The organism is Pseudomonas sp. AP19 (assembly GCF_001728855.1).
Taxonomy (GTDB): domain Bacteria; phylum Pseudomonadota; class Gammaproteobacteria; order Pseudomonadales; family Pseudomonadaceae; genus Aquipseudomonas; species Aquipseudomonas fluorescens.
In genome coordinates this window covers 113431-169197 of record NZ_LXJP01000002.1, presented here as the reverse complement: position 1 = coordinate 169197, position 55767 = coordinate 113431, and the positions used below count along the sequence as shown (strand labels likewise).

Here is a 55767-nt window from a genome sequence, read left to right as displayed (position 1 = left end):
AACTGGGGGGTATCTGCGCCATGCTCAATACCGCGCAAACCCAGGCGGCGCTGGTGCACAGCCTCAACCTGGTGACCCCGGTGGCAATTGTCGTGGGGGCGGAGTTGGTGCCCGCCTTTACTGCGGTGCGCGATCAAGTCGCGATCAAGGCCGAGCGCACCTGGTTTGTCGCCGATCAACCATCCGCTGCTGTGCCTGATGGCTACATCGACCTGATGGTGGCCAGCGCCGGCTGCGCGATGAGCAACCCCGCCAGCACCGAGCAGGTCTTTTTCAATGACCCGTGTTTCTATATCTACACCTCCGGCACCACGGGCTTGCCCAAGGCCGGGATCATGAAACACGGCCGCTGGACCAAAACCGCTGTGAGCTTTGGCAGTATCGCCCTGGACATGGGGCCGCAGGATGTCCTGTATTGCACGTTGCCGCTGTACCACGCCACCGGGCTGTGTGTGTGCTGGGGCTCGGCGATTGTCGGCGCGTCGGGGTTTGCCATCCGGCGTAAATTCAGTGCCAGTCAGTTTTGGGATGATGCGCGCAAGTTCAACGCGACGACCCTGGGTTATGTCGGCGAGTTGTGCCGCTACCTGCTCGATCAGCCGCCCAGCGCGCAGGACGGTGATAACCGTGTGACCAAGATGGTCGGCAATGGCTTGCGCCCCGGCGTCTGGGCACAGTTCAAGCAGCGCTATGGCGTTGAGCATATCTGCGAGCTGTACGCTGCCAGCGACGGCAATATCGGCTTCACCAATGTGTTGAATTTCGATAACACCATCGGCTTTTGCCTGCAGCACTGGGCACTGGTGGCGTATGCCCCCGACACGGGTGAACCGATTCGTGGCAGTGATGGTTTGATGCGCAAGGTGCAAACGGGCGGGCAGGGGCTGCTGCTGGCCAGGATTGATGAAAAGTCACCCTTCGACGGGTACACCGACCCGGAAAAGAACCGCAAGGTGGTGCTCACGGATGTGTTCGAGAAGGGCGACCGCTACTTCAATACCGGCGACTTGTTGCGCAGTATCGGCTTCGGCCATGCTCAGTTCGTCGACCGCCTGGGGGATACGTATCGCTGGAAGGGTGAGAACGTTTCGACCACCGAAGTGGAAAACGTCCTGCTGCAACATCCGCAGATCGCCGAAGTGGTGGCGTACGGCGTCGAGATCGAAAACACCAACGGCCGGGCGGGGATGGTCGCCATCACCCCGAGCGAATCCCTGGCGTCCCTGGACATGCGTGAATTGCTCCAGTTCGCCCACGGCCAGTTGCCGCACTATGCGGTGCCGTTATTTCTGCGCATTAAAGTCAAGATGGAAACCACCGGCACCTTCAAATACCAGAAAGTGAAGCTCAAGGAGGAAGCGTTTGACCCGGATAAAGCCGGTAATGACCCGGTCTACGCCTGGCTTCCAGGCTCGGACAGCTATGTGCCGGTCACCGGGCAGCTGTTGGCGCAGATCCAGGGCGGGCAGTTTCGTTATTGATTCTGGCTATGGCCGCTTTTGGCAAAAAAGGCATGACAGTGGGGAACTCCGTCGCGACACTGGGCGCCTATAAAGCACACCAGACAAGGAGCCCCCACATGTCAGACCAGCCCAAACAAATGACCGAAGACGAAGCTGCCGAATTTGCCGAACAGGTCTTTGACGTGGCGCGCCGAGGCGACGCCGCCATGCTCGCTGCGCTGCTGGCCAAAGGCTTGCCGCCGAACCTGCGCAACCATAATGGCGATACCTTGCTTATGCTTGCGGCCTATCACGGCCACGCCGATGCGGTCAAAGTGCTGCTGGAGTTCAAGGCCGACCCGCAGATCGCCAATGACAAAAACCAGCTGCCGATCGCCGGTGCTGCATTCAAGGGCAACCTGCCCGTGGTCACCGCACTGATCGAAGGGGGTGCGCCGGTTGATGCATCATCCGCGGATGGGCGCACCGCGCTGATGATGGCCGCGATGTTCAACCGCGTGGAAATGGTCGACTACCTGCTTGGCAAAGGCGCCAACCCCAAGGCCACTGACGCCCAGGGCGCGACTGCGTTGGCGGCGGCGCAAACCATGGGGGCGGCGGATACGGCGGCGCAGTTGCAAAAACTGGTGTAGGCTACGCGCCCTTAAAAACCCGCCCGCCACAGGACCTTCCCATGCAAACCGCCCTCGTCGAACTCATCAGCAAAATCAGCGCCGGCGTCATGGGGGAGGACGAAGTGGCACGCATCGCCGAAGAAGCGGCCCAGGCCTACGCGGACCCTGCGGCCTTTCTGGCGGCCAATCCGGATATCAACTACGACGACTCGTTCCCTATCCCATTGGGTGAGTGGGTGGTGGTGGGCAGCCTGCCGGACACCGTCTTGTTCCAGGCCGACACCTATGGCGATCTGTTTGCGCAGATCGTCGCGTCCTTCGGCCCGGGCGTGGCGTTCAATCTCAAGCCCAAGCAGTTGGCCAAGACCGAAGACCTTACCGCACTCAATCGTATCCAGATCCAGATGAGCGCCCTGAGCCCGGAAGATGGCGGCTATGTGCTGCTCAACTTCAGCCAATTGCTCGATGACGAGATTCAGGCCGTATTGGTGTATGGCAACGACCTGCCGCGCGTGTTGCAACTGTGCGCCGAAGTAGGGATCAAGGCCGAGCCGTCGCTGGAAGCCCTGAAAGTCGCCGTTCATGTCTGAAATAAAACGGAACCCCTGCCAGGGCTGACTATCCTACAAGTGCATGCCCTCACTTAGGAGCGACACCATGGGTTCCACTTTCAACGGTCTTATCGGCCTGATCATTCTGGCGCTGGATATCTGGGCGATCATCAACGTGTTCAAAAGTGGCGCCAGCACTGGCGCCAAAGTGCTGTGGATCCTGCTGATCCTGTTGCTGCCGGTATTGGGCCTGATCATCTGGGCGATTGCCGGGCCGCGCGGTAACGTGCGGATCTGATCGATCACTTGATTTGAAGTGAGCACAATCCCTGTGGGAGCGGGCTTGCCCGCGATTGCGATGTATCAGTATCAGAAGTTTTGACTGACACACTGCAATCGCGGGCAAGCCCGCTCCCACATTGGTTTCCAGCCTGTTCAGGATTTTGTGTGTCGAAACTATTCGCTGCACGAAATTTTCACACCTCGTCCAAGACAATCCGCCGGTTTTAGGCGCTGCCAAGGCTCTATATCCAGTGCCGTTAACCGCACGGCCGTGGCATATGTTCAGTAATTAATGGCGTTGCTGCCGTTGATCGGGCACCATTTGCGCCACCGCGCTAACCGCCTACCCCAGCCAGCCTGGGCGAGGGACGGGCGCCACTGCATGACTTCTAAACTTAAACTTCCAATGGGTCCTGAAACGACATGGCTAACCCGGACGCCCTGAGTCAGCAGCGAGCTTCTAATCGCTTGCTGCAACCGACCGTCAAATCCCATCTGGCATACACGCTGCTTTGCGCGCTGGTCATGATGGTGATGTTTTCCCTGCTGCGCCTGGCGCTGCTGGTCTACAACCGCGAGATGATCCTCGACACGCCGGCCTCGACCTTCCTCGAAGCGTTCGTCAACGGCACGCGCTTCGACATACGCTTTGTGATGTATGCGCTGGTTCCGATGCTGCTGGCGTTGTTCAGCGTTCGGGCCATGGCGGCGCGCGGTTTTTTCCGTTTGTGGCTGACGGTCGCGTCGAGCATTGCGCTGTTCCTGGGCTTGATGGAGATGGACTTCTACCGCGAATTCCACCAGCGCCTTAACGGTCTGGTCTTTCAGTATGTAAAGGAAGACCCGAAAACCGTGATGAGCATGCTCTGGTACGGTTTCCCGGTGGTGCGTTACCTGCTGTCCTGGGCCGTGGGCACGCTGATCCTGAGCATGGCTTTTAAAGGCGCCGACCGTGCGACGCGCCCACGTGGCCCGTTCAGCGGCGGCACCATCGGCACACGCCAGGTGGCACCGTGGTACACGCGCATCGCCGTATTCGTGGTCTGCCTGCTGATCGCCGTGGTCGCCATCCGTGGCACCCTGCGCCAGGGCCCACCGCTGCGTTGGGGTGATGTCTACACCACCGATTCGAACTTCGCCAACCAGTTGGGCTTGAACGGCACTCTGTCGCTGATCGCCGCCGCCAAGGCGCGCTTCTCCGAAGAGCGTTCGAATATCTGGAAAGCCACCCTGGACCAGCCGCTGGCGACCCAGACCGTGCGTGACATGCTGGTGCTGCCACAAGAGAAACTGGTGGATACGGCGTCGGCTGCCGTGCGCCGTGACTACACGCCACCGGCGGAAAAAAACCTGCCGATCAAGAACGTCGTCGTGATCCTGATGGAAAGCTTCGCCGGTCACTCGGTCGGTGCACTGGGCCGCCCGGGCAACATCACGCCGTACTTCGACAAGTTGTCCAAGGAAGGCCTGCTGTTCGACCGTTTCTTCTCCAACGGCACTCACACCCACCAGGGCATGTTCGCGACCATGGCGTGCTTCCCGAACCTGCCGGGCTTCGAATACCTGATGCAGACCCCGGAAGGCAGCCACAAGCTGTCGGGCCTGCCGCAGTTGCTCAGTGCGCGCAAGTTTGACGACGTGTATGTCTACAACGGCGATTTCGCCTGGGACAACCAGTCGGGGTTCTTCAGCAACCAGGGCATGACCAACTTCATCGGGCGTAACGACTTCGTCAACCCGGTGTTTTCCGACCCGACGTGGGGCGTGTCCGACCAGGACATGTTCAACCGTGGCCTGGAAGAGCTGAAAGCCCGCGAAGGCGGCAAGCCGTTCTACGCACTGCTGCAAACCCTGTCCAACCACACGCCGTACGCCTTGCCGACGCCATTGCCAGTCGAGAAAGTCACCGACCGTGGCAGCCTTAACGAGCATTTGACGGCCATGCGCTACTCCGACTGGGCGTTGGGCCAGTTCTTTGAAAAGGCCCGTAAAGAGCCTTACTTCAAGGAAACCCTGTTTGTGATCGTGGGTGACCACGGCTTCGGCAACGAACAGCAAATCACTGAAATGGACCTGGGCCGCTTCAACGTGCCGATGCTGATGATTGCACCGGGCATGCAGGAGAAGTTCGGCGAGCGTGACCACACTGTGGGTACCCAGATCGACATCGTGCCGACCATCATGGGCCGCTTGGGTGGCGATACCCTGCACCAGTGCTGGGGCCGTGACCTGCTGAACCTGCCGGAAGGCGACAAGGGCTTTGGCGTGATCAAGCCGTCGGGCAGCGATCAGACCGTGGCACTGGTCACCGCAGACCGCATTCTGGTACTGCCCAAGGAAATGCCACCGAAGCTGTGGGAATACCAATTGGGCGCTGAGCCAACGGGTAAAGTGATCGCCGAGTCACCGGACGAAGCGGCCCTGAAACAGAAGCTTGAGTCGTTCCTGCAAACAGCGACCAAGAGCCTGTTGGATAACACCGCGGGTGTTATCGACGGCAAGCCGGACTAATAATCCGGCGATAAAAAAAGAGGCCTCAATGAGGCCTCTTTTTTTGTCCGGAGTTTATATCCGGCCGAGCAACAGCAGCACCAGCAATACCACCAGCACCACACCCAGGATGCCCGACGGGCCGTAGCCCCAGTTACGCGAGTGCGGGAATACCGGAAGGCCGCCAACCAACAGCAGGATCAGGATAATGATCAGAATGAGGCTCATGGTTTTTTTCCTTATAGGCCTTCTGAAAAGACCGGTGATTAAACAATAGGCCTGTCAGTTTAAGGACAGACGCCTTATAAACTCCGACTGTGCCGTTGGGTAAAAGATTCCGTGTTTTTTTAAAGCATTTTGCAAACTCGCTTATTTCTTTTAATGCGCTCACTTCTGCAGCGTATTAGTTAAAAAAGATTGAACTTACGCGCTAGGCCGCTCTGTGACCCGGCCTCAAGTTTGCCCGAGGCATTCATCAATTGGATGGTGCGTGGGTCGCGCAAAAACCTTCGCTACACTGCCGATCACTTCTTCCGTGAACCACAAGGCAGCTTTCCTATGCAAAATCGCATGATGATCACCGGCGCCGGGTCCGGCCTGGGTCGCGAAATCGCTCTGCGCTGGGCCCGCGAGGGTTGGCAATTGGCCTTGTCGGATGTCAGCGAGCCGGGCTTGCTTGAAACCCTCAAGCAGGTGCGCGAGGCGGGTGGCGATGGGTTTGTCCAACGCTGCGACGTGCGCGACTACAGCCAGCTCACCGCCTTCGCCCAGGCCTGTGAGGTGAAGCTGGGTGGCATTGATGTGATCGTCAACAATGCCGGCGTCGCCTCGGGCGGCTTCTTTGCTGAGTTGTCCCTGGAAGACTGGGACTGGCAGATCGCGATCAACCTGATGGGCGTGGTCAAGGGCTGCAAAGCGTTTCTGCCACTGCTGGAAAAAAGCAAAGGGCGGATCATCAATATTGCCTCGATGGCCGCATTGATGCAGGGGCCGGCGATGAGCAACTACAACGTGGCCAAGGCCGGTGTCGTGGCGTTGTCGGAGAGCTTGCTGGTGGAGCTCAAGCAGCAGGAAGTGGGCGTGCATGTGGTGTGCCCGTCGTTTTTCCAGACCAACCTGTTGGATTCGTTTCGCGGGCCTACCCCGGCGATGAAGGCGCAGGTGGGCAAGTTGCTGGAAAGCTCGCCGATTTCGGCGGCGGATATCGCCGATTACATCTACCAGCGCGTGGCGCACGGCGAGTTCATGATCTTGCCCCATGAGCAGGGACGTATGGCCTGGGCGTTGAAGCAGAAGAACCCGCAGTTGCTGTATGACGAGATGACCCTGATGGCCGACAAGATGCGAGCCAAGGCGCAGGCGGTCAAGGGCTGACGCCGGTACCAAGGTAAGAGGCGGATTGCGCCCGCTGGCGCCGTGATCGTCAACCTGTCAAGGGTTGACCCACCGCTGGCGGCAGCCAGCCCCTCCGACCTGTTTAAGCGTATTTGGCTTGGGATTTTTATGTGGTCTGTCAGGCAAGTTACCCGTTTATGTAGGTCTCGCCTGATTTAGATGCGAGCCATTGCTGCTCCCCGCTCAATCACGCATGGTCAAGGTCCTGTCACTCCACAAGGATACCCCGCCATGCTGGTCTTAAGCCGCGCCCTGGGCGAAGTCATCTCCATCGGCGATGACATTACGTTGCACATTCTCGAGTTGAACGGTTCCCACGTGAAATTTGGCATAGACGCGCCGGCCGGGGTGCACGTCCATCGTTCCGAGGTTTACCAGAAGATTCGCGACCGCCAGGGCGCCGCCGCCCCTGCGCTGGCAACCCCCAATCCGTGAACCCGGCTCAGTCGAACAGATGCTTGGGCACGTCGTGCTTGAGCATCAACTGGCATTGCTCGCTGTCGGGGTCGAACACGATCAGCGCCTGGCCCTTGGTGAGCGCCTGACGCACGCGCAATACGCGGGTTTCCAGCGGTGTTTCGTCGCCATTGTCGGTGCCGTCGCGGGTAACGAAGTCTTCGATGAGGCGGGTCAGGGTGTCGACTTCAAGTGCGTCGTAGGGAATCAGCATACAAGCCTCAGAGGTAGGAACCCGGCGATCCTACTGCGCCGGGACCGTAGTTGCCAGTGTCAGGACTTCTGGCCGACCAGGCTGTCCACCGATGGCACGCGTGTGTCGCTCTCCATCTGCGTCTCATGCTCGATCTGATGGCTGAAGCGGTCCAGTGAACCCTGCGCCGGTTGCGCGTCGCTGGCGAATACCGGCGGGCTGAGAATGTAGGCACTCAACAAGCGACTCAGCGCCGCCAGGCTGTCGATGTGCGTGCGCTCGTAGCCATGGGTGGCGTCGCAGCCAAACGCCAGCAGGGCTGTGCGAATGTCGTGGCCGGCGGTGACGGCAGAGTGGGCGTCGCTGAAGTAATAGCGAAACAGGTCGCGACGCACGGGCAGGTCGTTATCCGCAGCCAGGCGCAGCAGGTGACGGGACAGGTGATAGTCATACGGCCCGCCGGAGTCCTGCATCGCCACGCTCACAGCATGCTCGCTGGAGTGCTGGCCGGGAGCGACCGGGGCGATGTCGATGCCGACAAATTCGCTGACATCCCAGGGCAGGGCGGCAGCTGCGCCACTGCCGGTCTCTTCGGTGATGGTGAACAACGGGTGGCAGTCGATCAGCAAGGGTTCGCCGCTGTCGATGATGGCCTTCAGTGCGGCAAGCAGGGCCGCGACACCGGCTTTATCGTCCAGGTGCCGAGCGCTGATATGCCCGCTTTCGGTGAACTCGGGCAGCGGGTCAAAAGCAACGTAGTCACCGATGCTGATGCCCAGGGAGTCGCAATCGGCACGGGTCGCGCAGTAGGCATCCAGGCGCAATTCCACATGGTCCCAACTCACCGGCATTTCATCCACGGCGGTGTTGAACGCGTGCCCGGAAGCCATCAACGGCAACACGCTGCCACGGATCACGCCGTTATCGGTGAACAGGCTGACGCGGCTGCCTTCGGCAAAGCGGCTGGACCAGCAACCCACCGGGGCCAGGGTCAGGCGGCCGTTGTCCTTGATCGCACGCACGGCGGCGCCGATGGTGTCCAAGTGTGCAGACACGGCGCGGTCGGGGCTGTTTTTCTGGCCCTTGAGGGTCGCGCGAATGGTGCCGCGCCGGGTCATTTCAAAGGGGATGCCGAGTTCTTCCAGGCGCTCGGCGACGTAGCGCACGATGGTGTCGGTAAACCCGGTGGGGCTGGGAATGGCGAGCATTTCCAGCAGCACTTTTTGCAGGTAGTTGAGATCCGGTTCGGGGATGGTTCGGCTCATAAAGACTCCTGATGAAGTGTGGCGAGCGGGCTTGCTGTGGTGAGCGGGTGCCCAGCGTCGGGTCGCGAAGCGGCCGCACACGGTCAGGGCTGCTGCGCAGCCCAATGCGGGGCAAGCCCGCTCACCACAGAACACCGCTCGCCACAGGTTATTGAGCGGTCGGCTGGCTATGCGGAAACAACAAGTCCACGAACTTCTCAGCCGTCGGTTGCGGCTCGTGATTGGCCAGCCCGGCCCGTTCGTTGGCTTCGATAAAGACGTACTCGGGTTGGTCGGCGGCAGGCACCATCAGGTCCAGGCCCACCATGGGAATATCGAGTGCGCGCGCGGCACGCACGGCGGCGTCCACCAGCGTTGGGTGCAGGATCGCTGTGACGTCCTCCAGGCAACCGCCGGTGTGCAGGTTGGCGGTGCGGCGCACGGCCAGGGTTTCACCGCGCGGCAGGATACTGCTGTAGTCATAACCCGCGGCGTGCAGGGTGCGTTGGGTTTCGGCGTCCAGCGGGATTTTGCTTTCGCCGTCGGTAGCGGCTTGGCGGCGACGGCTTTGCGCTTCAATCAACGCGCCGATGGAGTGCTGGCCGTCCCCGGTCACCTCGGCAGGGCGGCGAATCGCGGCGGCGACCACCTCAAAGCCGATCACCAGGATGCGCAGGTCGAGGCCGGTGTGAAAGCTTTCGAGCAGCACACGGCTGTCGAACTGGCGGGCCGCTTCGATGGCTTTCTGCACGTCTTCGATCGTCTGCAAATCCACCGCCACGCCCTGGCCTTGCTCGCCGTCCAGCGGCTTGACCACGATGCGCTGGTGTTCGTCGAGAAACTCCAGGTTGTCATCGGCGCTGCCGGCCAATTGTTGGTGTGGCAGTTTCAAGCCGGCGGCCTTGAGCACTTTGTGGGTCAGGCTCTTGTCCTGGCACAGGGTCATGCTGATGGCGCTGGTCAGGTCGCTCAAGGATTCACGGCAACGCACGCGACGCCCACCATGGCTGAGGGTGAACAGGCCGGCAGCCGCATCGTCTACGTGCACATCAATACCGCGTCGATGGGCTTCTTCGACAATGATCCGCGCATACGGATTGAACCCCGCCTGGGGCCCAGGGCCAAGAAACAGTGGCTGGTTAATGCCGTTCTTGCGCTTGATCGCAAAAGTGGTCAGCGCGCGGAAACCCAGCTTGGCGTAGAGGCTCTTGGCCTGGCGGTTGTCGTGCAACACCGACAGGTCAAGGTAGCTCAGGCCACGGCTCATAAAGTGCTCTACCAGGTGGCGCACCAGCACTTCACCCACCCCGGGGCGCGTGCATTGCGGGTCGACGGCCAGGCACCAGAGGCTGCAACCATTTTCCGGGTCGTGAAAGGCTTTCTGATGATTGAGGCCCATCACACTGCCGATTACCGCGCCGCTGTCTTCATCCTCTGCCAGCCAATACACCGGGCCGCCTTGATGGCGGGGCGTCAAGCGTTCAGCGTCGACCGGCAGCATGCCGCGTCCTTGATAGAGCACATTGACTGCGGCCCAATCGGCTTCGGTCTGCACGCGCCGGATACGAAACCCGCGAAACACCCGCGTCGCCGGCCGGTAGTCACTGAACCACAGGCGCAGCGTGTCGGACGGGTCGAGGAACAACTGTTGCGGGTCAATCCCCAGGATCTGCTGGGGCGCGGCCACGTACAGTGCGATATCACGCTCGCCGGGCTGCTCGTTCAGCAACTCCTCGGCCAGGCTCGCAGGGTCGGGGAAGGTGTGGCCGATCAACAGCCGGCCCCAGCCGCAATGCACGGCAATCGGCTCGGCGCCCAGCGGGCTGCCGTCTTCAGCCAGGCGGGCTTGCAGGCGTTCGTAGGTCGGCGCCTGGCCCTTCAGCAAGCGTTGGCTGTAAGCCGCTGCAAGAGGTTTCATCAATCAGATTCCTTGTTCGCTGAGCCACAGGTTCAGCGCCGCCAGTTGCCACAGCTTGGAGCCGCGCAGCGGGGTCAGTTGGCCTTGCGGGTCGGTCAGCAAGCGATCAAGCATGGCGGGGTTGAACAGGCCGCGATCCTGGCTCGGGTCCAGCAGCAGCTCGCGCACCCAGTTCAAAGTGTCGCCCTGCAAATGCTTGAGGCCCGGCACCGGGAAGTAGCCCTTTTTGCGGTCAATGACTTCGCTGGGGATGACCCGGCGCGCGGCCTCTTTCAACACCTGCTTGCCGCCGTCGGGCAATTTGAATTTACCCGGCACGCGTGCCGACAGTTCGACGAGGCGGTAATCGAGAAACGGTGTGCGCGCTTCCAGGCCCCAGGCCATGGTCATGTTGTCCACGCGTTTGACCGGGTCATCGACCAGCATCACCGTGCTGTCCAGGCGCAACGCCTTATCGACGGCGGCGTCTGCGCCTGGCATTGCAAAATGTTCACGCACAAAGTCACCGGCAGCGTCATTGGCCGTCAGCCATTTCGGTGCGACGGTGGCGGCGTAGTCGTCGTAACTGCGGTCGAAAAATGCAGCGCGGTACGCAGCATACGGGTCGCTGGCGCCGTCGACTTGCGGGTACCAGTGGTAACCGGCGAACAACTCGTCGGCACCCTGGCCGCTTTGCACGACCTTGCAATGCTTGGCCACTTCCCGTGACAGCAAGTAGAAGGCGATGCAGTCGTGGCTGACCATCGGCTCACTCATGGCGCGGAACGCGGCCGGCAGTTGCTCGATGATCTCGCTTTCGGCGATGCGCAGTTGGTGGTGACGGGTGCCGTAGTGCTTGGCAATCAGGTCCGAATACTGGAACTCGTCGCCGCGCTCGCCACCGGCATCTTCAAAACCGATCGAGAACGTCGACAGATCCTGCACGCCGACTTCCCGCAACAGGCCGACGAGCATGCTCGAATCGACGCCGCCGGAAAGCAGCACGCCAACATCCACGGCGGCGCGTTGGCGGATGGCCACGGCTTCACGGGTGCTGTCGAGTACGCGGTCGGTCCAGTCTTCCAAGGTGAGATTTTGCTCATCCTCACGAGGGCCGTAGGGCAAGGTCCACCAGGTTTGCTGTTCGGTCTTGCCGTTGGCGTCGATGCGCATCCAGCTCGCGGGCGGCAGCTTTTCGATGCCTGCCAGCAAGGTGCGCGGTGCAGGCACCACGGCGTGGAAATTCAGGTAGTGATTGAGCGCCACCGGATCGAGGATCGGGTTGATATCGCCGCCCTTGAGCAGTGCCGGCAACGCCGAGGCGAAGCGCAGGCGCTGGCCGGTGCGCGACAGGTACAACGGCTTCACGCCCAGACGGTCACGCGCGATAAACAGGCGCTGGGCGTCACGTTCCCAGATCGCAAAGGCAAACATGCCGTTGAGTTTGGGCAGCAGGGCTTCGCCCCAAGCGTGGTAGCCCTTGAGCAGCACTTCGGTGTCGCCACCGGAATAGAAAGCGTAGCCGAGGGCTTCCAGCTCTTGGCGCAATTCCGGGAAGTTGTAGATGGCGCCGTTGAACGCCAGCGACAGCCCAAGCTGCGCATCGACCATCGGTTGGGCCGAGCCGTCCGACAGGTCCATGATCTTCAGGCGCCGGTGGCCCAGGGCAATCGGCCCTTGGGCGTGGAAGCCCCAGGCGTCGGGGCCGCGAGGGGCCAGGTGATGGGTGATGCGCTCAATGGCCGCGAGGTCGGCAGGTTGGGCATCGAAACGTAATTCTCCAGCTAATCCGCACATAAATTCCTTACCGGTTTTTCCGTTGGGGAGGGGTCAATATCCAGTGCGCCAACAGGGCGCGTACCCAGAAACTGACCCAGTGCTATCCGTGGAGTTTTAGACCGATAAGTTATAAGGCAAATAGCCGTGATGGCTTTAAAGCCGCTTTTTGCCTGCCGCTGACTTGCCTTTCACCAGTGCACGCAGGGCAAACCGATTCGGGTGGCAGGCCTCGGCCACACTGGCCGGAACCGGCAACGGCTCATCCGTCAGCCAGGCCGCAATCAGCTCGCCGCACAGGGGCGCTGTGATCAATCCGCGTGAGCCGTGGCCGCTGTTGATATACAGACCCGGCAGCCAGGGGCAGGGCGTATCCGGTACTTGGCGGGCGTCTTTGCCGAGCACCGCATACGCCTGTTGGAAGGCTTCGTGGTCGGCCAACGGCCCGACGATCGGCAGGTAGTCAGGGCTGGTGCAACGAAACGCCGCCCGACCCTCCAGTTGCTCGGGTGCCAAGTGCTCGGCGCCGAGGCGTTGCGACAAGTCTTCAGAGATTTCCCGCAGCATTGCCAGGTTGCCGGCATGTTCGGTGGCGGTGGGCGTGAGGTCTTCGTTGGTGAAATCAAAACTCGCGCCCAGGGTGTGTTCACCCAGCCGGGCGGGGGCGACGTAACCCTCGGCGCAAACCACAGTGGCCAGCGCCTCACTCGCTGCCGTTTGCGTCAGCCGGGTGATTTGCCCGCGTATGCGCTTGAGCGGCAAGTCGGCGCTGGGGGCGAATCGCTTGATCTCGGCGGCCCCGGCGAGCACTACCACGCGAGCGCTGGCCAGCACGCGGTCGGCATCGCGGGCCTGCCACTGGTCATTGACCCGGTGCAGCTCAAGGGCGTCGTGATGGGTGAGCACGTCAATCAACGGATGCGCCGCCTGCCATTGGCACAGTGCCGGTGGATGTACCCAGCCGCCTTGCGGAAAAAACAGGCCGCCCTGTGCGAGGTCGATCCCGGCGCGTTGTTGCGCCTGCTCACGGTCTAACAGGTGCAACAGGTCTGGTGCAAAGGCCTCGGCCAGTTGCGCCTGGCGCTGAGCTTCCTTGGCATCAAACGCCAGTTGCAGCACGCCGCAGCCATCCCAATCAATGCCGCGGTGCAGATGTTCCAACAGGCGTCGAGTGTGGCCGAAACCACTGAGGATCAGCTGCGACAGTGCCGTTCCATGCGCCGAAAGCTTGAGGTACAACACGCCCTGTGGGTTGCCCGACGCTTCCTGGGCCAGGGCGGTGTGGCGCTCCAGCAGGCTGACGCGCCAGCCACGTGCGGCAAGGCTCGCGGCGGTCGCGCAACCGGCCAGGCCGCCACCGATGACCATCGCGTGGCGTTCGCCCTCGATGGCCGCCGGGCGGGCGAACCAGGGTTTGGCTTTGGCGGGCGGCGGCGTGCCTTCGGGCCAGCCGAGGAACTCACCGCGCAGGATCTCCCACTTGTGGCCGATGCCCGGTGTGCGTTTCATCTTGAACCCGGCGGCATTGATCAGGCGGCGTACCCAACCGGTGCTGGTGAAGGTGCTGATGGTCGAGCCCGGCGCCGCCAGGCGCGCCAGTTCGGCAAACAGCTCGGCGGTCCACATGTCAGGGTTTTTAGCCGGGGCGAAGCCGTCGAGAAACCAGGCGTCAACCTGCGCATCCAGTTGCGGCAATTGCTCCAGCGCGTCGCCGACCAGCAGGGTCAGGATGACCCGGCCATTAGCCAATACCAGGCGTTGGAAGCCTTGATGGATCGCGATGTACTGCGCCAACAGTTGCTCGGCGTAGGCACTGAGTTCCGGCCAGAGGGCCAGGGCGCGTTGCAGGTCGGTGTGGCTCAGTGGGTACTTTTCCACGCTCACAAAATGCAGGTGCGCACTATCCGCCGCGTGTTGCTCGAACAGCTGCCAGGCGCAGAGGAAGTTCAAGCCGGTGCCGAACCCGGTTTCTCCGATCACCAGCCGGCCACCCGCCGGCAGGGCGGCAAACCGCGCCTGCAAGCGGTTCTGCTCAAGGAACACGTAGCGGGTTTCTTCAAGGCCCGACGTGTCGGAGAAATACACATCGTCGAAGACCCGCGAGTGCGGGCGACCTTGGTCATCCCAGTCGAGCTGGGCGTGGGTTACGGGGTTCATGGGCGGCTCATAAAATAACAGCGGGCAAAGGCAAGGTCGCCATTCTAGCCGAAGGGGGTAGCCCGATAGTTTTTACATGGAAAAAACTGCTGCGGGCACCTATCCACCCATCAACAATCAGCGTTAATGCTGCGTGGGCCGCTGCGCTATCGTAATGCTTTGATTTATAGGCAATAAAGGATATTGCTGATGCGCACACAGGATGATTTGAACAACAAGCTGAACCAGTTGACCCAAAGCCAGCTGCAAGCGGCCTTACTGGAAATGACCGGGGATCTGGACAAGGCCCAGGTCCTGCAAAAGAAGCTGCCGGGCTGGATGGTCAACGCACCACCGGGCGTGCTCGATGCATTGACCAGAGATGCCGTGCGGGTTGCAGAGGCCCAGGCAGTCGTCACCGAGTGCATGAAGCCATTGCGGGGGCTGGATGAGTTTTGCAATGAGCGGCTCAAGGACTATTGCCTGACACGCTGGCAACTGAGCGTGGAACCGAAAAAAGATGTTTTTATTCGTGCGGTCAACGAATACGAAAAAGAGCTCTTGCCACTCAAGTATGTGAAAACGGTGAGGCTGGTGCAGGACAGCCTGCTGCATGTGGCGATGCAGAATTTCTCGGCGGATGAAGCTCGAGCAGAATACTTTCCGGCCGGCTCGCTGTTGCAGTCGGGGTCCGCCGCGCGTGGGGTGATGGGTATTACACCGCTCGAGTTTGCCCAAGGCTGCCGTGCCCTGGACCTTGGCCGCTTGTATCAGCGGCACATCAGTGACGTGCTCAACCTGAGTGATGAGCAGACCCGTGACAAGCCCTACGTCAATGCTGTCGCGACCGATATCGGCCGGATGAAAGTCCTGGACATGAAGATCGACGCCCATATTGCCGTGATGCGCGCCGATATTTCAGCCGACACCTACAGGATGTTGTGCACATTGCTGGACCGCCAACTGACACCGTCGCAGGCGCAGGCCGCCGGGGTGCTGTTCCAAGGACGGCCGGTCACCTGGCAAGGGCTGAATACCGAGGGCGGTTGTCTGTGGAGCATCCTGGTGTTTTCCGGCCGGTCGATTGCGCAATACCCGCAGGAGCCCTGTGTGGTGTACATGCCCAACGAACCGGAACGGCCCCTCTTCGAGTATTCCTCGCTGGATGACCTGCAGGCCTACCTCAAGCGCAAGCTTGGCGTGGCTGCGTATCGTGCTTTTTTTGCTCGCTACTTGAGCCAGGGCGACCGGGTCGGGTTCTTCAGCCGTTTGGATCAGGCCAGCATGTTCGGGGCGCTGGAGGCCAACCTCCTGACGGTCAGCCTGCCCAGGTATTTTTTTGATACGTACGCCGCAAAGCTGCAAGCCGACGCGCGGGCCCTGGCGGTGCCGGTGGCCGACGTCGATGAGGAGGCACGTGAGCGGCGCTTGCAGGCCTACCTGGACGCTGGGTTGACGGTACTCAACCTCGCCGGCCTGGTTGTCCCGGAACTGGGGGTGTTGATGACAGGCGTGGCCATCGGGCAGATGCTCGGCGAGCTCTATGAGGGCATTGAAGACTGGCGCCGTGGTGACAGGGAGGAGGCCTTCAAGCAGATGGTGGCCGTCGCTGAAAATATCACCTCGATGGTGTTGTTCGCGGCAGGCAGCAAGGTTGTTGGTTCGGCAATGAAGCGCAGCGGCCTTAACCTGGACAGCTTTTTTCGCAACGTTGACGTGGTACGCCCCACGGAGGGCAACCTGCGGTTGTGGCGCCCGGATATCACGCCGTACGTCCATGCTCAGAGCGTTGTCGATGATGAGGTCGCCGACGCTTCGGGGATCTACAAGGTGGACGGTCATTCATACGTTAAGGTCAATGAGCGTGTGCACCGGGTTGTGTTCGACACGAAACTGGAGCAATGGCGGGCCAGTCACCTCGCGCGGCACACGGCTTATCGCCCGCCATTGCTGCATAACGGGGAGGGCTGTTGGCGTTTTGCGTTCGAACAGCCTGACGAGTGGGAGGATCAGGAGTATCTCTTTTCGCGGTTGAAGCCGACAGATTCCGGTTCCTCGCTGCCGCCAAGGAAACTGCTACAGATCAAGGCCATCATGGATAAACCCCATGATTGGGGGCTTCATCAGGCGCAGGAGTGCTTGCCCTTTCCCGCACGCTTTCGCGACTTGTACGAACGTTTCAGGCTGGATCAGTCCATTCGCGATCTGATCTGGCAGCTGGAAAACGGCGCGGCCCCCAGCCTCGCCAATTCGACCTTGCTGCTGCACGCCTTGCCCCTGTTAAAGGGGTGGCCGGTGGGGCGCTATTTTGAGGTGCTGGATGCGCAGCGCAGCGTCAAGGCACGCTACCCGGCCAGCCTGACGGCTCACGACGTGGGCCGGCGTTTGACGGTCACCGAGCCGATGCTCCGTGAGGGAAAAGTGGTTGACGTGCTGTTGTCCGGGCTGGATGAGGCACAAAAGACCCGCCTGCTGGGCGACGGGGTCACGGCCGATCAGGAGCACGCCGTACTGGTGCGCCAGTTGCTCGCGCACCTCAAGGCCGATCGCAAGCCGCTGTTCGAGCGGTTATATCAGGCCTATGACGCCCCCGTCCCGCCCGAGTGGGCGTTGCTCAGGCGCACTTATCCGCAACTGCCCTGTACCTCGATGCGCGAATTGATGGCCGAGGCATCGACGCTGCAACGCGAATCGTTGCGCGACAATCAACGGGTTCCCATGGCCCTGGCGGAGTCTGTGCAACGTGCCCTGGCGGCGCAACGCCTGGACCGCGCCTTGATGGGGTTTGACCTGCCAGAGTTGGCCGGCCTGGATACCGCGCTGGTTGCGGTTCGCTCAACGCCGCGCGTGGCGGGGTGGGGCAGGGCGTTGCGACTCGAATTGCGCCAGGATTCAGCCCAGGGGGACATATTGGCCCTGGGCGCGTTCGTGGAGGCCACCGTGCGCCGCGTAGTGGTCAGGTCGAGCGCCGGGTTTGAGACGTTTGATGACACGGGCCTGAGCATCGGTGGACCGTATGCCGGCCCCGACGGACTGTTCGAGGCGCTCGATTCAGCGCTCACGGACAGCCAGCGCGTGACACTCGGATTACCGCTGAACGCGCCCAGTAACATTTGGCGCCTGCGCTACATGAGCGCCTCGCAGGCCAAGGGGGAACGGGAGCTGGCTGGCGAGGCGTTTTCCAGCGGAGTCAGTGAACCTCTGGTGGAGGGGGTTCCCTGTGAAATGGCCGATTCGCCGACGGGGCCGTTGGTGCATCCACTCGCACTGGTACGCAAAGTGAAGCGTTTGTACCCGTTGTTCAGCGATGCACAAGTCGCTTCGCTGCTGATGGCGCTGGGCGCCGATGCGCTTTCACGGGCCAGGGCGGTAAAGCGTCTGCAGGCCGAACTGGGGCATTTGCGAGCGCTGCTCAAGCATTGGAAGAACGCTACCCAGGACCTGGAGAAACAACCGGGCCTGAGTGACATTCGCAACAGCCGCCAGCAGGTGGCACAGCGCATTGAAGCCTGTTGGCGGCGTCAAAGCTTTGCTCTGGATGAGCACCAGACCTCCGTCGCCAGTTTAAGCCTGGACGGAATGCGCGTGGGCTCGCTGCCAACGCTGCCGGGCGAGATTCGTTTCGACCATGTCCGGCAACTGTCACTCAAGAACATGCGCCTGGGGGATGACGTCGCTTATTTTCTGAAATGTTTTAAGGGGCTGAGGCGTCTGGAGCTGGACCGAAACCACCTGACCCGGTTACCGGAAGTCCTCTCGCGCATGTTTGACCTTGAAAGTGTATCGATGCCGCGTAACCGCTTGGCGCTGACTGACTACACGCGGCTGAAACTGGCTGACCTGAGTGCGTTGCGCCGGCTGGACCTGAGCCACAATCCGCTGGAGAAGCTGGTGGATGTCAGCAAGATGCGCGACTTGCACACCCTGTTGTTACAGGACACAAAAATCACCGACCTGCCCTTGGGGCTGGGGCGGCTGGCCCGGCTTGAGCAGGCGGATTTGCGCGACAACGCGATGACCGTGTTGCCCGAGTGGTTGTTCACGACGCCGCGCAGTTTCAGTCAGGCGATTAATGTAGGCGGTAACCCGTTATCCAGTTCGACGGTAACGGCACTCCTGCGTTATCGCGACGACGCCGGTATTGGCATGGGCTATGTGCGCGACGATCAACCGCGCATGACCGAGTTGAGGGCCAGGGCGTTATGGTTGCCGCAGGAAACGGCCAGTCGGGATGTGCACAAGCGTACCGTGTGGGCCAACCTTCGGGATGATCCGGAATCACCGCCGTTGTTCGAATTGCTGGCGCAACTGTCCGGCACTGCGGACAGTCGTTATGTGCGCGAAGACTTGACCCAGCGCGTTTGGGAGGTACTGCAAGCCACCCATGACAGCGTCGGGCTGCGCGAGCGGGTTTTTCAATTAGCTGCTCATCCGGCGAATTGCTCGGATGGAACGGCGCAGATTTTCAGCCAGATAGAAGTCTTGAAGGAGGTCGAGAAGGCGACCCTTCAGGCCGGTCGTGCGCGCAGCGATTCCAGCGCGTTGTTGAAGTTGAGTCGCGGTTTGTTTCGCCTCAGTGAACTGGAAAAAATTGCCGCGACCTACGCTGTCGAACACTTGAGCGCGGACCCACTGGAAGTCAGCCTGGCGTTCCGGGTTGGATTGGCCCAGGCCCTGGAACTCCCGGGGCAGCCCAAGCATATGAATTTTGCACTGTTTGCCAATGTGACCAGCGACGGGCTGGAGGTCGCACAGTCCCAAGTGCGCACGGCAGAGCTGTCCCCCGCATTCTTGCGCTTCATGACCCAATTGGCGTTTTGGAAAACCCACCTGAAACAGCAGTTTCCGAGTGCTTTCCAGTCGGCGACGGCGTCCTTTGATACGCAGCAACAAACACTCTTTGAAAACAGCCAGAACCTCACCGACGCGGAGTATCTCAAGCAAATGGAAGCCCTGCGCGCGCCTCGCCGGCAAGCCATCACCGACGTGGTTGAGCGCCTGACACAGCAGATGTTGATGCGTCAGGATCTGGGCATTTGCCACGTGCCCGGGAATTAGTCTTTGGCCGCGCGGATTGATCCACGGCAAGCCGGTTGGAATTCCTTGACCGGCGTGCTGCCCAATCCGCTAGTCTTGAGCCATCTTGAAACGGAGCTGCCCATGTTCGAATCCGCCGAAATCGGTCACGCCATCGACAAAGACACCTATGACGCCGAGGTGCCGGCGCTGCGCGAAGCCTTGCTGGAAGTGCAGTATGAGCTGCAACAGCAGAAGCGCTTCCCGGTGATCATCCTGATCAACGGCATTGAGGGGGCCGGCAAGGGCGAAACCGTCAAGCTGCTCAATGAATGGATGGACCCGCGCTTGATCGAGGTGCGCACCTTCGACCAGCAGACTGACGAAGAACTGGCGCGCCCACCGGCCTGGCGCTACTGGCGGCAACTGCCCGCCAAAGGCCGTATGGGGGTGTTTTTCGGTAACTGGTACAGCCAGATGTTGCAAGGCCGGGTGCACGGTGACATCAAGGATGCGCGCCTGGACCAGGCCATCGCCGGTGCCGAGCGCCTGGAGAAGATGTTCTGCGACGAAGGCGCGCTGATCTTCAAGTTCTGGTTCCACCTGTCCAAGAAGCAAATGAAGGCGCGGCTCAAGGCGCTGGCCGACGACCCGCTGCATAGCTGGCGCATCAGCCCGCTGGACTGGCAGCAGTCCCAGACCTACGACAAGTTTGTGCATTTTGGTGAGCGCATCCTGCGCCGAACCAGTCGCGATTACGCGCCGTGGCATGTGATCGAAGGGGTCGACAGCAATTACCGTAGCCTCACGGTGGGCAAGATTCTGCTCGAAGGCCTGCAAAATGCCTTGAAGCTGCCCAAGGGCAAGGCCAGCGGCATGAACCCGGCACCGTTGTTGGCGTCGGTGGACCAGAAGAGCCTGCTCGACAGCCTCGACATGACCTTGCGCCTGGAGAAGGACGATTACGAGGAACAGCTGATCACTGAGCAGGCGCGTTTCTCCGGGCTGATGCGCGACAAACGCATGCGCAAGCACGCGCTGGTCACTGTGTTCGAAGGCAATGACGCAGCGGGCAAGGGCGGGGCGATCCGGCGTGTCGCAGCGGCGCTGGACCCGCGCCAGTACCATATCGTGCCGATTGCCGCGCCGAGTGAAGACGAACGCGCCCAGCCGTACCTGTGGCGGTTCTGGCAAAAAATCCCGGCGCGCGGCATGTTCACGGTGTTTGACCGCTCGTGGTACGGCCGCGTCCTGGTGGAACGCATTGAAGGCTTCTGCACCCCGGCGGACTGGATGCGTGCCTACGGCGAGATCAACGACTTTGAAGAGCAACTGCGCGATGCGGGGGTGATCGTGGTCAAGTTCTGGCTGGCCATCGACAAGCAGACCCAGTTGGAGCGTTTCCAGGCCCGCGAGGAAATCCCGTTCAAGCGTTTCAAGATTACCGAAGACGACTGGCGTAACCGCGACAAGTGGGATGACTACCGCGCCGCTGTGGGCGACATGGTCGACCGCACCAGTACCGAAGTTGCGCCATGGACCCTGGTGGAAGCCAATGACAAACGCTGGGCGCGGGTCAAGGTGCTGCGCACCATCAACCTCGCGCTCGAAGAGGCGTTCGCCAAGTCCGACAAGCACGACAAGAAAGGCAAGAAGAAGTAGGCCTATCTATGGGGTGAATGATCGTCGCGGTTGGGAGGGCCTGGATCTATGCTCGATCCATCTCCCAACAACGACAAGATCGAGGTAGCCCATGCGTGAAGTAGTGATCGTCGACAGCGTGCGAACCGGCCTGGCCAAATCCTTTCGTGGCAAGTTCAACCAGACCCGCCCCGATGACATGGCGGCCCATTGCGTGAATGCACTGCTGACCCGCAATGGTATCGACCCGGCGACAGTCGAGGACTGTATTGTCGGTGCAGGCTCCAATGAAGGCGCCCAGGGTTACAACATCGGGCGCAATGTGGCGGTGCTCTCGCAACTGGGCACCGGTACGGCCGGCATGACCCTCAACCGCTTCTGCTCCTCGGGCTTGCAGGCGATTGCGATTGCGGCCAACCAGATCGCTTCGGGCTGCAGCGACATCATCGTCGCCGGTGGCGTCGAGTCCATCAGCCTGACCATGAAAAGCGTCAATACCGACAACCTGATCAACCCGTTGCTCAAAGAGCAGGTGCCAGGCCTCTACTTCCCCATGGGCCAGACCGCCGAAATCGTTGCCCGCCGCTATCACGTGAGCCGCGAAGACCAGGACCTGTATGCCTTGCAAAGCCAGCAGCGCACGGCCCAGGCTCAGGCCGACGGTTTGTTCGATGATGAAATTGTGCCGATGGCAGTCCAGTACCGGGTCGAGGACAAGAACAGCGGCGAGGTGCAGGTGCTGGACGGGGTGGTCGATCGCGACGACTGCAACCGCCCCGACACCACCCTGGCCAGCCTCAGCGGGCTAAAACCGGTATTTGCCGAAGACGGTTCGGTGACGGCGGGCAACTCCTCGCAGCTCTCCGATGGCGCCTCTATGACGTTGGTGATGAGCCTGGAAAAAGCCCTCGAACTGGGGCTCAAGCCCAAGGCGTTTTTCCGTGGCTTTACCGTGGCCGGTTGCGAACCTGACGAAATGGGCATCGGCCCGGTGTTTTCGGTGCCCAAGTTGCTCAAGGCCAAGGGCTTGCAGGTGGCGGATATCGACCTGTGGGAACTCAACGAGGCGTTTGCCTCACAGTGCCTGTATGCGCGTAACCGCCTGGAAATCGACAATGCCCGGTACAACGTCAACGGCGGCTCGATTTCCATCGGGCACCCGTTTGGCATGACCGGCTCGCGACAAGTCGGGCATCTGGTGCGGGAGCTGCAGCGGCGCAACCTGCGTTACGGCATCGTCACCATGTGCGTGGGTGGTGGTATGGGCGCTAGCGGATTATTCGAAGCCGTACGTTAGGTTCTTATTGGGCACACTGGGTCCATTGGGGCGCTGGCTTGCCTGCGGTGCCTGCATCGCGGGCAAGCCCGGCTTCCACACACGCCCCAGCGTTGATTTATGTGGGTAGGAAAATATCGCTCGCCAAGCCACCCCTTGGTCCCCCTAGAATGCCGGTTCCACTTCCTCAGGCATTCGGGGCACTCATGCACATCTCTTCCGGTCGCTGGGTCTATGGCTTTGGCTTGACCCTGCTGACCGCGTTTCTTTGGGGCATTCTGCCGATCAAACTCAAGCAAGTGCTGCAGGTGATGGACCCGATTACCGTCACCTGGTTTCGCCTGACCGTTGCCGGCGGCTGCCTGTTCCTCTACCTCGCCGCGACCCAGCGCCTGCCCAGCCGCAAGGTGCTCGGCCCCAAGGGCGGCTGGCTGGTAGCCATGGCGGTGTGTGGCCTGGTGGGCAACTATGTGCTGTACCTGGTGGGCCTGAAAATGCTCAGCCCCGGCACCGCACAATTGGTCGTGCAGATGGGCCCGATCTTTCTGATGGTCGCCAGTGTCTTTGTGTTCAAGGAGCGCTTCAGCCTGGGGCAGGGCTTGGGCTTGGTGGTGTTGATCATCGGCTTCGGCCTGTTCTTCAATCAGCGTCTGGTCGAACTGCTGACCTCGCTGGGCACTTACACGGCCGGTGTGCTGACGATCCTGCTCGCCACCACCATCTGGGTGTTTTATGCCCTGGGTCAGAAGCAGTTGCTGACGGTGTGGAATTCGCTGCAAGTGATGATGGTGATCTACCTGTCGTGCGCTGTGTTGCTCACGCCGTGGGCGCATCCGCTGGAGGCGCTGCAACTGAGCCCGCTGCAAGGCTGGCTGCTGCTGGCGTGTTGCATGAATACGCTGGTGGCGTATGGGGCGTTTGCCGAAGCGCTGGCGCACTGGGAAGCCTCGCGGGTCAGTGCGACCCTGGCGTTGACGCCGTTGGTGACCTTTGCGGCCGTGGCGTTGGCGGCGTGGCTATTGCCGGACTTTGTGCAGGCCGAAGAGATCAACGCCATCGGCTATGCCGGGGCGTTGGTGGTGGTGCTCGGCTCGGCCATGGTGGCTCTGGCGCCGTCGTTGCTCGCCGGGCTCAAGGCCCGGCGGGTGCGCTTGGGTGGCGCTCGATAAGGCGCTGAGTCACGTTGGCGAAGTCCCCATTGAAATAGTGAGTGCCGGGGATTTCTACTGCGCTTACCCACTCGCGAAGCGAGGGCTGACGGCATAAACCAGTGCTATTTTCGTCAGTATGCAAGCAGGTGACAGGGACCCGCCCTTTCAACTGAAGCAGTGCCGGTAATGGATCGTGGTGGGTAACTGGTTCGCGCAGATGCCGGTAGGCCTGGGTGATCCGGTTGAGCCAACCCACGCTGATGTAGTGTTCCAGTTCGATCTCCAGGAACACATCCTGGGTCGGCTCCAGCAATGTCAGTTGCGAAATGCGCGCACGGTTCTCGGGCTTAAGCTGGTTGATAAGTGATGGCAGGACATTGGCCCCAAAAGAAAAGCCAATCAACCAGACCCTGGGCGTACTCCATTGCTTGCGGTAAGCCGTGATAAGCGCGTCCAACTGTGCGGCCGAGTCTGCCACGGGTTGTTCATGCCAGAAATACGCCAGGGTACTGATGCCCAACACGCCGTAGCCACGCTGGTTAAGGTTGTGGCTGATGGCCTGCTCCAAGGGTGCCCAGCCGCCGTCACCGGAGTAGAAGATGACAAGCTCGTTCATGGCGGGTGCTGTCGAGGGCGGCGGCAGAACAACCGGAAACGCCCGCAGCGCGGAGCTGTCGGCCGGGTACCAGGCTGCCAGCCCCAAAAGCCCTGTCAGCATGAAGAGGATAATCAGGCTGCTTCGCTTCATGCGATGATCGTCCGTCCAGAGGTTTATTGGGCATTGAACCTCTGGAGGACGGGCTTACGTAACTGTGACAACTGACAGTAGACGCGGGTGGTTTCGACGACGCGTCAGTGCCCGGCTTCGAGCATGTTTTCCGGGCGAACCCACTGATCGAACTCCGCGTCGGTCAGGTAGCCCAGGTCCAGCGCGGCTTCCCTTAGCGTCAGCCCTTCGGCATAAGCCTTCTTGGCGATCTGCGCCGACTTGTCGTAGCCGATATGCGGGTTGAGCGCCGTCACCAGCATCAGCCCGCGCTCCAGGTGCTCGGCCATTTTCCCGGCGTCGGGCTCCAGGCCTGCCACGCAATGCTCCTGGAAATTATTGCAGCCATCGGCCAACAGGCGGATCGACTCCAGCACGTTGTGGATGATCACGGGTTTGTACACGTTCAGCTGCAAGTGGCCCTGGCTGGCCGCAATGCCGATGGTCACGTCGTTGCCCAATACCTGGCAGGCCAGCATCGACAACGCTTCACATTGGGTAGGGTTGACCTTGCCGGGCATGATCGAGCTGCCTGGCTCGTTGGCCGGCAATTTGACTTCCGCGAGCCCGGCACGTGGGCCGGAGCCCAGCAGGCGCAGGTCATTGGCGATTTTCATTAAGGCCACGGCCAGGGTTTTCAGTGCGCCATGCAGGGTCACCAGCGGCTCATGGCCCGAGAGGGCGGCAAATTTATTCGGCGCGGTGACGAACGGCAAGCCCGACAGGGCGGCCAATTCAGCAGCAATTGCCTCGCCAAAGCCATGCGGCGAATTGAGCCCGGTGCCGACGGCCGTGCCGCCCTGGGCCAGTTCGCACACCGGGGGCAGGGCGCTGCGGATCGCGCGCTCGGCGTAATCCAGCTGGGCGATAAACGCCGAGACCTCCTGGCCGAACGTGATGGGTGTGGCGTCCATCATGTGGGTGCGGCCGGTCTTCACCAGTTTCATATGGCGTGCCGACAGTTCCGCCAGCCCGCCGGACAGATGAGTGATCGCCGGCAGCAGTTGCTGGGTCACGGCTTGCACGGTCGCGATGCTCATGGCGGTGGGGAAGCAGTCGTTGGAACTCTGGGAGCGGTTGACGTGATCGTTGGGGTGCACCGGGCTCTTGCCGCCACGGGGTTTGCCCGACAGTTCGTTGGCGCGGCCGGCGATGACTTCATTGGCGTTCATATTGCTCTGGGTGCCACTGCCGGTCTGCCAGACCACCAGCGGAAACTGGTCGTCATGTTGACCGTCGAGCACTTCATCGGCGGCTTGTTCGATCAGGCGGGCGATGTCGGCGGGCAGGTCGCCATTGCGGTCGTTGACCCGGGCGGCGGCTTTCTTGATCAGCGCCAGGGCGTGCAGCACCGCCAGGGGCATGCGTTGCTCGCCGATGGCGAAATTCACCAGTGAACGTTGGGTCTGCGCGCCCCAGTAAGCGTCATCCGGGACTTGTACGTCTCCCAGGCTGTCGGTTTCGATACGGCTCATCGGGCACACTCCTTCAGGTTCGTTTGCGCAGTTTAGGCCGTGATGGGCCTGTGGGGTTCCATAAAAGACTTTTCATCGGGTGCAAGCCCCGCAAATCCCGGCCGAACAAGGCCTGGGGTTGAGCCGCAAGGTTTTTTAGGCGCAGAATGGTCGCCCTTGGGGTCTTACCTCGCCTGCTAGAAAGGAAACTCGATGACTCGTCTTCGTGCCATCTGTACCGCGGTTGCTCTGGTTTGCGCCAGCGGCCAAGTCTTTGCCGATACCGCCAGCCATAACGCCAGTGCCGAAGCCTTCCTTACCCTGGCCCACGCTGACAAGCTGGGTACCCCGGTGTACATGCAAGTGCAGCAAATGTTCGCCCAGCGTTTCGAACAAACCAAGGCGCCTGCCGCCAAGCAGTCCGTACTGGACAGCTACCAGGCCAAGGCCAATGCCGCCCTCGACCAGGCCATCGGCTGGCCGAAGCTGAAGCCGGACATGGTCAAGCTCTACACCACCAACTTCAGCGAATCCGAGCTCAAGGACCTGGTTGCTTTCTACCAGTCGCCACTGGGCAAGAAAGTCCTGGAAAAAATGCCGCAACTGACCCAGCAATCGGCCCAGATGACCCAGGCCAAACTGGAAAGCGCCGTGCCGGTGGTCAACAAGCTGTTGGAAGACATGACCAACGAGCTGACGCCGAAAGCCGCCGCACCGGCCAAGAAGAAGTAAGCAGGAATGACCATGCAACAGCGTATCGAAACGGCGCTCGCCGCCCTGAGCCCACAACACTTGAGCGTGCTGGATGAAAGCCACATGCACAGCCGTGGGTTGCAGACCCACTTCAAGGCCGTGCTGGTCAGCCAGCAGTTCGAGGGGCTTAACCGCGTCAAGCGCCACCAGACGGTCTATGCCACCCTCGGTGACCTGATGAGCGAATTTCATGCGCTGGCGCTGCATACCTATACGCCTGAAGAATGGGCGAAAATCGACGTAGCCCCGGCCTCGCCGACCTGCGCCGGCGGGCATAGCTGACGCACGGGTGTCTCTGACACCTGGCATTTGCTAGAATCCGCAACGCGCCGCTTAGCCGGCGCGTTTTTTTTGCATCCGGTTCACCCCTTACGAGGGTAGCCACCTGGAGAGAATACCCATGACCCAACCCATCGTCGTGGCGGCACTGTATAAGTTCGTCACCCTCGAAGACTACGTTGCGCTGCGCGAGCCACTGCTGCAGGCAATGGTCGACAATGGCATCAAAGGCACCTTGCTGATCGCCGAAGAAGGCATCAACGGCACCGTTTCCGGCAGCCGCGAAGGCATTGATGGCCTGATGGCCTGGCTGAAGAACGACCCGCGCATGGTCGACATCGACCATAAAGAATCGTACTGCGACGACCAGCCGTTCTACCGCACCAAGGTCAAGCTCAAGAAAGAGATCGTGACCCTGGGCGTCGAAGGCGTCGACCCCAACAAAAAAGTCGGCACCTACGTCGAGCCGCAAGACTGGAACGCGCTGATCAGCGACCCGGAAGTGCTGTTGATCGACACGCGCAACGACTACGAAGTGTCCATCGGCACCTTCGAAGGCGCGATCGACCCGAAAACCACCAGTTTTCGCGAGTTTCCCGACTACATCAAAGCCAACTTCGACCCGGCCAAGCATAAGAAAGTCGCGATGTTCTGCACCGGCGGCATTCGTTGCGAGAAGGCCTCCAGCTTTATGCTCAGCGAAGGCTTCGATGAGGTCTACCACCTCAAGGGTGGCATCCTGAAGTACCTCGAAGAGGTGCCTCAGGCAGAGACCAAATGGCAGGGCGACTGCTTTGTGTTCGACAATCGCGTCACCGTGCGCCACGACTTGAGCGAAGGCGACTACGATCAATGTCATGCCTGCCGTACACCGGTGAGCGTCGAAGACCGCGCGTCCGAGCATTATGTGGCCGGCATCAGTTGCCCGCATTGCTGGGATAAGCTGCCGGAGAAGACCCGTCGCAGCGCAATTGACCGGCAAAAGCAGATCGAGCTGGCCAAGGCCCGCAATTTGCCGCACCCGATTGGCTTCAACTACAAGCAAACCCCCTCCGAGGCCTGACCCATGCCCGCGCGCCTGCTCTATGTGATGGACCCGATGTGTTCCTGGTGCTGGGGCTTTGCCCCGGTGGCGCAGGCGCTGGTTGAGCAGGCCCAGGCGGCCGGCGTCGAGCTGCACCTGGTGGTGGGCGGTTTGCGCACCGGCAGCGGCGCGGCGTTGGAGCCGACGACCCGGCGCTACATTCTGGAGCACTGGCAGGCGGTCACCGAGGCCACTGGCCAGCCGTTCAAGCGTGAGGGGGCGTTGCCCGACGGTTTCGTCTATGACACAGAGCCTGCGTGCCGCGCCATCGTCACGGCACGCAGCCTGGCGCCAGACTGCGCGTGGAAGTTGCTGGGGCTGATCCAGCGCGCGTTTTATGTCGAGGGCCGTGATGTGACCCTCGCCAGCGTGTTGGTCGAGCTGGCCGAAGAGGCCGGCATACCGCGTATCGAGTTTGCCGGCGCCTTCGACCGTGCCGAGCAGCACGCCGCGACGGCCGCCGATTTCACTTGGGTGCAGGATTTGGGGATTGCCGGTTTCCCGACCTTGCTGGCCGAGCGTCATGGCCAGTTGGCGTTGTTGACCAACGGCTACCAGCCGCTGTCCGAGCTGTCGCCGTTGCTTGCCCGCTGGTTGGAGCGAGCCACCTGTGTATGACCAGCCCGACATCACCGAGCCCTCCAAACGCACAGATCGCCTGACCTGGGCGGAAATTCGCCGCCTGGCCCTGCTCCACAAGAAATCCCTGTGGATCGCCAACGGCGTTGCCGTGCTGGCGACCTTGTGCAGCGTGCCCATCCCTCTGCTGTTGCCCTTGCTGGTTGACGAAGTGCTGCTGGGCCATGGCGATGCCGCACTCAACGTGATGAACCACGCATTGCCGCTGGGTTGGCAGCAGGCTGCCGGGTATATCGGCCTGATGCTGCTGGTGACCCTGTGTTTGCGTTGCGGCGCGTTGGTGTTCAACGTTGTGCAGGCGCGGCTGTTTGCACGGCTGGCCAAGGACATTGTCTATCGCATCCGTGTGCGCCTGATCGAACGGCTCAAGCGTATATCCCTTGGCGAATACGAAAGCCTGGGCAGCGGCACAGTGACCACGCACCTGGTCACCGACCTGGATACCCTGGATAAGTTTGTCGGCGAAACCCTTAGCCGCTTCCTGGTGGCCATGCTGACGCTGCTGGGCACTTCGGCCATTCTGGTGTGGATGCACTGGCAGTTGGCGTTGCTGATCCTGCTGTTCAATCCGTTGGTGATCTATGCCACGGTGCAGTTGGGCAAGCGCGTCAAACACTTGAAGAAACTTGAGAACGACAGCACGTCGCGCTTCACCCAGGCCCTGACCGAAACCCTTGATGCCATCCAGGAAGTGCGGGCCGGCAACCGCCAGGGCTTTTTCCTCGGGCGCCTGGGCCAGCGTGCCCAGGAAGTGCGCGACTACGCCATTCATTCCCAATGGAAAACCGACGCTTCCAGCCGTGCCAGTGGCCTGTTGTTCCAGTTCGGCATCGACATCTTCCGTGCGGCGGCGATGCTCACCGTGTTGTTTTCCGACCTGTCCATCGGCCAGATGCTCGCCGTGTTCAGCTACCTGTGGTTCATGATCGGCCCGGTGGAACAACTGCTTAACCTGCAATACGCCTTTTACGCCGCGGGCGGCGCGCTGACGCGGATCAACGAGCTGCTGGCGCGTGCCGACGAGCCGCAATATGCCGGGGGCGAAGACCCGTTCACCGGGCGTGAGACCGTTGGCATCGAAGTACGTGGGCTCAACTTCGGCTACGGCGAAGACTTGGTGCTTGACCAGTTGAACCTGGCCATTGCACCGGGCGAGAAGGTCGCGATCGTCGGCGCCAGTGGCGGCGGCAAAAGTACCTTGGTGCAACTGCTGTTGGGGCTCTATACACCGCAGGCCGGCAGCATTCGTTTTGGTGGTGCGACCCAGCAGGAAATCGGTCTTGCAACCATCCGCGAGAACGTCGCCGTGGTGTTGCAACACCCGGCGCTGTTCAACGACACCGTGCGCGCCAACTTGACCATGGGCCGCACACGCACGGACCAGGCCTGCTGGCAGGCATTGGAAATTGCGCAGTTGGATGCTACCGTCAAGGCACTGCCTTTGGGCCTGGACAGCGTAGTGGGGCGCTCCGGTGTGCGCTTTTCCGGTGGCCAGCGCCAGCGCCTGGCAATCGCGCGGATGGTGTTGGCCGAACCCAAAGTGGTGATTCTGGATGAGGCCACCTCCGCCCTCGACGCCGCCACCGAGTACAACTTGCACCAGGCGCTGGCGCGGTTTCTCAGTGGGCGTACTACACTGATCATCGCCCACAGGCTTTCGGCGGTTAAGCAGGCTGACCGGGTGCTGGTATTCGATGGCGGGCGTATCGCCGAAGATGGCGACCACCAGCAGCTGATTGCTGAGGGTGGGTTGTACGCCAAGTTGTACGGCCACCTGCAACAAGTGCGTTGATTTAGCTTCGTCGGTGCTATCGGGATTGGTTTTTCGCGTGCGTATTCAGCTGTGCATGTGTAAGGGACTTCATGAAGCAAAAGCGGACTCTCGGAACGCCAAGGCTGTTGGGCATCGTCTGGCCCTTTATCGCCGTCGTATTGTTCCAGGCATTGTTAGGCTGCGTCAGTCTCTATGTGCTGTCGGCAGTGCGGGGCTATGTGGCTGGCGAGAGTCTTTGGTCCAAAGGCCAGAAAGACGCCATCTACTACCTGACGCTCTACGCTGATAACCGCGACGAAAGCACTTTTCTCAAATACCAGCAAGCGATTGCCGTCCCACAGGGCGGGCATGAATTGCGCATCGCGCTGGACCGTTCCACCCCGGACCTCGCTGCCGCACGCCAAGGTATCCTCAAGGGCGGCAACCACCCCGATGATGTGTCCAGCGTGATTTGGCTGTACCTCAACTTCCGCCACTTCAGTTACCTGGAAAAAGCCATTGAACTGTGGACTGTAGGCGACGGTTACCTGGTGCAACTGGATGACCTGGCCCAGGCGATGCACCGGGCGATCCGCAACGATCACGTCAGCCCCGGTGATATAAGCGAGTGGAAAGCGCGCATCATTGCCATCAACGACGGCGTTACGCCGGCTGCCAAGGCATTCAGCGATGCGTTGGGCGAAGGTTCGCGGATGATTTTGCGCCTGTTGCTGGTCACCAACCTGGCCACCGCCCTGGGCCTGATTGCCCTGGCGCTGCTGCGTACCCACAAGCTACTGAGCCAGCGCCACGCGTTCGCCATGGCCTTGCAGGCCGAGAAGGAGCGCGCACAGATCACCCTGGAGTCGATTGGCGACGGTGTGATTACCACGGATGTCGACGGTGCCATCGCCTACATGAACCCGGCCGCCGAGGCGCTTACCCATTGGAAGAGTGCCCAGGCCCAAGGCTTGCCCTTGGCGGCGTTATTCAATCTGCTCGATGAGGCTGCTGAACCCGACGGCTTTACCCTGATCGAGCACATCATCAAAGGCCGGCTCAGTGGTGGCAGCGAGCATTCCAAGCTGATCCAGCGCCTGGATGGCAGTACGGTTTCGGTCACTCTGGTGGGCGCGCCGATCCGCAGCGCCGGCAAGGTCAGCGGCGCGGTGCTGGTGCTGCACGACATGACGCAGGAGCGTCAGTACATTGCCAATCTGTCGTGGCAAGCCACCCACGATGCCTTGACCGGTTTGGCCAACCGTCGCGAGTTCGAATTCCGCCTGGAGCAGGTGCTGCATAACGTGGGGCGCCAGAAAGGCGGACGCCATGCGTTGATGTTTCTCGACCTGGACCAGTTCAAGCTGGTTAACGACACCTGCGGGCATGCGGCGGGTGATGAGCTGTTAAGGCATATCTGCGCGTTGCTGCAGTCGGACCTGCGTGAGGGCGACACCCTGGCGCGGCTGGGGGGCGACGAGTTCGGCATCCTGTTGGAAAACTGCCCGGCAGCGGTGGCGGAAAAGATCGCCGAGAGCCTGCGCCATACGGTGCAAAGCCTGCATTTCGTGTGGAAGGGCCGGCCGTTCATGACCACCGTCAGTATTGGCCTGGTGCATATCTCGCAATCCCCGACCACCCTGGAAACGTCACTACGCGCGGCCGATATGGCGTGCTACATGGCCAAGGAAAAGGGCCGTAACCGTGTGCAGGTCTACCATACCGATGATTCGGAATTGTCCCTGCGTTTTGGCGAAATGGCCTGGGTACAGCGCCTGCACGTGGCCTTGGAGGAAAATCGTTTTTGCCTCTACTCCCAGGAAATCTCACCGCTGGGCCACACGGATGGCGGCAACGGCCATATTGAAATCCTGTTACGCCTGCACGATGAGGCGGGCCGCATCATTCTACCCGACAGTTTTATTCCGGCCGCCGAACGTTATGGATTGATGACGTCGCTGGATCGCTGGGTGGTGGAAAACGTATTCAAAATCATCGCCGGTTGTATGCACGAACGGGCCGGGCGACCTATGGCCATGTGTGCGATTAATCTGTCAGGCATAACTATCGGAGATGATGATTTTCTCGGTTTTTTACGTGAGAAATTCGAGGCTTACAGCATTCCGCCGGAAATGATTTGTTTTGAAATAACTGAGACAAGCGCTATAGCCAATTTGGGTAGTGCAATTCGCTTTATTAATGAACTCAAAGCGTTAGGTTGCCATTTTTCCCTCGATGACTTTTGCGCCGGGATGTCCTCATTCGCTTATCTGAAACATTTACCTGTAGACTTCCTGAAGATCGATGGAAGTTTCGTAAAGGATATGCTGGACGACCCGATTAACCGCGCCATGGTCGAAGTGATCAACCACATCGGCCACGTCATGGGTAAACGCACGATTGCCGAGTTTGTTGAAACACCGCAGATCGAACAGGCTTTACTTGAGATCGGTGTTGATTACGCTCAGGGCTACCTGATTGAACGCCCGCAACTGTTTACCTTTGATAGCTTGCAGTGTCGACCTGTGCGGCCGCAGCCTCTGTTATTCAAGGCGCCCGGCACATTCCGCTGAAACATTTGCTGGTCTGTACAATCACACTTAAAAAAGGAGCCCTACAGTGATCGACACATTCAACAGAACCGGCCCGCTTATGGAAGCCTCAAGTTACCCCGCCTGGGCGCAACAATTGATCCAGGACTGTAGCGAGAGCAAGCGCCGAGTTGTCGAGCACGAACTGTACCAGCGCATGCGCGATAACACGCTCAGCGCCAAAACCATGCGCCACTACCTGATCGGTGGCTGGCCAGTGGTGGAGCAGTTTGCCTTGTACATGGCACAGAACCTCACCAAGACCAAGTTTGCCCGCCATCCCGGGGAGGATATGGCGCGTCGGTGGCTGATGCGCAATATTCGTGTGGAACTCAACCACGCCGATTACTGGGTACATTGGGCGCGCGCTCATGGTGTAAGCCTGGAAGAGCTGCAAGCGCAAAACGTACCGCCTGAGTTGCACGCGCTGAGTCACTGGTGCTGGCACACCAGCTCGGCCGATGCGTTGATCGTGGCGATTGCCGCAACCAACTACGCGATCGAGGGGGCGACTGGGGAGTGGTCCGCCGTGGTGTGTTCGACCGGTGTGTACGCGGCTGCCTTCCCTGAGGAAGACCGCAAGCGCGCAATGAAGTGGTTGAAGATGCACGCCCAGTACGACGACGCACACCCTTGGGAAGCCCTGGAAATCATCTGCACCCTGGCCGGGATGAACCCGAGCAAAGCGCTGCAGGTCGAGCTGCGCCAGGCCGTGTGCAAGAGCTATGACTACATGTACCTGTTTTTGGAAAGCTGCATGCAGTTGGAAAATGAAAAAGCCAAGGCGTCAGCTGTGGTTCGCGAACGCCCGGTTCGCATCGCCAGCGAGGCGTGATGTAAGCGTGATGGCGGGGTGTTTACCCCGCCATTGCCAAGCGGTTGCGACCTTCGCGCTTTGCCACATACAAGGCGTTGTCGGCCCGGCGCAACAGGCTTTCGGCAGACTCGGCAGCCAGCAAGGTCGAGCAGCCCAGACTCACCGTCAATTCGATCCGCTTGCCGTCGGCCCAATAATCCTGAACCTGCGCAGCCCGGCGCAGGCGTTCGCCGACCATGCCAGCCGCGTCCCGGCCGGTATTCGACAGTAAAATCAGAAACTCTTCGCCACCAAACCGAAACACCATGTCGACGTTGCGCAACTGGCTTTTGATCGACCCGGCCACGGCGCGCAGTACGATATCGCCCGCTGCATGGCCGTGGGTGTCGTTGATTTTCTTGAAGTGATCGATGTCCAGCATCAACAAGGACAGCGGGCTCAGGTGCCGCCGGGCCATGTCGATTTCGCGTTGCAGGGTCTGGTCCATCGCAATGCGGTTGCCGGTATCGGTCAAGGGGTCACGCAGGGCGCTGCGGGTGGCGGCGCGGTAGAGCAGGGCGTTGCGCATCGGGTAAAGCAAGGTTGAAAGCAGCGACTCAAGTTGGCCCAACTCGTCTTCCATCAAGCGTTGGTTGCGACGGAATATCAGCTCGCCCAAGTGTTCGCCTTCATGGCTCAAGGTGTAGCTCACTGAGTGGTGGCCGCGGTGGCCGAACTCGAGACGCAAGTCGCTGGCTTCATGGCGATATTGCAGAGCATCCAGAGGAACCAGGCGCTGAACTTCACGAAAGAACAAAGCCAGGATACGCTCCGGCTCCAGGCTGGTTTGCAATTGCTGGCTCAGTTGCTGATGAAGCTGGGCAAGGGTGGCTGGACGACGTGGAAGAAGAGCTGGCTGACCAAACCCCAGGCGTTGCAATTTGGCACTGTCGAAGTCAATTGCGTTGGTCTGGGTCGGTGATTTCATAAGCTGACGGCCTCTAAGCACATAACTGTCCTACAGGCTGCACGAGAGTGGCAAATGCCAAGCGTCTTACTGTTCCTTCAGTTCCGTAAAACATTGGAACAGTTTAAACCGCTTTGCCATGGGTTATAACCCCTGGGCAGTGCCACACGTCTTGTCATCGCTTTACCTGCTTCAACGCTAATAGAGCGAGATTCATGCCACTTTGCTCAACTTAATAAAAAGCCTTATAAATCAACGACCGTTTTTAAAGGCAAAATCGGTCGCTGAATAACTGCGTCAGTTATTTGGCTGCTTGAACCAAGGTGGTGTGGTCAATCTGGTCAATCGACGTAACGCCGGTCAAGGTCATGGCCACGCGCATTTCCTTGGCGAAAATATCCAGCAGGTTTTCCACGCCGTGCTGGCCGGCGGCGGCCAAGGCATACACGGTCGAGCGCCCCAGCAGGCAACCCTTGGCACCGAGGGCGAGCATGCGCACCACGTCGAGCCCGGAGCGAATGCCTGAGTCCACCAGCACGGTCAGGTCATCACCCACTGCCTCGGCAATCGGCGGCAGTGCTTTGGCGGTCGACAACACGCCGTCGAGCTGGCGGCCGCCATGGTTGGAGACCACGATGCCATCGGCACCGAAACTGACCGCGTCCTTGGCGTCCTGTGGGTCGAGGATGCCCTTGATGATCATCGGGCCCTTCCAGAACTCGCGGATCCACTCCAGGTCTTTCCAACTGATCGACGGGTCGAAATTGTTCGCCAGCCAGCCGATGTAATCTTCCAGGTGGGTGGGTTTGCCGAGGTAGTTGGAAATATTGCCCAAGTCGTGGGGGCGGCCCATCAAGCCCACGTCGAATGCCCATTGTGGCTTGGTGATGGCCTGCAGCATCCGACGTGAGGCCGCGTACGGCCCGGACATGCCCGAGTGCGCATCACGATAGCGTGCGCCCGGCGTCGGCATGTCCACGGTGAACACCAGTGTCGTCACCCCGGCCGCCTGGGCCCGCTCCAGCGCGTTACGCATGAAACCGCGGTCCTTGAGCACATAGAGCTGGAACCAGATCGACTGCGGGCTTTGCGACGCCACTTCTTCAATCGGGCACACCGACACGGTCGACAGGCAGAACGGTATGCCCTTGTTGGCTGCGGCCTTGGCCGCCTGCACCTCACCACGCCGCGCATACATGCCGGTCAAGCCGACCGGGCTGAGGATAATCGGCATGTCCTGTTCCTTGCCGAACAACGTGGTCTTGAGGCTCAGGTTGTCGACATTGCGCAGGATGCGCTGGCGCAGGCTGATCTCGGCCAGGTCCGAACCGTTGGCGCGCATTGTGTGCTCGGCGTAAGCGCCGCCGTCGATGTAGTCGAACAGGAAGCGCGGCAGCTTGCGTTTGGCGGCTGCGCGGTAGTCGGAGGCGGACGAGATGATCATGAAGGGATTCTCTACAGAGCTTGGTCACCCCACGATAAGCAAAAAACTGGCATGATAAAAACAACTTTTATCACTAGCATCCAGTCGCTAAAGGAATACTGATGAACCTGCGCACATTGCGTGCCTTTGTTGAAGTGGTGCGCCAGGGCGGTTTCTCCCAGGCGGCTGACGTGGTGGCATTGACTCAATCCACCGTGAGCAAGGCGGTCAAGACACTGGAGGATGAATTGGGCACGCCGCTGCTTAACCGCCTGGGTCACAAGAATGAACTGACAGCCGCCGGCGAAATTGCTTACCGCCGCGCCCTGGTGTTGCTCGCTGAGCAAAACGATTTGGTGGCTGAGATCAATGATCTGCGGGGTCTCAAGCGCGGCGTACTGCGCATAGGCTTGCCGCCGGTAGGCTGCGGTGTACTGTTCGCGGCGATGTTCGCCGCCTACCGCACGCGCTACCCCGACATCGAAATCGAACTCACCGAGTACGGCAGCAAAAGGCTGCGTGAATGCCTGGAAGCCGGGGAGGTCGACCTCGCGGCCCTGCTGCTGCCAGCGGATCAAGGGTTTGACTACCAACCCGTGCGCAATGAACCGCTGATGGCTGTGTTACCCATGAGCCACCCACTGGCGCGGCGCAAACGCATCGACTTCACCGACCTCGCCGACTCCCCGTTCATCTTGTTCGAAGCCGGCTTCGCCCTGAACGCCAAAATCCTCGCCGCCTGCGAGCTCAAAGGTGTGACGCCACGGGTAACGGCGCGTAGCGGGCAAATCGACTTTATCGTCGACCTGGTCTCTGCAGGATTGGGTGTCGCCTTTTTGCCGCGCATGCTCGCACTCAAGCATCAGCACGCCGGGATTGCCTTGATCCCCCTGGACGAGCCGCACACCGATTGGCACATCGCCCTGGCTTGGCGTGCCAGTGCCCACCTGCCACCCGCCGCCCGCGCATGGCTGGACCTGGCCAAAGAAATGGCCAGCCCTGTGCGGTGAAGGAACCCGCTGTGCAGGTTTTTGCCTGAAATGCATCGCAGTGCTTGACTTCTTCTTTTTAATCAGTAACATACGGCGCATTCCGCGATAGCTCAGTTGGTAGAGCAAATGACTGTTAATCATTGGGTCCCTGGTTCGAGTCCAGGTCGTGGAGCCAGATAGAGAAAAGCCTGCAGAGATGCAGGCTTTTTTTTGGCTTGGATTTGGCTCGCTCGTTGGGGGCGCAGCCGGGTCCGGCCGTTCAACTCAGTCGCCAGCGCTTTTCCTCCACCGGTTAAATTCCCAGGTTCAAGACGTCACCCGCGAGCGGGCGCTCTGTATTTAAGCGCGGGAGGCTGGTAAGTATGGCGGCGAACAGTGGTTTGGTAGCCCGTCATGAAGCGTCATTTTGAAGATTTGCAGCTAGGCAGCATTGAGCTGTTTTGTCTCGCAGCCGAAGCCAATAGTTTCACCGCTGCCGCGCAAACAGCGGGGGTGACGCCGGCGGCGGTGAGCCGCAGCATCTCGCGCCTGGAGGAGCGCCTGGGTTCGCGCCTGTTTGTGCGCACCACCCGCAGCATTCGGCTTACCGAGAGCGGCAGGATTTTTTTCGAGCAATGCCGCCAGGCGTTGACGCAACTGGTCGAGGCGCAACAGGCAGTCATGGGCGCGCAGTCTGTCCCGTCCGGGCTGCTGCGCATCAGTATCCCTACCACCTACGCCCACCACCGTTTGCTGCCGTTGTTGCCCAAATTTCGTGCGCTGTACCCTCAAGTCAGCGTCGACATCCACATCAGCAATCGCAATATCGACTTCGTCGCCGAAGGTTATGACCTGGCCATTCGCGTGCGTGCCCAGCCGGACTCGTCGCTGATCGCGCGCCCGCTGGAAGAGGCTGAACTGGTGGTGGTGGCAGCCCCGGCTTACCTCAAGCGAGTCGGTACGCCGCAGACCTTGGAGGATTTGCCCGGGCATGAGTGCATCCAGTACGAACTGCCGAGTAATGGCCGGCGTATTTCCTGGTTGTTCCAGGTGGACGGCAAAGCCCAGGAGTATGTAGGGGCGGCGGGGTACAGCTGTGCCGATGATGTGCTGGGTGGCGTGACCCTGGCCAAACACGGGGCCGGGCTGTTTCAGACGTACAGGTTTATTGTTGAGCAAGCGCTGGCTGAGGGCAGTCTCGTGGAAGTGTTGAAACCGTTTGGGGGACGCTCGCGGCCGTTTACGTTGCTGTATCCCCACGGGCGCTACGTGCCACATCGGGTGCGTGCGTTTGTGGATTTTTTGCTCGGGTATCGGGAGCTGTGGGCGAAGGACTCAACACTGCCATAAGAATTTCGCCGAGACGCCCGAGCAGTCGCACTCGAAAAGGTAAGCGCAACCGCCGGCGAAGTTCATCTCCGTTGTGTGGTCGGGGCCCGGTTCGAGCTGTGCGACAAAGCGCATCGGTGCGTTGCAATGGTTGCAACTCGGTGTTTGCTCGGCCTGTAACCAGGAAGGTGCGCCGCCAAGCTGGCCGAGGACGTCGCGACGGCGACCGCTAAACGCGTTGTGCGCCTGCGTGTAATCAACGGCCTGGGTCGGCTCGACCCGCGCGCCGTAGCCTGTGCCGCGGGTCACTTGGCCCGCGCTCGGCAGGGCCGCGACGTGCAGGTCCTTGACTGGCACGCACACCACCGCGTTGGCGCCGCCGTCTGCTTCCCACTGCCCGCATTCACCGGGGTTTTCATCGCACATAAAAATCAGGTGCAGGTGCTGGGCGCCGGTAGGGCGGATCTGCCCAAGAAATTGCAGAGGGCTCGCGCAACCCTTGCAAGTGGGCCAGGCAAAGCCTTCGTTAACCGATGGCGTGCCACCAAACCGTGTGTCGGCACAGGCGCCCGGTGTGACGGTGGGCTCGGCAATCAGCAAATGGATGGACGGCGAGGTGCCCATCGTGGACGTCGGTGTTTTCAAGCCGCCGAACAGTTTTTTGAAGAGCTTCATGCGCATGCCATCCGTTTAAACGGTTTCGTTGTCTGCGACTCTGCGGCCCACCCTCGCAGAAGCAATCTCCCACGTCTGCATGAGCTGTGTGATTGCGGCATCAAGGGTGGCGTGTGCCACATCATCGCGCGCCAGGATCGAAACGCCCTGCAGGAAACTGTCGAACACCGTTGCCATCACCGGCGCATCAAGCGTGTCCGGGAGTTGCCCGGCACGGATTGCACGCTCAACACACGCCACGATGCCCGCCCGCGTTCGTGCGCGCGATTGCGTCAAGGCATCCGCCACCCGCGCATTTTCAGGGCTGGGTGCGCTCATCACACCCAGTGCCACCATGCAGCCCTTGGGGTGCCCGTCCTCACACTGCATGCGTGTCGACTGGCGCAGCGCGGTTTCGATGGCCTCGCGCGGTGGCAAGGTGTCGTCCCACAAGCATTCGGTAACCTGGGCGTAGGTCGCGAGGTAGCGCTGCACGCACTCATCGAACAACGCCTCTTTGGAGCCGAACGCCGCATAAAAACTCGGCGCGGAGATACCGCCGCCCAGGCCCGCCTTAAGCTGGGCGAGTGAGGTGGCGTCGTAGCCGTGCTCCCAGAACAGGTGCAGGGCCTGTTCCACGGCGTGGTCACGGTCAAAATTACGCGGGCGGCCCATTTGCGCCATATCGAGACTCCTCTGAAGAACGAGATAAATACTAGTCGATACATAAGTCATTGACAATGCAGCACGCCCACCTGCAACATTTGTATCGATCAGTATTTAAGTGGCTCAAAAGGAGTTTCCCGTGACCCCCTCACTCAGCGTATCCGCGTCGTCCGAGCGCTTGCCCATTGGCGCCTTGCTCGCCCTGGCCATGACCGGCTTTATCTGCATCGTCACTGAAACCCTGCCCGCCGGCCTGTTGCCGTTGATCAGCACAGGCCTGTCGATTTCGCCGTCGGCAGCCGGGCAGATGGTCACCGCCTACGCCTTGGGCTCCGTGCTGGCGGTGATCCCGATGACGATCGCCACCCGTGGCTGGCGGCGGCGAAATGTGCTGTTGCTGACCATTGTCGGCTTCCTGCTGTTCAACTCCATCACGGCGCTGTCGTCCCACTATGGCGTCATCCTGGTGGCGCGTTTCTTCGCTGGTGTGGCGGCGGGTTTGGCCTGGAGCCTGCTGGCGGGTTACGCGCGGCGTATGGTCGCGCCGGAGCAACAGGGCAGGGCGCTTGCCTTGGCGATGGTCGGCACACCGATTGCGCTGTCGTTGGGCGTACCGCTCGGCACGTGGCTGGGTGGCCTGGTGGGTTGGCGCACCACGTTCGGCCTGATGTCGGCGCTGACCCTGGTGCTGATCGTGTGGGTGCTGGTGAAGGTCCCGGACTATCCGCCGCAGGCGGCGCATCAGCGTGTGTCGCTGGGTAACGTGCTGACCACCCCCGGCGTGCGGCCGGTGCTGGCGGTCGTGATCAGTTGGATGCTGGCGCACAACATTCTGTACACCTACATCGCACCCTTCGTGGCGCCTGCGGGCTTGAGCGATCGCGTCGATCTGGTGCTGCTGGTGTTCGGCATCGCCGCGTTGGCGGGGATTTGGCTGACGGCAAAACTGGTCGAGCCGCTGTTGCGCACGACCGTACTGGCGAGCCTCGCGACGTTCGCGGCGGTCTGCGTGGTGTTCGGCTTCTCGGGCCGTGTACCCAGCGTCATCTACCTCGGCATGGCCGTGTGGGGGCTGAGTTTCGGTGGCGCGGCAACATTGCTGCAAACCGCGCTGGCGGATGCCGCCGGGGATGGCGCGGATGTGGCGCTGTCGCTGAACGTGGTGGCGTGGAACAGTGCGATTGCCGGCAGCGGTGTGGTCGGCGGCGTGCTGCTGGATACCTGGGGCGTCGCCTCGTTTCCCTGGGCGATGGTGGTATTAATAGCGGTATCGTTTGTGATCGCCTGGGGCGCTCATGCCCACGGGTTCAAACCGGGTGCACGTGAGACAGAAAAACCGGCCGTGGCCGGGCACTAATCTGACTTAGTTGGGTCAATAATCCTCGCAATATCATTCACTTGGCTCCGTTTTTCGGAGCCTGCCGCCTCACTCCCTTTCGAAGAAGTCATGCATGCACCTGCGCAAAATTGCAGTTGGGCTGTCGGCCCTTGTTTTGCTATCCACTGGCGTACAAGCCCGTGGCCTGCTGGACCTGATCAAGTTACCCACCCCGGAACACACTGCTCGCTCCGGCTCGATCAGCCAGCACGCGGCCCTCGACCTTTATTCCAGTAAAGAAAAACAGCTTTCATTCGACGCCTGCGTCGACCTGTTCCCAGGCGCCACGCCGATCAACACGGCCAGCGTGCCCGCCACGATGAAACCCCTGGCGTTGTGTTCGGATAACTTCGCGGTGCTCTACTCACAAACCAGCAAGACGCCGCTGGTGGTGGTCGAACGCTTGAATGCCGCCCAGTTGAAGGACGCCAAGGGCGAGGAGCGCACCAACCAGTTCTACGCGGACCCGCGCATTCCCAAGGGCGCGCGCGCAGAGTTGAGCGACTACCGTGGCCAGCATCCGGCGGTCGACCGTGGTCACCAGTCGCCGGCCGCTGATGCGCCGAATGCGAATGCCATGGCCCAATCTTTCGCGCTGTCGAACATGGTGCCGCAAGACCCCACCAACAACCGCAAGATCTGGAGCAAGGTCGAGGCGGACGTGCGCAAGTTTGCCGTGCGTGCCGGCGGCGATGTGTTTGTGTTTACCGGCCCGCTGTTTGACGCGGGCTACAGCACCATCGGCGACAACAAGGTCTGGGTGCCGACGCGTCTGTTCAAGCTGGTCTACGACACCTCGTCGAAACGCGCCTGGGCCTATGTGCTGCCCAATGCGGAAACCCGTGTCCAAAAGCCGATGGACTACGACACCTTTGTGAAAAGCACCGGGCTCAAGTTGCTGGGCAATCTTCCGGTCACCGGGTCGGTGGGGCGCACCTGATGTGACACCCCCAAGGCTGGCAGAACCGCCAGCTTTACCTGGCCTTCTTCAGCGCCTTCAACCGTAACGTCGCGCGCTGTACGGCGGCCATTTTCTCCGGGCGCTTCATGCGCTTCCACTTACGGATGTCGTCCTTGCTCCGTCCACAGCTGACGCACAGATCACCACTCAGTTGGCAAGTGGAGATGCAGGGGTTCTCGATATCTTTAGCCAAGGGTTCACCTGGGTTTGCTAGGGGGCGCGCGGCTAGGCCGCACGAAATTCAACGGTGAGGTGGCTCACTTCATGCACCGGTTTGAGGCGCTCGCGAATGCTTTCGGCATCGGTGGTCGAGCGGCCCACCACGCTGACGATGGCCGCGTGCGCGTCGGGGCCGACGCGCCACACGTGCAGATCGGTAATCGTCGCATCACCGGGTTGTTCGACGAGTTCACGAATTTCTGCGGCGACGTGTTCATCGGTTTGATCCAGCAATACGCCAGCGGTCGTGCGCATCAAACTCCAGGACCACCGCGCAATCACCACCGCGCCGACGATACCCATCGCCGGGTCCAGCCACACCCAGCCCAGATAACGGCCGGCCAGCAACGCGGCGATGGCGAGCACAGAGGTCAGCGCATCGGCGAGCACATGCACGTAGGCTGAGCGCATGTTGTTGTCGTGGCCATGATGGTCGTGGTCGTGGTCGTGATCATGCCCGTGGCTGTGACCGTGGCCCAGCAACAGCGCGCTGACGACATTTACTGCCAGCCCCACCACCGCAATCAGCGTGGCTGTACCAAACTGCACTTCAGCCGGCTGCAGCAAGCGCATCACCGACTCGACACCAATGCCCAAGGACACCAGCGCCAGGATAAGCGCCGAGGCGAAGCCACCCAGGTCGCCGACTTTGCCGGTGCCGAAGCTGTAGCGTGAGTTACTCGCATTGCGCCTGGCGTAGGCGTAGGCCGCAGCAGCAATGCCCAGCGCCGCCGCATGGGTAGCCATGTGAAAGCCGTCCGCCATTAGCGCCATGGAACCGGTCAAGGCCCCGGCGGCAATTTCTGCGACCATCATCACCACCGTCAGCATCACCACCCACAGGGTGCGTTTGGCGTTTTCGTCATGGGCCGAACCGAGGAAGACATGTTCGTGCGTGTGAGCACTAGGGAGGGCGTTCATTTGGAGTACCGCCGAATGGCTTCCAGCAGTTCTTCAACGCCGCGTGCGCGGGCCTCCTCGCTGAGTGAGGGATCGGCCACATGCGCCCTGGCATGGTCTTCGATAATTTCTTCCATCAAGCCGTTGATGGCGCCGCGTGTGGCGGCCACCAGGTGCAGCGTCTTGGCGCAGTCGAGGTCTGACTCCAGCGCTCGCTCAACCGCCTGGAGCTGCCCGGCGATGCGTTTGACGCGCTTGATCAGGCTGTCTTTGTTTGCGGCGATGTGGCCCACGATATACCCCCCCTACCTATGAGGGTGCGGATCATTGCATACCCCGCCCCCCTATGCAATGTTGCGCGTGCGGCGACATGCTCAAGGCGGCTACCTGGGCTTATCCAACTGGCGCCTGAGGGTGTAGAGCGCCACGCCAACCGCCAGAATGCCGGACACCGCGCCGACCACCAGCGCCCAGCGCGGGCCCAGGTGGTCGGCCACCCAACCGACGATGGGCGCACCCAGCGGCGTGCCACCCAGTGCGACGGCGACGCGCAGGGCGATCACCCGGCCGCGCATGGCCGGCTCCGTGGTGAGTTGCATCAAGCTGTTGGTGGTGTTGCTGAACGTCATCGCGCCCACGCCGATGATCACCAGCGCAATCGCGAACATCCAGTAATTGGGCGCCAGGGCCGCCAGGAAACAGCCAAACCCGAACACCGCGGCACCAATCAACAGTGACTTGAACTGCGGTCGTTCACTGCCCGCGGCAATCAATGCCCCGGCGATGGTGCCGATGGCCATGGTCGAGGTCAGCAGGCCGTAGCCACGCGCATCGGCCTGGAACACGCTGACGGCCATGGTCGAGATAAAAATCGGGAAGTTCATGCCGAAGGTGCCGATCAGAAACAGCATCAGCAAGATTGCCTTCAGGTCCGGCCGCGCCCACACATAACGCATGCCCTCGGTCAGGCTGCCTTTGGTGCGTGGGGCTCGCACCTTGGCGTGCAGACGCGAGACGCGCAGGAAAAACAGGGACGCCAGGACCGCAAAAAAACTCGAACCATTGAGCAGGAACGCCCAGCCGGTGCCGACCGAAGCGATGGTCACGCCCGCCACCGCCGGGCCGATCATGCGCGCCATATTGAACGACGTTGAGTTGAGTGCGATGGCATTCGACAAGTCCTTCTCACCCACCAGCTCCGCCACAAAAATCTGCCGCACCGGTGCATCGAAGGCCGAGGCACACCCTGATAGAAATGCAAACACATAGACGTGCCAGAGCTGCACGAACCCGGTGATGGTAAACACCCCCAGTGTCAGCGCGAGTACGCCCATGACCGCCTGGGTGGCGATCAGCAGTTTGCGCTGGTCGTAGTGGTCGGCGGCAAAACCGGTCCAGGGCAGCAACAACAGCTGCGGCCCGAACTGCAACGCCATGACGATGCCCACGGCCGCGGCGTTGTGCGGCGTGAGCTGGGTGAGCACCAGCCAGTCCTGGGCGGTGCGCTGCATCCAGGTGCCGACGTTGGACACCAGGGCGCCGGCGGCCCAGATGCGGTAGTTGGGGCTGCGCAGGGAGCGGAAAGTGCCGAGGACACTCATGACGGCTTCAGTTACCCCCGTTGCCGAGCGGCCCGAGCAAGGTCGGTGCCGTGCCCGATTTACCGCGCGTGGGGAATACGCGCTGACGGTGGCAGGCGTGCGCTTCGATGATCAGGGCGGTGGTTGCGTCCAGCGAGGTGACAGCCATGCTACTTCCTCAATCGGGTCGTACAACAATCAGCAAGGCGCGCCAGCGATTTCACCGCAGCGGCGAGTTCGTCGTGTGCCTGGGGCGACAGGTGTTGATGCAACGGTGCAAGCGTAGGCGGCATGAGCTGAATGTTACCAGTCTGGGTTTATACTTGCCGTCATCCCACCCACCCGATTCAAACAGACTGAGATTCGCCATGAGCACCTCGCTTCCCCTGACGCCCGCGCGCAAGCCCTTCGCGCCGCTGGTGGCCTTTATCGTCCTGGTCGTCGGCGCCGTATTCCTGCAAAACAGCGTCGGCTCGCGCCAAGTGCTGTTGCTGGTGGTCGGTGCCGCGCTGGGCTTGACCTTGTACCACGCCGCCTTCGGCTTCACGTCGGCCTGGCGTGTATTTATCAATGATCGGCGCGGCGCCGGTTTGCGTGCGCAAATGGTGATGCTGGCCGTGGCGGTGCTGTTGTTTTTCCCGGCGCTGGGGGCCGGCACCTTGTTCGGTCAGCCGGTGGTCGGGCTGGTGGCGCCGGCTGGCGTGTCGGTGGTGTTTGGGGCATTTATTTTCGGCATCGGCATGCAGTTGGGCGGCGGTTGCGCATCGGGCACGCTGTTCACCGTGGGCGGCGGGAATGCGCGCATGCTGGTGACACTGTTGTTCTTTATTTGCGGTTCGTTGATCGCTACGCACCATGTTGATTGGTGGTTTGCGTTGCCCGCGTTCCCGGCGGTCTCCATTGTCAAAAGCTTTGGCGTGTTACCGGCATTGCTCGTCAGCCTGGCTGCGTTCGGCCTTATCGCCGCCCTCACCGTACGCCTGGAAAAGCGCCGTCATGGCCAGCTTGAGGCGGGCGTAACCAGCGAACACCTCGGCTTGCGCCGCTTCCTGCGCGGGCCATGGCCATTGGTGTGGGGCGCGATTGGCCTGGCACTGCTCAACTACGCGACCCTGGCATTGGCCGGGCGGCCGTGGGGCATTACGTCAGCGTTCGCGCTGTGGGGCGCCAAGGTGGCGAGCGGGTTGGGTATCGATGTGGCCAGTTGGACGTTCTGGCAACTGCCCGGCAATGCCAAGGCTCTGGCGGCGCCGGTGTGGGCAGACATCACCAGTGTGATGGACGTGGGTATCATCCTCGGCGCGCTGTTGGCCGCAGGCCTGGCCGGGCGGTTCGCCCCCAGCCTGAACATCCCGGCGCGCTCGCTGGTGGCGGCGGTTATCGGTGGCTTGATGCTGGGTTACGGGTCGCGGCTGGCCTACGGTTGTAATATCGGCGCGTACTTCAGTGGCATCGCCTCGGGCAGCCTGCATGGCTGGGTATGGTTGGTGGCGGCGTTTATCGGTAACAGCGTGGGCGTGCGGTTGCGGCCATGGTTCTTCGCCGGCGAACGGCCGCAGGTGGCGTTGAGCGGTTGCTGAGCGCACAACAATCGATAAGGTACCCGCATGATTCGAGAACTAAGGACCTTTGTGAGTGCCGCGCGGCGCGGCACGTTTGCCGCTGCCGGCCAGCACGTGGGGCTGACGCAATCGGCCGTGAGCGCGCAGATCAAGCACCTTGAGGACGCGCTCGGGGTCAAGCTGTTCGATCGCACCGGCCGCTCTGCCACGCTCAACTGCGCAGGGCAGCGGGCGGTGCCGCTGGCGGAAGAGATCCTCGATATCTTCTCGCGTATGGGCACCCCGGACAGCGCGAACAACTTTCAGGGCGCGTTGCGTATCGGTGCCATCGGCAGTGTGCAAACCGGCCTCCTGCCTCAGGCGCTGGTGGCCCTCAAGCAGCGTGCACCGTTCATTGAAGTGAACCTCGTGCCCGGCGTTTCGCTGAACTTGCTCAGCCAGGTCGATGCCGGTGAGCTGGACCTGGCGATCATGATCCGCCCGCCGTTCAACCTGCCCAAAGACCTGAGTGTCGAGGTCATCGCCCGCGAGCCCTTCGTATTGATCGCCGCCAGGGACGTGCAGGGCGATGACCCGTTGCAACTTCTCCGCGAGCAGCCCTTTGTGCGCTATGACCGCGGTTCGTTCGGCGGGCGCCAGGTCACGCAGTTTCTCAAGGAGCAACACATCCACACTCAACCCGCCCTCGAACTCGACGAGCTGGACGCCATCGTTAAGATGGTCCGCAGCGGCCTCGGCGTTTCCCTGGTGCCCATGGCCGGCATGTGGCTGGAACACGGCAGCGACGTGCGGGTTTTGCGCTTGGAGAACCTCACGTTCTTTCGTGAAATCGTGCTGCTGAGCAAGTACGCCCAACGCCAATTGCCGCTCTTCGAGTTATTCAGGGCGTGCGTCATGGACGTGCTGGACGCTGCGAAGTAGGGCGCGAGCATCGAAAAAATTGAGGCTCAGGGCGCAAGATATCCGCTTTATCGCCCCGTCGTTCTAGTGAAGAATCGTGCGCTAACCAACAGCCCTTGCAGGTAGCCACCGTGAGCCTTTCGCCCTTTCATTTAGCGATTCCCGTCTACGACCTCGCCGCCGCGCGCCACTTCTACGGCGACGTGTTCGGGCTCTGCGAAGGCCGTTCCAGCGCCCAATGGGTCGATTTCGACTTCTACGGCCACCAGTTGGTGATCCACGAACACCCCAAGACTGAATCCCAGGCATCGGTGCACGCCAACTCGGTTGACGGCCACGACGTACCGGTCCCGCATTTCGGCATCATCCTGCACTGGGACCAGTGGGAAGCCTTGGCGGATCGGCTCAGGGCGCGCGAAACCCGCTTTGTGATCGAGCCCTACATTCGTTTCCAGGGCCAGGTGGGCGAGCAGGCCACCATGTTCCTGTTCGACCCCTGCGGTAACGCGCTGGAGTTCAAGGCGTTCAAGGACATGAGCCAGCTGTTCGCCAAGTAATTGCACACTCGTTGCCGGCCGTCACTTATGTCCGAATCGGTCCTGAAGTGGTCCGCCGCGCGTCTGTTGCACAGTCGCGTGTGTGCCTACCATGGCTTGCATCACTTACCGTAGTGCAAGCCCAGAGGACACGTCATGAGCCGCAAAGCCCTTATCGTAATCGATGCGCAACATTCGTTTCGTCATTCAACCTACTGGTCCGAAAATGACCTGCCGGGTTACCTTGAAAAACAGCAGGCGCTCATCGACGGGTGTGTTCAACAAGGCATCCCGGTGATACAAGTCTTCCATGTCGAAGACCAGGGGCATTTCTCGCTGGCCTCGGGCAATGTCAGGGCGTTGAGCGAGTTGTCGATCAACCCCGACGTGATCATTCACAAGCGCTACCACAGCGCCTTTGCCGGAACGCCGTTGGCGGCCCGGCTCACGGAGAGGGGAGTCACCACGGTGATCATCAGTGGCATTCGGACCGAACAGTGCTGTGAAACCACCACGCGCCAGGCCTCGGACAGTGGCCTCAGTGTGGATTTCGTCAGCGAGGCGACCTTGACCTTCCCCATGACCCACGCCCGCAGCGGTCGGGTTTACACCTCGGCAGAGATTCGCGAGCGTACCGAACTGGTGCTGGACGAGCGTTTTGCCCGCATCGTGACGGTGGCCCAGGCGTTGGAGGGGTGAACCCATGACCGTGCCGGTGCTGTTCGTGCTGCTGCCCAACGTGCTGATGCTGGACCTGGCGGGCCCTGCCGAAGTGCTGCGCCTGGCCGCTCAAGCCGAGGACCCGGCGGCCATCGACTTCGATTTGCAGTACGTCAGCCCGGTGCAATCCCTGCAAACCTCCATCGGCTTGCCGCTCACGGGGTTGGCGCCGCTCCCGCCAACCCTGGCGCCGGGCACGTGGGTGGTGTTGGTGGGCTCGACGTCAAAGGTCACGGCGCAGCGCCGGCAGGCGTTCGAGTCGGCCAGCGATACGCTGACCCAGTGGCTGCAAAATGTCTTCGCCGTGTCGGGCGAGCGGCTGATGTGCGTTTGCGCAGGCGCCTTGAGTGCCGCCCGTGCAGGCCTGCTCGACGGGCGCCAGTGCACCACGCACCATGCGTTGTGCTCGACGTTACAAGGACTGGCCCCCAAGGCGCGGGTGTTGGAAAACCGCCTTTACGTCACCGACGGTCCGGTCAGTTGCAGCGCCGGTGTGACGGCGGGCATCGACCTGATGCTGCACCTCGTCGCGCAACTGGCCGGGCCCCGGCTGGCCTGTGCCGTCGCGCGGGATATGGTGGTGTACATGCGGCGCAGCGGCGCCGACCCGCAGCTTTCGCCGTGGATCGCCGGGCGCAACCACCTGCACCCGGCCGTGCATCGGGTGCAGGACGCAATCGCCGCGGCGCCCTGTGAGGTGTGGACCGTCACGCGCATGGCCAGCCTGGCCTGCACCAGCAGCCGGCACCTGGCGCGGTTGTTCCACGAGCATGTCGGCAGCAGTCCGCTGGACTACCTGCACACGCTGCGGTTAACCGTGGCCCGTGAGTTGCTGGTTGAGTCGACCCTGGACATTGAAACCGTCGCCGAGCGCGCAGGCTTTGGTTCGGCGCGCCATCTGCGGCGCATCTGGGGCAAATATGAAGCGGGGACGCCTTCAGCTGGGCGTGTCGCCGCCGCTGGTTGAGGCTTGCTCAACCTCAGCGTCCAGTTTCGCGCGGTCGGCTTTGCTGATGTACTTATCTTTGCTTTTCGGCGCCAATTTGGCGCTGGCTTTTTTGGCTTTGGCCTTAAAGAGCTGCTGGAGTTTTTTCTGGCGATTCATGACGTGCTACTCAGCGGGTAATTGCTGGAATGATATCAGCTTAAGTCACTGACTCAGGTGTCGGCGTCAGGGCCTCGATACGGGCATACGTTCACCCGCGTTGTTGGCCTGCCTTGGTGTACCGCGCTCTGACAGGGCGGGGTGCGGGTGCAGACGCGTTGTTGGCACCTGATCGCCCGATGAATCTTCAGGGGCAGGAGGCAGGGTCGGGCGGGAATGCTACAGTCGGTTCGCCCAGTGACCTTAAGGTAAGCCTGGGCCTCATTATTCTCATGTCGATTCAGGAAGGCACGCCCATGCAAACCACTCCTCCCGAAGGCTTACCTGTTTACCGGTTACTCACCGGTAAAGATGACGCATCGTTCTGTCATCGAGTCTCTGAAGCCCTCGCGCTGGGCTACCAGCTGTATGGCTCGCCCGCGGCCACCTTCAATGGCGAACACGTCGTGGTGGCTCAGGCTATCGTTTGGAACCCCGTCAAGTAGGCCGTGGTGGCTCACCTCGATAACAGCGAAGGCCGGCCCGGCGCGGTTCATTCGCCCAGCGCCGCAGCGACCTCCTTGGCCACCTGCATAAACGCTCGAGACGCGGACGACTGATAAACCCCTTTGCGCTGCATCAGCACCGCCGTGCGCTGCAGCCGCTGCGGCCCAAGCTCAATCGCCAGCAACTCCGGATGCGCTCGCGCAATGGCCGCCGGCAACAGCGTCGACAAGGTGGTCCTGCGCACCACCTCAGTGAGCGCACCGATCACATTTGCCTCCATCACCACGCGCGGGCGGATACCGTGTTGCTTGCAATAGCGGTCAATCTGCTCACGCGTGGCAAACTCGGCGCTCAGCAGAATCAGCGATTCTGCATTCAATGCTTCCAGCCCAATAGCCTGCGCCGCGGCCAGCGGGTGCTGATTGCCCACCACCAGCGCGAGTGTTTCGACCAGCAGGGGATAGGCGTCGATGTCTTGGGCGTGCCGCTCATCAAACGCGATGCCCACATCCAGCTCATCGGCCAGCAGTTGCAGCTCCATCTGTTCCTGGGCGACCTCACGCACGTTCAGCGTGATGTTCGGGTACCGGCGGTGAAAGGCTTCGACCAGTGGCCCGACCAGGTACGTGGTGAAGGTCGGCGTGACCGCAATCCGCAGCGTCCCTCGGCTCAGGTCGCCGACGTCATGGATCGCACGTGTGCCTTCCTGCAGTTCCTGCGCCGCTCGCAGCGCATAGTGCAGGTAAACCTCCCCGGCATCGGTCAGGCGCGTCTTGCGCCCTGAGCGATCAAACAACTGCGCGCCAAGGCTTTCTTCCAACTGCCGCACTTGCTGCGACAGCGCCGGCTGTGAGACATGCAGCGCCGCTGCGGCTTTGGTGAAACCTTGATGCTGCGCGACCGCAAGGAAGTATTGGATGTGTCGTGCCAGCATGGCTGTATCCATAAGATTATCTGATGTACTTGATCATATATGAGACTTTTACCTTATTAAATGGGCTGGGTAACCTTTGCTTCATCGCATCGCGAACCCAAGGAGTCACCCATGCAAGACATCATCGACGGTTTCCTGAAATTTCAACGTAACGCCTTCCCCGAGCGTGCCGGCCTGTTCAAAGACCTGGCCAACCAACAGAGCCCACGGGCGCTGTTCATCTCCTGCTCCGACAGCCGCCTGGTGCCAGAACTGGTCACGCAGCGCGAGCCCGGTGACCTGTTCGTCATCCGCAACGCCGGCAACATCGTGCCGTCCTACGGCCCCGAGCCGGGCGGCGTGTCGGCTTCGGTGGAATACGCCGTCGCCGCCTTGCAAGTCAGCGACATCGTGATTTGCGGGCACTCCGACTGCGGCGCGATGACCGCCATCGCCACCTGCAAATGCCTGGACCACATGCCCGCCGTGGCTGGCTGGTTGCGCTACGCCGACTCCGGCCGAGTCGTGAACGAGGCCCGCCAGCACGTCGACCCGCACGCCAAGGTCGCCTCCATGGTCCGCGAAAACGTCATCGCGCAGTTGGCCAACATCCAGACGCACCCTTCGGTACGCCTGGCCCTCGAAGAGAAGCGCGTGACCTTGCATGGCTGGGTCTACGACATCGAGAGCGGCTGCATCCAGGCCTTCGATGGCCGCAACGGCAAGTTCGTGGCCCTGGCCGACAACCCGACCGTACGCGCTGTTTCGTACTGACCCCGCAAGCGAAGAAAGTTGAAGGTGGCAGCTGGCTTGCCTGCGATGGCATCCACCCGGTCTGCCTGGCACACCCAGTTGCCTGCATCGCAGGCAAGCCAGCTCCCACACTTGATCTTCGGCGCTGTCCCGATTGGCACTAGCCGTTTCACCCTTAATGTTTACCCACGGAGATAACCCCATGATCCAGTCACAAATCAGCCAAAACACTCGCCTTGCCCTGGCCGACGTCATCCTCCTGGCCAAAGCCCGCAAAGACCTGTCGTTCGCCCAGATCGCCGAAGGCACGGGCCTGCACGAAGCCTTCGTCACCGCCGCCTTGCTCGGCCAGCACCCACTGCCGGCCAACGCCGCCCAAGTGGTTGCCGACACCCTGGGGCTCGACGCCGATGCCGTGCTCCTGCTGCAAACCATTCCGGTGCGCGGCAGCATCGGCAACGGTATCCCCACCGACCCGACCATCTACCGTTTCTACGAAATGATTCAGGTCTACGGCACCACGCTCAAGGCGCTGGTTCACGAGAAGTTTGGCGACGGCATCATCAGCGCCATCAACTTCAAGCTCGACGTTAAAAAGGTCGACGACCCGGACGGCGGCTCCCGCGCCGTGATCACCCTGGATGGCAAATACCTGCCGACCAAACCGTTCTGATCCCGCTACCCGTGAGCCCGGCGCTGCACAGGCGCCGGGTTCGCCTTTCCTCACGCTGCCGAAGAGGTCATCTGAAAATGAAAGCGTTATGTGTACTGATACTCGGCGTGTTTTGCGCCGCAGCGATGGCCGACGAGCCACTCCCGGTCGAGCAATACAGCTACTCCCAGCACCTGGACATCGCCCGTGTGATTTCCACCAGCGAAGTGCCGGACGTCTGCGCGGTGGTGCCCGTGCGGATGACCTATGAAGACGCCAAGGGCCAGCGGCACATTCTCGAATACCACGTGATGGGTAACGGCTGCTCCAACGGTTGAGCCATCCATTGTTTGTTTTTTAGCGTTGCGCCCGGTGCGCCTGAGGGCTGCAACAGTGAGGGTCGGTTTCATGGATTTAATCTTTCGCAACGTACGCATTGATGACGCACAACCGCTGATGGATGTGGCGGTGCACAACGGCCACATCGTCGAGGTTGCGCCGAACATCGCAGCCCAGGCCCGCCAGGAAATCCAGGGCCACGGCAACGTGCTGATACCGGGGTTTGTCGAAGGGCACCTGCACCTGGAAAAAGCCCACGTCATGCATCGCCAGGCCAATCGCTCCGGCACATTGAAAGAGGCGATCGCGGTCACCGCACAACTCAAACCCACCTTGACGCGCGACGACATCCTCGAACGCTCCACCCAGGTACTGCGCGCCCTGGTGCAGGCGGGCACCACCCACGTGCGCGCCCACGCCGAGTTCGACCCGGTACAAGGCTTTACCGGGTTTGATGGGGTGCTGGAACTGCGCGAAAAATTTCGCGACGTGATTGATATCCAGGTGGTCGCTTTCCCGCAGGAAGGCATCTTCAAGCTGCCCGGCATGCAGGCGATGATGGTCGAGGCCATGGAAAAAGGCGCCGATGTGGTCGGCGGCATTCCCTACAACGATGTCTCGGCGCAGGAACATATCGACTACGTGTTCAGCCTGGCCAAGCGTTACGGCAAGGACATCGACTTCCACCAGGATTTTGCCGACGACGCCGAACACATGAGCATTGACTACCTGGCACGCAAGACGATTCAGGAAGGCTATCAGGGCCGTGTGTGTGTCGGGCACTTGACCAGCCTGGGCGCCGTAGCGCCACACCCACAGCGCGAGATTATTGAGCGGGTTCGCGACGCTGGCATCAGCGTGATGTGCCTGCCGGCAACCGACCTGCACCTGGGGGCGCGCAGCGACACCCACAACGTGCGCCGCGCACTGACGCCGGTACGCGCCCTGCGCGATGGCGGCGTGAACGTGTGCCTGGCCACCAACAATATCCGCAACGCATTTACCCCGTTTGGCACCGGCGATTTGCTAAATATCGCGCAACTGGCGATTCCTGCCTGTCACCTGGGTGGGGCGGATGACCAGGCCACGGTGTTGTCGATGCTCACCACCAACCCGGCGCAAGCGCTGGGGCTCAAGCACTATGGGTTGGCGCCGGGTAAGCAGGCCGATTTGGTGTTGCTGGACACGCGCTCGGTCGGCGATGTCATCCTCGATCTGCCGACGCGCCTGATGGTGCTCAAACGCGGGAAAATCGTGGCAACCTCGACCTGTCAGCGTTCGCTGGTTTTTTGACCCGGGGTGTTTGCGCGGGTCAGAAACTCGCTGATCAGCGTCACCACCTGCTGCTGAATCACCGCCCGTGGCCGAGCCCCTTCACCGTCCCGGCAAATCATGCCGTCGCCCGGCGAGCTCTCTTCAATCAGCGCCATGCCGCCCGGCTTGCAGATCGACATAAAGCTGAAGTGCGTGGCGTCGCTGATCTCCACGTACTGCGTCGAAGTTTTAGGCAGGCGCTTGACCATGTCGGCGGATTCCAATTCGGGGGACATGTCCTCCGTGGGCACGCCACCTGCAATCACCAGCGCCGGTACCGGCAATGCGCCAAGGCTTGCGCTGGTCAGGCCGCGTGACAGGCCCAGGTCCAAAGACACAATCGCGGTGACGCGTTTGTCGCTCAAATCAGCCGCCAGTTGCGCCTTGCCGGCTGGCGTGCCGGCAGGGTTCATTTGCTGGTAGCCGATGCAGCCGCCCAACTTAGGGTGTTCGGCGCAGTCACGGCTGAACAGGTCGGGGTCGAAACGCGCACCGGCGATTTCCAGCACGGTCCAGCCGCCGAGGGAGTGGCCCACTGCGGCAATCTGATGTTGCGCCACCGCGCCAAACAGCTTCGGCTGAGCCAGCACCGCGTCAATCGCGCGGCTCAGGTCGGCCGGGCGTCGCCATAACTGGGCGGCGGCTTGCGGGCTGCGGTCCTGGGTGGTGGTGCCGGGGTGGTTGACCGCCGCCACGATGTAACCCTTGTGCGCCAACGCGCTGGCCAGCCACACCAGCTTGCCCCAATTGCCACCGTAACCGTGGGAAAGCACCACCAGCGGATGCTCACCGGCAGCCGGTGCCGCGTCGGGCACGGCGAGGGCGCCGATGAACACCGCGTTGTCGGCGATCAGCTCGGGTTTGGCGGCGGTGGCGGCGGGGTACCAGACCGCCAGTTCCAGTGGACGCTGGCTTTTTGCATCCGGCAGGGTCGCGGTTTTGAAACCGACGGGGCTTTCGGCCGCCAGGGCCGGGGTCGCCAGGCACAGCAGGAACAGGGCGCGCAGCAGTGTTTTCATGGTTTTAATCTTCCTTGATTGGGGGGCGCATCATCACCTGAAATCCCCTCGCAATGCATCCCCCTTTCCTGCAAATACGCCGCCTGTTCCGACTGCGTTGGGCTGCGCGCCTATGGCGCTTCGAAACCCTCGTAGTCCAAGGCAATAGGGTCGGCCTTCGGGTAGCTGACATACACCACCACGGCGTCGCTGCTGACAACCAACGCGTAGGGCCATTTACCGTTGGCCTTGCGCATCTCCTCATAAAACGGCAGGAAAAAATCCTTGGTCTGACCACGTGGGTCGTAGGGCGCTTGCACCTGGAAAATCGGGTAGTGGCCGCCGTTGCAGAGCTGGACGCGTTCGAGCTGGAAGTTGTTCTTCTCCAATAACGTGCGCGTCGGGTGCTGCCAGGCGGCGAGGTCCACATCGTGGCAGTCATGGGCGGTGGTGGTGTAGAGCGTGGTGTCGTTGAGGGCGGGCAGGGCGTAGACCAGCCCGGGAATAAACAGCAGCAGCACGGGGAGATGGCGTCGCATGTCGGGGTTCCGAACAGGATAGGCGCGAGAGTGTAGAACGTTTTACAGCGACAGTTTTCAGCGCGATCCGCAACTTGCCGATCCGTTGAACCTTGGTATTCGCCAACACAGCCCCATAACTACCGGTGTATCCACTAAGCGCTAGGACAGACCATGACCAACCAAACCGAAACCGCCATCCTCGCCGGCGGCTGCTTCTGGGGCAT

54 protein-coding genes and 1 tRNA gene (2 of these 55 cut by a window edge) are annotated in these 55767 nt (G+C 61.3%); 34 read left to right on the top strand and 21 right to left on the bottom strand.

Features of this window, described 5'->3' with window-relative positions; all coding sequences use genetic code 11:
- The 5 genes from A7D21_RS02735 to A7D21_RS02715 all read left to right on the top strand — a co-directional run.
- Positions 1-1481, top strand: the 3' portion of a protein-coding gene (locus tag A7D21_RS02735; protein WP_069551109.1) for a long-chain-acyl-CoA synthetase. It extends 346 nt beyond the left edge of the window; the window shows 1481 of its 1827 coding nt (coding positions 347-1827); its start codon lies beyond the left edge, outside the window; its stop codon occupies positions 1479-1481.
- A 98-nt stretch (positions 1482-1579) separates the two neighbouring features.
- Positions 1580-2095, top strand: a complete 516-nt coding sequence (locus A7D21_RS02730) for an ankyrin repeat domain-containing protein (RefSeq protein WP_053257219.1) — start codon at positions 1580-1582, stop codon at positions 2093-2095.
- A 41-nt stretch (positions 2096-2136) separates the two neighbouring features.
- Complete coding sequence (locus A7D21_RS02725) at positions 2137-2667, top strand: hypothetical protein (protein ID WP_069551023.1); 531 nt, start codon at positions 2137-2139, stop codon at positions 2665-2667.
- Between the two features lie 67 nt (positions 2668-2734).
- Positions 2735-2926: a PLDc N-terminal domain-containing protein gene (locus A7D21_RS02720; RefSeq protein ID WP_003172956.1), complete on the top strand. Its 192-nt coding sequence runs from the start codon at positions 2735-2737 to the stop codon at positions 2924-2926.
- A 407-nt stretch (positions 2927-3333) separates the two neighbouring features.
- A complete protein-coding gene (locus A7D21_RS02715) occupies positions 3334-5421 on the top strand; it encodes an LTA synthase family protein (RefSeq protein ID WP_069551022.1) in 2088 nt (695 codons plus the stop codon).
- A 54-nt stretch (positions 5422-5475) separates the two neighbouring features.
- On the opposite strand, the gene A7D21_RS02710 is transcribed toward A7D21_RS02715, so the two are convergent.
- A complete protein-coding gene (locus tag A7D21_RS02710; protein ID WP_015885095.1) occupies positions 5476-5628 on the bottom strand; it encodes a DUF3309 family protein in 153 nt (50 codons plus the stop codon).
- A gap of 330 nt (positions 5629-5958) precedes the next feature.
- On the opposite strand from A7D21_RS02710, the gene A7D21_RS02705 reads away from it, so the two are divergent.
- Positions 5959-6774, top strand: a complete 816-nt coding sequence (locus tag A7D21_RS02705) for an SDR family oxidoreductase (RefSeq protein ID WP_053258016.1) — start codon at positions 5959-5961, stop codon at positions 6772-6774.
- A 252-nt stretch (positions 6775-7026) separates the two neighbouring features.
- Positions 7027-7230, top strand: coding sequence for a carbon storage regulator CsrA (csrA, locus tag A7D21_RS02700; RefSeq protein ID WP_053257216.1), 204 nt, complete (start codon positions 7027-7029; stop codon positions 7228-7230).
- Positions 7231-7237: 7 nt separating this feature from the next.
- Here csrA and A7D21_RS02695 read toward each other — a convergent pair whose 3' ends face one another.
- From A7D21_RS02695 to mnmC, 5 genes are all read right to left on the bottom strand, one after another.
- Positions 7238-7465, bottom strand: a complete 228-nt coding sequence (locus A7D21_RS02695) for a YheU family protein (protein WP_053257215.1) — start codon at positions 7463-7465, stop codon at positions 7238-7240.
- Positions 7466-7524: 59 nt separating this feature from the next.
- Positions 7525-8709 (bottom strand): osmoprotectant NAGGN system M42 family peptidase, encoded by a 1185-nt coding sequence (locus A7D21_RS02690; RefSeq protein WP_053257214.1) that lies wholly within the window; start codon positions 8707-8709, stop codon positions 7525-7527.
- Positions 8710-8857: 148 nt separating this feature from the next.
- A complete protein-coding gene (gene ngg, locus A7D21_RS02685) occupies positions 8858-10606 on the bottom strand; it encodes an N-acetylglutaminylglutamine synthetase (RefSeq protein WP_053257213.1) in 1749 nt (582 codons plus the stop codon).
- Between the two features lie 3 nt (positions 10607-10609).
- Complete coding sequence (locus A7D21_RS02680) at positions 10610-12382, bottom strand: N-acetylglutaminylglutamine amidotransferase (RefSeq protein WP_053257212.1); 1773 nt, start codon at positions 12380-12382, stop codon at positions 10610-10612.
- Between the two features lie 135 nt (positions 12383-12517).
- Positions 12518-14518: a bifunctional tRNA (5-methylaminomethyl-2-thiouridine)(34)-methyltransferase MnmD/FAD-dependent 5-carboxymethylaminomethyl-2-thiouridine(34) oxidoreductase MnmC gene (gene mnmC / locus A7D21_RS02675; RefSeq protein WP_069551021.1), complete on the bottom strand. Its 2001-nt coding sequence runs from the start codon at positions 14516-14518 to the stop codon at positions 12518-12520.
- Positions 14519-14707: 189 nt separating this feature from the next.
- Between mnmC and A7D21_RS02670 the strand changes: the two genes are divergently transcribed.
- The 4 genes from A7D21_RS02670 (at position 14708) to A7D21_RS02655 (ending at position 23599) form a co-directional block, all read left to right on the top strand.
- Entirely contained in the window at positions 14708-19555 is a 4848-nt protein-coding gene (locus A7D21_RS02670; protein ID WP_069551020.1) for an NEL-type E3 ubiquitin ligase domain-containing protein, read from the top strand.
- Between the two features lie 102 nt (positions 19556-19657).
- Positions 19658-21175, top strand: a complete 1518-nt coding sequence (gene pap, locus A7D21_RS02665) for a polyphosphate:AMP phosphotransferase (protein WP_069551019.1) — start codon at positions 19658-19660, stop codon at positions 21173-21175.
- A 91-nt stretch (positions 21176-21266) separates the two neighbouring features.
- Positions 21267-22451, top strand: coding sequence for a thiolase family protein (locus A7D21_RS02660; RefSeq protein ID WP_069551018.1), 1185 nt, complete (start codon positions 21267-21269; stop codon positions 22449-22451).
- A 185-nt stretch (positions 22452-22636) separates the two neighbouring features.
- The gene (locus tag A7D21_RS02655) at positions 22637-23599 is read left to right on the top strand and encodes a DMT family transporter (RefSeq protein ID WP_069551017.1); all 963 of its coding nucleotides are present in this window, start codon (positions 22637-22639) and stop codon (positions 23597-23599) included.
- Here the strand turns inward: A7D21_RS02655 and A7D21_RS02650 are convergent.
- Entirely contained in the window at positions 23562-24329 is a 768-nt protein-coding gene (locus A7D21_RS02650) for an AcvB/VirJ family lysyl-phosphatidylglycerol hydrolase (protein WP_069551016.1), read from the bottom strand. The genes A7D21_RS02655 and A7D21_RS02650 overlap by 38 nt on opposite strands.
- A 104-nt stretch (positions 24330-24433) precedes the next feature.
- Positions 24434-25822 (bottom strand): class II fumarate hydratase, encoded by a 1389-nt coding sequence (locus A7D21_RS02645; RefSeq protein WP_069551015.1) that lies wholly within the window; start codon positions 25820-25822, stop codon positions 24434-24436.
- A 192-nt stretch (positions 25823-26014) separates the two neighbouring features.
- Between A7D21_RS02645 and A7D21_RS02640 the strand changes: the two genes are divergently transcribed.
- The 7 genes from A7D21_RS02640 to A7D21_RS02610 all read left to right on the top strand — a co-directional run bounded on the left by A7D21_RS02640 (position 26015) and on the right by A7D21_RS02610 (position 33735).
- Positions 26015-26533, top strand: coding sequence for a DUF2059 domain-containing protein (locus tag A7D21_RS02640; RefSeq protein WP_003236690.1), 519 nt, complete (start codon positions 26015-26017; stop codon positions 26531-26533).
- 6 nt (positions 26534-26539) lie between these two features.
- A complete protein-coding gene (locus tag A7D21_RS02635) occupies positions 26540-26836 on the top strand; it encodes a BolA family transcriptional regulator (RefSeq protein WP_069551014.1) in 297 nt (98 codons plus the stop codon).
- Positions 26837-26954: 118 nt separating this feature from the next.
- Positions 26955-27896 (top strand): rhodanese-related sulfurtransferase, encoded by a 942-nt coding sequence (locus A7D21_RS02630; RefSeq protein WP_053257203.1) that lies wholly within the window; start codon positions 26955-26957, stop codon positions 27894-27896.
- Positions 27897-27899: 3 nt separating this feature from the next.
- The gene (locus tag A7D21_RS02625; RefSeq protein WP_053257202.1) at positions 27900-28535 is read left to right on the top strand and encodes a DsbA family protein; all 636 of its coding nucleotides are present in this window, start codon (positions 27900-27902) and stop codon (positions 28533-28535) included.
- Positions 28536-28545: 10 nt separating this feature from the next.
- Positions 28546-30348, top strand: a complete 1803-nt coding sequence (locus A7D21_RS02620; RefSeq protein ID WP_171902592.1) for an ABC transporter ATP-binding protein — start codon at positions 28546-28548, stop codon at positions 30346-30348.
- A 71-nt stretch (positions 30349-30419) separates the two neighbouring features.
- A complete protein-coding gene (locus tag A7D21_RS02615; RefSeq protein WP_069551012.1) occupies positions 30420-32882 on the top strand; it encodes an EAL domain-containing protein in 2463 nt (820 codons plus the stop codon).
- A gap of 46 nt (positions 32883-32928) precedes the next feature.
- Positions 32929-33735 (top strand): TenA family transcriptional regulator, encoded by an 807-nt coding sequence (locus tag A7D21_RS02610; protein ID WP_053257199.1) that lies wholly within the window; start codon positions 32929-32931, stop codon positions 33733-33735.
- A gap of 22 nt (positions 33736-33757) precedes the next feature.
- Here A7D21_RS02610 and A7D21_RS02605 read toward each other — a convergent pair whose 3' ends face one another.
- Together A7D21_RS02605 and lldD are read right to left on the bottom strand one after the other, a co-directional pair.
- Complete coding sequence (locus A7D21_RS02605; RefSeq protein ID WP_053257198.1) at positions 33758-34684, bottom strand: GGDEF domain-containing protein; 927 nt, start codon at positions 34682-34684, stop codon at positions 33758-33760.
- Between the two features lie 280 nt (positions 34685-34964).
- Entirely contained in the window at positions 34965-36107 is a 1143-nt protein-coding gene (gene lldD, locus A7D21_RS02600) for an FMN-dependent L-lactate dehydrogenase LldD (protein WP_053257197.1), read from the bottom strand.
- A 101-nt stretch (positions 36108-36208) separates the two neighbouring features.
- Between lldD and A7D21_RS02595 the strand changes: the two genes are divergently transcribed.
- From A7D21_RS02595 to A7D21_RS02585, 3 genes are all read left to right on the top strand, one after another.
- The gene (locus tag A7D21_RS02595) at positions 36209-37096 is read left to right on the top strand and encodes a LysR family transcriptional regulator (RefSeq protein ID WP_053257196.1); all 888 of its coding nucleotides are present in this window, start codon (positions 36209-36211) and stop codon (positions 37094-37096) included.
- 81 nt (positions 37097-37177) lie between these two features.
- Positions 37178-37253 (top strand) — tRNA-Asn (locus tag A7D21_RS02590).
- Positions 37254-37471: 218 nt separating this feature from the next.
- Complete coding sequence (locus A7D21_RS02585; RefSeq protein WP_053257195.1) at positions 37472-38407, top strand: LysR family transcriptional regulator; 936 nt, start codon at positions 37472-37474, stop codon at positions 38405-38407.
- On the opposite strand, the gene A7D21_RS02580 is transcribed toward A7D21_RS02585, so the two are convergent.
- The gene (locus tag A7D21_RS02580) at positions 38393-39061 is read right to left on the bottom strand and encodes a DUF1963 domain-containing protein (RefSeq protein WP_218188670.1); all 669 of its coding nucleotides are present in this window, start codon (positions 39059-39061) and stop codon (positions 38393-38395) included. The genes A7D21_RS02585 and A7D21_RS02580 overlap by 15 nt on opposite strands.
- A gap of 15 nt (positions 39062-39076) precedes the next feature.
- Complete coding sequence (locus tag A7D21_RS02575) at positions 39077-39724, bottom strand: TetR/AcrR family transcriptional regulator (protein WP_053257193.1); 648 nt, start codon at positions 39722-39724, stop codon at positions 39077-39079.
- A 121-nt stretch (positions 39725-39845) separates the two neighbouring features.
- Here A7D21_RS02575 and A7D21_RS02570 point away from each other — a divergent pair, with 121 nt between their 5' ends.
- Positions 39846-41063 (top strand): MFS transporter, encoded by a 1218-nt coding sequence (locus A7D21_RS02570; protein WP_069551011.1) that lies wholly within the window; start codon positions 39846-39848, stop codon positions 41061-41063.
- Positions 41064-41157: 94 nt separating this feature from the next.
- Positions 41158-42024, top strand: a complete 867-nt coding sequence (locus A7D21_RS02565) for a DNA/RNA non-specific endonuclease (protein ID WP_053257191.1) — start codon at positions 41158-41160, stop codon at positions 42022-42024.
- A gap of 34 nt (positions 42025-42058) precedes the next feature.
- Here A7D21_RS02565 and A7D21_RS02560 read toward each other — a convergent pair whose 3' ends face one another.
- From A7D21_RS02560 to A7D21_RS35730, 5 genes are all read right to left on the bottom strand, one after another.
- The gene (locus A7D21_RS02560; RefSeq protein WP_053257190.1) at positions 42059-42238 is read right to left on the bottom strand and encodes a DUF1289 domain-containing protein; all 180 of its coding nucleotides are present in this window, start codon (positions 42236-42238) and stop codon (positions 42059-42061) included.
- Between the two features lie 32 nt (positions 42239-42270).
- The gene (gene dmeF, locus A7D21_RS02555; RefSeq protein ID WP_069551010.1) at positions 42271-43185 is read right to left on the bottom strand and encodes a CDF family Co(II)/Ni(II) efflux transporter DmeF; all 915 of its coding nucleotides are present in this window, start codon (positions 43183-43185) and stop codon (positions 42271-42273) included.
- Positions 43182-43457, bottom strand: a complete 276-nt coding sequence (locus A7D21_RS02550) for a metal/formaldehyde-sensitive transcriptional repressor (RefSeq protein ID WP_053257188.1) — start codon at positions 43455-43457, stop codon at positions 43182-43184. Before A7D21_RS02550 ends, dmeF begins: the two co-directional genes overlap by 4 nt.
- 90 nt (positions 43458-43547) lie before the next feature.
- Positions 43548-44765: an MFS transporter gene (locus A7D21_RS02545; protein ID WP_069551009.1), complete on the bottom strand. Its 1218-nt coding sequence runs from the start codon at positions 44763-44765 to the stop codon at positions 43548-43550.
- Positions 44766-44772: 7 nt separating this feature from the next.
- A complete protein-coding gene (locus A7D21_RS35730) occupies positions 44773-44913 on the bottom strand; it encodes a hypothetical protein (RefSeq protein ID WP_155512288.1) in 141 nt (46 codons plus the stop codon).
- A gap of 199 nt (positions 44914-45112) precedes the next feature.
- On the opposite strand from A7D21_RS35730, the gene A7D21_RS02540 reads away from it, so the two are divergent.
- The 5 genes from A7D21_RS02540 (at position 45113) to A7D21_RS02520 (ending at position 49429) form a co-directional block, all read left to right on the top strand.
- On the top strand, positions 45113-46324 hold the full coding sequence (locus A7D21_RS02540) for a YeeE/YedE family protein (RefSeq protein WP_069551008.1): 1212 nt from the start codon (positions 45113-45115) through the stop codon (positions 46322-46324).
- Positions 46325-46351: 27 nt separating this feature from the next.
- Complete coding sequence (locus A7D21_RS02535) at positions 46352-47227, top strand: LysR family transcriptional regulator (protein ID WP_053257185.1); 876 nt, start codon at positions 46352-46354, stop codon at positions 47225-47227.
- A gap of 110 nt (positions 47228-47337) precedes the next feature.
- Positions 47338-47763: a VOC family protein gene (locus A7D21_RS02530; RefSeq protein ID WP_053257184.1), complete on the top strand. Its 426-nt coding sequence runs from the start codon at positions 47338-47340 to the stop codon at positions 47761-47763.
- A gap of 135 nt (positions 47764-47898) precedes the next feature.
- The gene (locus A7D21_RS02525; protein ID WP_053257183.1) at positions 47899-48441 is read left to right on the top strand and encodes a cysteine hydrolase family protein; all 543 of its coding nucleotides are present in this window, start codon (positions 47899-47901) and stop codon (positions 48439-48441) included.
- Between the two features lie 4 nt (positions 48442-48445).
- Positions 48446-49429 (top strand): GlxA family transcriptional regulator, encoded by a 984-nt coding sequence (locus A7D21_RS02520; protein WP_053257182.1) that lies wholly within the window; start codon positions 48446-48448, stop codon positions 49427-49429.
- Here A7D21_RS02520 and A7D21_RS02515 read toward each other — a convergent pair.
- Entirely contained in the window at positions 49400-49567 is a 168-nt protein-coding gene (locus A7D21_RS02515) for a DUF2986 domain-containing protein (RefSeq protein WP_069551007.1), read from the bottom strand. The genes A7D21_RS02520 and A7D21_RS02515 overlap by 30 nt on opposite strands.
- A 296-nt stretch (positions 49568-49863) precedes the next feature.
- On the opposite strand from A7D21_RS02515, the gene A7D21_RS34130 reads away from it, so the two are divergent.
- Positions 49864-50052, top strand: coding sequence for a DUF1737 domain-containing protein (locus A7D21_RS34130; RefSeq protein WP_081006398.1), 189 nt, complete (start codon positions 49864-49866; stop codon positions 50050-50052).
- Between the two features lie 47 nt (positions 50053-50099).
- Here A7D21_RS34130 and cynR read toward each other — a convergent pair whose 3' ends face one another.
- A complete protein-coding gene (gene cynR / locus A7D21_RS02505) occupies positions 50100-50987 on the bottom strand; it encodes a transcriptional regulator CynR (RefSeq protein ID WP_053257180.1) in 888 nt (295 codons plus the stop codon).
- A 111-nt stretch (positions 50988-51098) separates the two neighbouring features.
- Here cynR and A7D21_RS02500 point away from each other — a divergent pair, with 111 nt between their 5' ends.
- The 4 genes from A7D21_RS02500 to A7D21_RS02485 all read left to right on the top strand — a co-directional run bounded on the left by A7D21_RS02500 (position 51099) and on the right by A7D21_RS02485 (position 54003).
- Entirely contained in the window at positions 51099-51740 is a 642-nt protein-coding gene (locus A7D21_RS02500; protein ID WP_069551006.1) for a carbonic anhydrase, read from the top strand.
- Positions 51741-51921: 181 nt separating this feature from the next.
- Complete coding sequence (gene cynS, locus A7D21_RS02495) at positions 51922-52392, top strand: cyanase (protein ID WP_069551005.1); 471 nt, start codon at positions 51922-51924, stop codon at positions 52390-52392.
- Between the two features lie 77 nt (positions 52393-52469).
- Positions 52470-52709: a DUF2790 domain-containing protein gene (locus tag A7D21_RS02490; RefSeq protein WP_069551004.1), complete on the top strand. Its 240-nt coding sequence runs from the start codon at positions 52470-52472 to the stop codon at positions 52707-52709.
- Positions 52710-52779: 70 nt separating this feature from the next.
- Positions 52780-54003 carry an amidohydrolase family protein gene (locus A7D21_RS02485; RefSeq protein WP_069551003.1) on the top strand — a complete coding sequence of 408 codons (1224 nt, stop codon included), beginning with the start codon at positions 52780-52782 and terminating at the stop codon, positions 54001-54003.
- On the opposite strand, the gene A7D21_RS02480 is transcribed toward A7D21_RS02485, so the two are convergent.
- Together A7D21_RS02480 and A7D21_RS02475 are read right to left on the bottom strand one after the other, a co-directional pair.
- Entirely contained in the window at positions 53982-55043 is a 1062-nt protein-coding gene (locus tag A7D21_RS02480; protein ID WP_053257175.1) for an alpha/beta fold hydrolase, read from the bottom strand. The genes A7D21_RS02485 and A7D21_RS02480 overlap by 22 nt on opposite strands.
- Before the next feature lie 110 nt (positions 55044-55153).
- Positions 55154-55561, bottom strand: a complete 408-nt coding sequence (locus A7D21_RS02475) for a hypothetical protein (RefSeq protein WP_053257174.1) — start codon at positions 55559-55561, stop codon at positions 55154-55156.
- 153 nt (positions 55562-55714) lie between these two features.
- On the opposite strand from A7D21_RS02475, the gene msrA reads away from it, so the two are divergent.
- Positions 55715-55767: the 5' end (the start) of a peptide-methionine (S)-S-oxide reductase MsrA gene (gene msrA / locus A7D21_RS02470; RefSeq protein WP_053257173.1), read on the top strand. Its footprint extends 454 nt past the window's final position; the window shows 53 of its 507 coding nt (coding positions 1-53); its start codon is at positions 55715-55717; its stop codon lies beyond the right edge, outside the window.

What these genes read in the sequence shown, in the direction of transcription:
- A7D21_RS02730 (WP_053257219.1), top strand. Translation starts at nt 1,580, where the DNA reads ATGTCAGACCAGCCCAAACAAATGACCGAAGACGAAGCTGCCGAATTT.
- A7D21_RS02725 (WP_069551023.1), top strand. Translation starts at nt 2,137, where the DNA reads ATGCAAACCGCCCTCGTCGAACTCATCAGCAAAATCAGCGCCGGCGTC.
- A7D21_RS02720 (WP_003172956.1), top strand. Translation starts at nt 2,735, where the DNA reads ATGGGTTCCACTTTCAACGGTCTTATCGGCCTGATCATTCTGGCGCTG.
- A7D21_RS02715 (WP_069551022.1), top strand. Translation starts at nt 3,334, where the DNA reads ATGGCTAACCCGGACGCCCTGAGTCAGCAGCGAGCTTCTAATCGCTTG.
- A7D21_RS02710 (WP_015885095.1), bottom strand. Translation starts at nt 5,628, where the DNA reads ATGAGCCTCATTCTGATCATTATCCTGATCCTGCTGTTGGTTGGCGGC.
- A7D21_RS02705 (WP_053258016.1), top strand. Translation starts at nt 5,959, where the DNA reads ATGCAAAATCGCATGATGATCACCGGCGCCGGGTCCGGCCTGGGTCGC.
- csrA (WP_053257216.1), top strand. Translation starts at nt 7,027, where the DNA reads ATGCTGGTCTTAAGCCGCGCCCTGGGCGAAGTCATCTCCATCGGCGAT.
- A7D21_RS02695 (WP_053257215.1), bottom strand. Translation starts at nt 7,465, where the DNA reads ATGCTGATTCCCTACGACGCACTTGAAGTCGACACCCTGACCCGCCTC.
- A7D21_RS02690 (WP_053257214.1), bottom strand. Translation starts at nt 8,709, where the DNA reads ATGAGCCGAACCATCCCCGAACCGGATCTCAACTACCTGCAAAAAGTG.
- ngg (WP_053257213.1), bottom strand. Translation starts at nt 10,606, where the DNA reads ATGAAACCTCTTGCAGCGGCTTACAGCCAACGCTTGCTGAAGGGCCAG.
- A7D21_RS02680 (WP_053257212.1), bottom strand. Translation starts at nt 12,382, where the DNA reads ATGTGCGGATTAGCTGGAGAATTACGTTTCGATGCCCAACCTGCCGAC.
- mnmC (WP_069551021.1), bottom strand. Translation starts at nt 14,518, where the DNA reads ATGAACCCCGTAACCCACGCCCAGCTCGACTGGGATGACCAAGGTCGC.
- A7D21_RS02670 (WP_069551020.1), top strand. Translation starts at nt 14,708, where the DNA reads ATGCGCACACAGGATGATTTGAACAACAAGCTGAACCAGTTGACCCAA.
- pap (WP_069551019.1), top strand. Translation starts at nt 19,658, where the DNA reads ATGTTCGAATCCGCCGAAATCGGTCACGCCATCGACAAAGACACCTAT.
- A7D21_RS02660 (WP_069551018.1), top strand. Translation starts at nt 21,267, where the DNA reads ATGCGTGAAGTAGTGATCGTCGACAGCGTGCGAACCGGCCTGGCCAAA.
- A7D21_RS02655 (WP_069551017.1), top strand. Translation starts at nt 22,637, where the DNA reads ATGCACATCTCTTCCGGTCGCTGGGTCTATGGCTTTGGCTTGACCCTG.
- A7D21_RS02650 (WP_069551016.1), bottom strand. Translation starts at nt 24,329, where the DNA reads ATGAAGCGAAGCAGCCTGATTATCCTCTTCATGCTGACAGGGCTTTTG.
- A7D21_RS02645 (WP_069551015.1), bottom strand. Translation starts at nt 25,822, where the DNA reads ATGAGCCGTATCGAAACCGACAGCCTGGGAGACGTACAAGTCCCGGAT.
- A7D21_RS02640 (WP_003236690.1), top strand. Translation starts at nt 26,015, where the DNA reads ATGACTCGTCTTCGTGCCATCTGTACCGCGGTTGCTCTGGTTTGCGCC.
- A7D21_RS02635 (WP_069551014.1), top strand. Translation starts at nt 26,540, where the DNA reads ATGACCATGCAACAGCGTATCGAAACGGCGCTCGCCGCCCTGAGCCCA.
- A7D21_RS02630 (WP_053257203.1), top strand. Translation starts at nt 26,955, where the DNA reads ATGACCCAACCCATCGTCGTGGCGGCACTGTATAAGTTCGTCACCCTC.
- A7D21_RS02625 (WP_053257202.1), top strand. Translation starts at nt 27,900, where the DNA reads ATGCCCGCGCGCCTGCTCTATGTGATGGACCCGATGTGTTCCTGGTGC.
- A7D21_RS02615 (WP_069551012.1), top strand. Translation starts at nt 30,420, where the DNA reads ATGAAGCAAAAGCGGACTCTCGGAACGCCAAGGCTGTTGGGCATCGTC.
- A7D21_RS02605 (WP_053257198.1), bottom strand. Translation starts at nt 34,684, where the DNA reads ATGAAATCACCGACCCAGACCAACGCAATTGACTTCGACAGTGCCAAA.
- lldD (WP_053257197.1), bottom strand. Translation starts at nt 36,107, where the DNA reads ATGATCATCTCGTCCGCCTCCGACTACCGCGCAGCCGCCAAACGCAAG.
- A7D21_RS02595 (WP_053257196.1), top strand. Translation starts at nt 36,209, where the DNA reads ATGAACCTGCGCACATTGCGTGCCTTTGTTGAAGTGGTGCGCCAGGGC.
- A7D21_RS02585 (WP_053257195.1), top strand. Translation starts at nt 37,472, where the DNA reads ATGAAGCGTCATTTTGAAGATTTGCAGCTAGGCAGCATTGAGCTGTTT.
- A7D21_RS02580 (WP_218188670.1), bottom strand. Translation starts at nt 39,061, where the DNA reads ATGAAGCTCTTCAAAAAACTGTTCGGCGGCTTGAAAACACCGACGTCC.
- A7D21_RS02575 (WP_053257193.1), bottom strand. Translation starts at nt 39,724, where the DNA reads ATGGCGCAAATGGGCCGCCCGCGTAATTTTGACCGTGACCACGCCGTG.
- A7D21_RS02565 (WP_053257191.1), top strand. Translation starts at nt 41,158, where the DNA reads ATGCACCTGCGCAAAATTGCAGTTGGGCTGTCGGCCCTTGTTTTGCTA.
- dmeF (WP_069551010.1), bottom strand. Translation starts at nt 43,185, where the DNA reads ATGAACGCCCTCCCTAGTGCTCACACGCACGAACATGTCTTCCTCGGT.
- A7D21_RS02545 (WP_069551009.1), bottom strand. Translation starts at nt 44,765, where the DNA reads ATGAGTGTCCTCGGCACTTTCCGCTCCCTGCGCAGCCCCAACTACCGC.
- A7D21_RS35730 (WP_155512288.1), bottom strand. Translation starts at nt 44,913, where the DNA reads ATGGCTGTCACCTCGCTGGACGCAACCACCGCCCTGATCATCGAAGCG.
- A7D21_RS02540 (WP_069551008.1), top strand. Translation starts at nt 45,113, where the DNA reads ATGAGCACCTCGCTTCCCCTGACGCCCGCGCGCAAGCCCTTCGCGCCG.
- A7D21_RS02535 (WP_053257185.1), top strand. Translation starts at nt 46,352, where the DNA reads ATGATTCGAGAACTAAGGACCTTTGTGAGTGCCGCGCGGCGCGGCACG.
- A7D21_RS02525 (WP_053257183.1), top strand. Translation starts at nt 47,899, where the DNA reads ATGAGCCGCAAAGCCCTTATCGTAATCGATGCGCAACATTCGTTTCGT.
- A7D21_RS02520 (WP_053257182.1), top strand. Translation starts at nt 48,446, where the DNA reads ATGACCGTGCCGGTGCTGTTCGTGCTGCTGCCCAACGTGCTGATGCTG.
- A7D21_RS02515 (WP_069551007.1), bottom strand. Translation starts at nt 49,567, where the DNA reads ATGAATCGCCAGAAAAAACTCCAGCAGCTCTTTAAGGCCAAAGCCAAA.
- A7D21_RS34130 (WP_081006398.1), top strand. Translation starts at nt 49,864, where the DNA reads ATGCAAACCACTCCTCCCGAAGGCTTACCTGTTTACCGGTTACTCACC.
- cynR (WP_053257180.1), bottom strand. Translation starts at nt 50,987, where the DNA reads ATGCTGGCACGACACATCCAATACTTCCTTGCGGTCGCGCAGCATCAA.
- A7D21_RS02500 (WP_069551006.1), top strand. Translation starts at nt 51,099, where the DNA reads ATGCAAGACATCATCGACGGTTTCCTGAAATTTCAACGTAACGCCTTC.
- cynS (WP_069551005.1), top strand. Translation starts at nt 51,922, where the DNA reads ATGATCCAGTCACAAATCAGCCAAAACACTCGCCTTGCCCTGGCCGAC.
- A7D21_RS02490 (WP_069551004.1), top strand. Translation starts at nt 52,470, where the DNA reads ATGAAAGCGTTATGTGTACTGATACTCGGCGTGTTTTGCGCCGCAGCG.
- A7D21_RS02485 (WP_069551003.1), top strand. Translation starts at nt 52,780, where the DNA reads ATGGATTTAATCTTTCGCAACGTACGCATTGATGACGCACAACCGCTG.
- A7D21_RS02480 (WP_053257175.1), bottom strand. Translation starts at nt 55,043, where the DNA reads ATGAAAACACTGCTGCGCGCCCTGTTCCTGCTGTGCCTGGCGACCCCG.
- A7D21_RS02475 (WP_053257174.1), bottom strand. Translation starts at nt 55,561, where the DNA reads ATGCGACGCCATCTCCCCGTGCTGCTGCTGTTTATTCCCGGGCTGGTC.